At 69.6% G+C, this 56,205-nt stretch carries 52 protein-coding genes (1 of these 52 running past the window's edge); 26 read left to right on the top strand and 26 right to left on the bottom strand.

Annotation, left to right across the window (positions count from 1 at the left end; all coding sequences use genetic code 11):
• Positions 1-193, top strand: the final stretch of a protein-coding gene (locus tag ABZ803_RS10980) for an FAD-dependent oxidoreductase (protein ID WP_357035259.1). The gene continues 992 nt to the left of window position 1, outside the view; only the last 193 of its 1,185 coding nucleotides appear in the window; the start codon falls outside the window, past its left edge; the stop codon is at positions 191-193.
• Positions 194-260: 67 nt separating this feature from the next.
• Here the strand turns inward: ABZ803_RS10980 and ABZ803_RS10975 are convergent, their stop codons facing one another.
• Genes ABZ803_RS10975 through ABZ803_RS10960 form a run of 4 tightly spaced genes read right to left on the bottom strand, consistent with a single transcriptional unit; the run spans position 261 to position 4,744 of the window.
• Entirely contained in the window at positions 261-1,298 is a 1,038-nt protein-coding gene (locus ABZ803_RS10975; protein ID WP_357035256.1) for an aminotransferase class I/II-fold pyridoxal phosphate-dependent enzyme, read from the bottom strand.
• Positions 1,295-2,329, bottom strand: coding sequence for a 3-oxoacyl-[acyl-carrier-protein] synthase III C-terminal domain-containing protein (locus tag ABZ803_RS10970; RefSeq protein WP_357035253.1), 1,035 nt, complete (start codon positions 2,327-2,329; stop codon positions 1,295-1,297). Before ABZ803_RS10970 ends, ABZ803_RS10975 begins: the two co-directional genes overlap by 4 nt.
• 8 nt (positions 2,330-2,337) lie before the next feature.
• On the bottom strand, positions 2,338-2,997 hold the full coding sequence (locus ABZ803_RS10965) for an SRPBCC family protein (protein WP_357035250.1): 660 nt from the start codon (positions 2,995-2,997) through the stop codon (positions 2,338-2,340).
• A 58-nt stretch (positions 2,998-3,055) separates the two neighbouring features.
• Positions 3,056-4,744: a thiamine pyrophosphate-binding protein gene (locus ABZ803_RS10960; protein ID WP_357035247.1), complete on the bottom strand. Its 1,689-nt coding sequence runs from the start codon at positions 4,742-4,744 to the stop codon at positions 3,056-3,058.
• Positions 4,745-4,881: 137 nt separating this feature from the next.
• Between ABZ803_RS10960 and ABZ803_RS10955 the strand changes: the two genes are divergently transcribed.
• Positions 4,882-5,412, top strand: coding sequence for an EXLDI protein (locus ABZ803_RS10955; RefSeq protein WP_062973098.1), 531 nt, complete (start codon positions 4,882-4,884; stop codon positions 5,410-5,412).
• Positions 5,413-5,460: 48 nt separating this feature from the next.
• Here ABZ803_RS10955 and ABZ803_RS10950 read toward each other — a convergent pair whose 3' ends face one another.
• From ABZ803_RS10950 to ABZ803_RS10940, 3 genes are all read right to left on the bottom strand, one after another.
• Positions 5,461-6,204: a zf-HC2 domain-containing protein gene (locus ABZ803_RS10950; protein ID WP_357035244.1), complete on the bottom strand. Its 744-nt coding sequence runs from the start codon at positions 6,202-6,204 to the stop codon at positions 5,461-5,463.
• Positions 6,201-6,686, bottom strand: a complete 486-nt coding sequence (locus ABZ803_RS10945; RefSeq protein ID WP_357035453.1) for a sigma-70 family RNA polymerase sigma factor — start codon at positions 6,684-6,686, stop codon at positions 6,201-6,203. The genes ABZ803_RS10950 and ABZ803_RS10945 overlap by 4 nt, the downstream gene beginning before the upstream one ends.
• A gap of 183 nt (positions 6,687-6,869) precedes the next feature.
• Entirely contained in the window at positions 6,870-7,514 is a 645-nt protein-coding gene (locus tag ABZ803_RS10940; protein ID WP_040871103.1) for a YqgE/AlgH family protein, read from the bottom strand.
• A gap of 136 nt (positions 7,515-7,650) precedes the next feature.
• On the opposite strand from ABZ803_RS10940, the gene ABZ803_RS10935 reads away from it, so the two are divergent.
• Positions 7,651-8,412: a 1-acyl-sn-glycerol-3-phosphate acyltransferase gene (locus ABZ803_RS10935; protein WP_357035241.1), complete on the top strand. Its 762-nt coding sequence runs from the start codon at positions 7,651-7,653 to the stop codon at positions 8,410-8,412.
• A gap of 4 nt (positions 8,413-8,416) precedes the next feature.
• Here the strand turns inward: ABZ803_RS10935 and ABZ803_RS10930 are convergent, their stop codons facing one another.
• Positions 8,417-8,728 carry a GNAT family N-acetyltransferase gene (locus ABZ803_RS10930; RefSeq protein ID WP_040871100.1) on the bottom strand — a complete coding sequence of 104 codons (312 nt, stop codon included), beginning with the start codon at positions 8,726-8,728 and terminating at the stop codon, positions 8,417-8,419.
• Positions 8,729-8,885: 157 nt separating this feature from the next.
• Here ABZ803_RS10930 and ABZ803_RS10925 point away from each other — a divergent pair, with 157 nt between their 5' ends.
• Positions 8,886-10,475, top strand: a complete 1,590-nt coding sequence (locus tag ABZ803_RS10925) for an alpha/beta hydrolase (protein WP_357035237.1) — start codon at positions 8,886-8,888, stop codon at positions 10,473-10,475.
• Positions 10,476-10,701: 226 nt separating this feature from the next.
• Positions 10,702-11,820 carry a glycerate kinase gene (locus tag ABZ803_RS10920; protein ID WP_357035234.1) on the top strand — a complete coding sequence of 373 codons (1,119 nt, stop codon included), beginning with the start codon at positions 10,702-10,704 and terminating at the stop codon, positions 11,818-11,820.
• Between the two features lie 39 nt (positions 11,821-11,859).
• Here the strand turns inward: ABZ803_RS10920 and ABZ803_RS10915 are convergent, their stop codons facing one another.
• Positions 11,860-12,216, bottom strand: coding sequence for a helix-turn-helix domain-containing protein (locus tag ABZ803_RS10915; RefSeq protein WP_040871095.1), 357 nt, complete (start codon positions 12,214-12,216; stop codon positions 11,860-11,862).
• A gap of 138 nt (positions 12,217-12,354) precedes the next feature.
• Between ABZ803_RS10915 and ABZ803_RS10910 the strand changes: the two genes are divergently transcribed.
• The gene (locus ABZ803_RS10910) at positions 12,355-13,233 is read left to right on the top strand and encodes an NAD(P)-binding domain-containing protein (protein ID WP_357035231.1); all 879 of its coding nucleotides are present in this window, start codon (positions 12,355-12,357) and stop codon (positions 13,231-13,233) included.
• Between the two features lie 155 nt (positions 13,234-13,388).
• Positions 13,389-13,835 (top strand): nitroreductase family deazaflavin-dependent oxidoreductase, encoded by a 447-nt coding sequence (locus tag ABZ803_RS10905; protein ID WP_357035228.1) that lies wholly within the window; start codon positions 13,389-13,391, stop codon positions 13,833-13,835.
• 2 nt (positions 13,836-13,837) lie between these two features.
• On the opposite strand, the gene aroQ is transcribed toward ABZ803_RS10905, so the two are convergent.
• On the bottom strand, positions 13,838-14,287 hold the full coding sequence (gene aroQ, locus ABZ803_RS10900) for a type II 3-dehydroquinate dehydratase (protein ID WP_357035225.1): 450 nt from the start codon (positions 14,285-14,287) through the stop codon (positions 13,838-13,840).
• A gap of 51 nt (positions 14,288-14,338) precedes the next feature.
• Complete coding sequence (locus ABZ803_RS10895) at positions 14,339-14,938, bottom strand: hypothetical protein (RefSeq protein ID WP_357035223.1); 600 nt, start codon at positions 14,936-14,938, stop codon at positions 14,339-14,341.
• A gap of 376 nt (positions 14,939-15,314) precedes the next feature.
• Between ABZ803_RS10895 and ABZ803_RS10890 the strand changes: the two genes are divergently transcribed.
• Positions 15,315-16,994, top strand: coding sequence for an NTF2-like N-terminal transpeptidase domain-containing protein (locus tag ABZ803_RS10890; protein ID WP_357035220.1), 1,680 nt, complete (start codon positions 15,315-15,317; stop codon positions 16,992-16,994).
• Here ABZ803_RS10890 and ABZ803_RS10885 read toward each other — a convergent pair whose 3' ends face one another.
• From ABZ803_RS10885 to ABZ803_RS10875, 3 genes are read right to left on the bottom strand one after another with little or no spacing between them, the layout of a single operon-like run.
• Entirely contained in the window at positions 16,995-17,354 is a 360-nt protein-coding gene (locus ABZ803_RS10885; RefSeq protein WP_357035217.1) for a DUF3054 domain-containing protein, read from the bottom strand.
• Between the two features lie 49 nt (positions 17,355-17,403).
• Positions 17,404-18,492, bottom strand: coding sequence for a YbhN family protein (locus ABZ803_RS10880; protein ID WP_357035214.1), 1,089 nt, complete (start codon positions 18,490-18,492; stop codon positions 17,404-17,406).
• A 4-nt stretch (positions 18,493-18,496) separates the two neighbouring features.
• The gene (locus tag ABZ803_RS10875) at positions 18,497-20,017 is read right to left on the bottom strand and encodes an adenylate/guanylate cyclase domain-containing protein (protein ID WP_357035449.1); all 1,521 of its coding nucleotides are present in this window, start codon (positions 20,015-20,017) and stop codon (positions 18,497-18,499) included.
• A gap of 274 nt (positions 20,018-20,291) precedes the next feature.
• Here ABZ803_RS10875 and ABZ803_RS10870 point away from each other — a divergent pair, with 274 nt between their 5' ends.
• The 4 genes from ABZ803_RS10870 (at position 20,292) to ABZ803_RS10855 (ending at position 24,117) form a co-directional block, all read left to right on the top strand.
• Complete coding sequence (locus ABZ803_RS10870; RefSeq protein ID WP_357035446.1) at positions 20,292-21,524, top strand: AI-2E family transporter; 1,233 nt, start codon at positions 20,292-20,294, stop codon at positions 21,522-21,524.
• On the top strand, positions 21,484-22,677 hold the full coding sequence (locus ABZ803_RS10865) for a DUF5931 domain-containing protein (protein WP_357035211.1): 1,194 nt from the start codon (positions 21,484-21,486) through the stop codon (positions 22,675-22,677). The genes ABZ803_RS10870 and ABZ803_RS10865 overlap by 41 nt, the downstream gene beginning before the upstream one ends.
• 19 nt (positions 22,678-22,696) lie before the next feature.
• Positions 22,697-23,362 carry a response regulator transcription factor gene (locus tag ABZ803_RS10860; protein ID WP_040871077.1) on the top strand — a complete coding sequence of 222 codons (666 nt, stop codon included), beginning with the start codon at positions 22,697-22,699 and terminating at the stop codon, positions 23,360-23,362.
• Between the two features lie 119 nt (positions 23,363-23,481).
• Positions 23,482-24,117 carry a DUF1707 domain-containing protein gene (locus ABZ803_RS10855; RefSeq protein WP_357035443.1) on the top strand — a complete coding sequence of 212 codons (636 nt, stop codon included), beginning with the start codon at positions 23,482-23,484 and terminating at the stop codon, positions 24,115-24,117.
• Between the two features lie 9 nt (positions 24,118-24,126).
• Here ABZ803_RS10855 and ABZ803_RS10850 read toward each other — a convergent pair whose 3' ends face one another.
• The gene (locus ABZ803_RS10850; protein WP_357035208.1) at positions 24,127-25,239 is read right to left on the bottom strand and encodes an alkene reductase; all 1,113 of its coding nucleotides are present in this window, start codon (positions 25,237-25,239) and stop codon (positions 24,127-24,129) included.
• 65 nt (positions 25,240-25,304) lie between these two features.
• Here ABZ803_RS10850 and ABZ803_RS10845 point away from each other — a divergent pair, with 65 nt between their 5' ends.
• Positions 25,305-25,673: a MerR family transcriptional regulator gene (locus ABZ803_RS10845; RefSeq protein ID WP_357035205.1), complete on the top strand. Its 369-nt coding sequence runs from the start codon at positions 25,305-25,307 to the stop codon at positions 25,671-25,673.
• Here ABZ803_RS10845 and ABZ803_RS10840 read toward each other — a convergent pair.
• Positions 25,670-26,860 carry a helix-turn-helix domain-containing protein gene (locus ABZ803_RS10840; protein WP_357035202.1) on the bottom strand — a complete coding sequence of 397 codons (1,191 nt, stop codon included), beginning with the start codon at positions 26,858-26,860 and terminating at the stop codon, positions 25,670-25,672. The two genes, ABZ803_RS10845 and ABZ803_RS10840, sit on opposite strands and share 4 nt — an antisense overlap.
• A 341-nt stretch (positions 26,861-27,201) precedes the next feature.
• Here ABZ803_RS10840 and ABZ803_RS10835 point away from each other — a divergent pair, with 341 nt between their 5' ends.
• On the top strand, positions 27,202-27,654 hold the full coding sequence (locus ABZ803_RS10835; RefSeq protein WP_357035199.1) for a hypothetical protein: 453 nt from the start codon (positions 27,202-27,204) through the stop codon (positions 27,652-27,654).
• Between the two features lie 1,217 nt (positions 27,655-28,871).
• A complete protein-coding gene (locus tag ABZ803_RS10830) occupies positions 28,872-30,479 on the top strand; it encodes a DUF2339 domain-containing protein (protein ID WP_357035196.1) in 1,608 nt (535 codons plus the stop codon).
• A 217-nt stretch (positions 30,480-30,696) separates the two neighbouring features.
• Here the strand turns inward: ABZ803_RS10830 and ABZ803_RS10825 are convergent, their stop codons facing one another.
• From ABZ803_RS10825 to ABZ803_RS10810, 4 genes are read right to left on the bottom strand one after another with little or no spacing between them, the layout of a single operon-like run.
• The gene (locus ABZ803_RS10825) at positions 30,697-33,735 is read right to left on the bottom strand and encodes an MMPL family transporter (protein WP_357035193.1); all 3,039 of its coding nucleotides are present in this window, start codon (positions 33,733-33,735) and stop codon (positions 30,697-30,699) included.
• Positions 33,735-34,463, bottom strand: coding sequence for an NYN domain-containing protein (locus tag ABZ803_RS10820; RefSeq protein ID WP_084499051.1), 729 nt, complete (start codon positions 34,461-34,463; stop codon positions 33,735-33,737). Before ABZ803_RS10820 ends, ABZ803_RS10825 begins: the two co-directional genes overlap by 1 nt.
• Positions 34,460-35,272, bottom strand: a complete 813-nt coding sequence (trmB, locus tag ABZ803_RS10815) for a tRNA (guanosine(46)-N7)-methyltransferase TrmB (RefSeq protein WP_357035190.1) — start codon at positions 35,270-35,272, stop codon at positions 34,460-34,462. The genes ABZ803_RS10820 and trmB overlap by 4 nt, the downstream gene beginning before the upstream one ends.
• A 59-nt stretch (positions 35,273-35,331) precedes the next feature.
• Positions 35,332-36,678 carry a lipase family protein gene (locus tag ABZ803_RS10810; protein ID WP_357035187.1) on the bottom strand — a complete coding sequence of 449 codons (1,347 nt, stop codon included), beginning with the start codon at positions 36,676-36,678 and terminating at the stop codon, positions 35,332-35,334.
• A 151-nt stretch (positions 36,679-36,829) separates the two neighbouring features.
• Between ABZ803_RS10810 and ABZ803_RS10805 the strand changes: the two genes are divergently transcribed.
• From ABZ803_RS10805 to ABZ803_RS10790, 4 genes are all read left to right on the top strand, one after another.
• Complete coding sequence (locus tag ABZ803_RS10805) at positions 36,830-37,612, top strand: SDR family oxidoreductase (protein WP_040871059.1); 783 nt, start codon at positions 36,830-36,832, stop codon at positions 37,610-37,612.
• Between the two features lie 65 nt (positions 37,613-37,677).
• Positions 37,678-38,811, top strand: coding sequence for a hypothetical protein (locus ABZ803_RS10800; RefSeq protein ID WP_357035184.1), 1,134 nt, complete (start codon positions 37,678-37,680; stop codon positions 38,809-38,811).
• Positions 38,798-40,441 (top strand): hypothetical protein, encoded by a 1,644-nt coding sequence (locus ABZ803_RS10795; protein WP_357035181.1) that lies wholly within the window; start codon positions 38,798-38,800, stop codon positions 40,439-40,441. Before ABZ803_RS10800 ends, ABZ803_RS10795 begins: the two co-directional genes overlap by 14 nt.
• Before the next feature lie 217 nt (positions 40,442-40,658).
• A complete protein-coding gene (locus ABZ803_RS10790; RefSeq protein WP_040871056.1) occupies positions 40,659-42,491 on the top strand; it encodes a phosphoenolpyruvate carboxykinase (GTP) in 1,833 nt (610 codons plus the stop codon).
• 113 nt (positions 42,492-42,604) lie between these two features.
• Here the strand turns inward: ABZ803_RS10790 and ABZ803_RS10785 are convergent, their stop codons facing one another.
• On the bottom strand, positions 42,605-43,357 hold the full coding sequence (locus ABZ803_RS10785; RefSeq protein WP_357035178.1) for a phosphohydrolase: 753 nt from the start codon (positions 43,355-43,357) through the stop codon (positions 42,605-42,607).
• A gap of 113 nt (positions 43,358-43,470) precedes the next feature.
• On the opposite strand from ABZ803_RS10785, the gene ABZ803_RS10780 reads away from it, so the two are divergent.
• Both ABZ803_RS10780 and ABZ803_RS10775 read left to right on the top strand, forming a co-directional pair.
• Positions 43,471-44,421 carry a helix-turn-helix domain-containing protein gene (locus ABZ803_RS10780; RefSeq protein WP_357035175.1) on the top strand — a complete coding sequence of 317 codons (951 nt, stop codon included), beginning with the start codon at positions 43,471-43,473 and terminating at the stop codon, positions 44,419-44,421.
• Positions 44,422-44,763: 342 nt separating this feature from the next.
• Positions 44,764-44,967 (top strand): hypothetical protein, encoded by a 204-nt coding sequence (locus tag ABZ803_RS10775; protein WP_357035172.1) that lies wholly within the window; start codon positions 44,764-44,766, stop codon positions 44,965-44,967.
• Here the strand turns inward: ABZ803_RS10775 and ABZ803_RS10770 are convergent, their stop codons facing one another.
• Positions 44,968-46,413 carry an aldehyde dehydrogenase gene (locus ABZ803_RS10770; protein WP_357035169.1) on the bottom strand — a complete coding sequence of 482 codons (1,446 nt, stop codon included), beginning with the start codon at positions 46,411-46,413 and terminating at the stop codon, positions 44,968-44,970.
• Between the two features lie 209 nt (positions 46,414-46,622).
• Between ABZ803_RS10770 and ABZ803_RS10765 the strand changes: the two genes are divergently transcribed.
• Positions 46,623-46,925 (top strand): hypothetical protein, encoded by a 303-nt coding sequence (locus ABZ803_RS10765; RefSeq protein ID WP_040871049.1) that lies wholly within the window; start codon positions 46,623-46,625, stop codon positions 46,923-46,925.
• A gap of 5 nt (positions 46,926-46,930) precedes the next feature.
• Here ABZ803_RS10765 and ABZ803_RS10760 read toward each other — a convergent pair whose 3' ends face one another.
• Complete coding sequence (locus ABZ803_RS10760; protein WP_063052003.1) at positions 46,931-47,716, bottom strand: class I SAM-dependent methyltransferase; 786 nt, start codon at positions 47,714-47,716, stop codon at positions 46,931-46,933.
• Between the two features lie 112 nt (positions 47,717-47,828).
• Here ABZ803_RS10760 and ABZ803_RS10755 point away from each other — a divergent pair, with 112 nt between their 5' ends.
• Complete coding sequence (locus ABZ803_RS10755) at positions 47,829-49,001, top strand: glycosyltransferase family 4 protein (protein ID WP_357035166.1); 1,173 nt, start codon at positions 47,829-47,831, stop codon at positions 48,999-49,001.
• 205 nt (positions 49,002-49,206) lie between these two features.
• Here the strand turns inward: ABZ803_RS10755 and ABZ803_RS10750 are convergent, their stop codons facing one another.
• Positions 49,207-51,099 carry a hypothetical protein gene (locus tag ABZ803_RS10750; protein ID WP_357035163.1) on the bottom strand — a complete coding sequence of 631 codons (1,893 nt, stop codon included), beginning with the start codon at positions 51,097-51,099 and terminating at the stop codon, positions 49,207-49,209.
• Positions 51,100-51,562: 463 nt separating this feature from the next.
• Between ABZ803_RS10750 and ABZ803_RS10745 the strand changes: the two genes are divergently transcribed.
• Positions 51,563-52,735, top strand: coding sequence for a polysaccharide biosynthesis protein (locus ABZ803_RS10745; RefSeq protein ID WP_357035440.1), 1,173 nt, complete (start codon positions 51,563-51,565; stop codon positions 52,733-52,735).
• A 22-nt stretch (positions 52,736-52,757) separates the two neighbouring features.
• Entirely contained in the window at positions 52,758-53,123 is a 366-nt protein-coding gene (locus tag ABZ803_RS10740; RefSeq protein WP_357035160.1) for a VOC family protein, read from the top strand.
• Between the two features lie 70 nt (positions 53,124-53,193).
• Here ABZ803_RS10740 and ABZ803_RS10735 read toward each other — a convergent pair whose 3' ends face one another.
• Positions 53,194-54,354, bottom strand: coding sequence for a DUF3068 domain-containing protein (locus ABZ803_RS10735; RefSeq protein ID WP_357035157.1), 1,161 nt, complete (start codon positions 54,352-54,354; stop codon positions 53,194-53,196).
• Positions 54,355-54,557: 203 nt separating this feature from the next.
• On the opposite strand from ABZ803_RS10735, the gene ABZ803_RS10730 reads away from it, so the two are divergent.
• Entirely contained in the window at positions 54,558-55,742 is a 1,185-nt protein-coding gene (locus ABZ803_RS10730) for an acyltransferase (RefSeq protein ID WP_357035154.1), read from the top strand.
• 18 nt (positions 55,743-55,760) lie between these two features.
• On the opposite strand, the gene ABZ803_RS10725 is transcribed toward ABZ803_RS10730, so the two are convergent.
• Entirely contained in the window at positions 55,761-56,198 is a 438-nt protein-coding gene (locus ABZ803_RS10725) for a DinB family protein (protein WP_210750374.1), read from the bottom strand.
• Between the last annotated feature and the right edge of the window lie 7 nt (positions 56,199-56,205).

Genomic DNA, 56,205 nt, shown 5'->3' with positions numbered 1-56,205 from the left:
CGATGCCCTCATCCAGTGGGTCACCCCCGACGATCAGCCCAAGCCCTCCGCCCTCACCGGCCGGGCGGCCGCGCGAGTCAAGGAGTTCATCTGCAAGAGCGCGGCGTGGAGCATCTCGCACCCGACATCGATGCTCCCGTCTCGCCGTCGTCACATCACCGCCGCCGAGCCGCAGCGCGCCCTCACCGCGTGACGGCGCGCTGTACGGCCCGTGTCGGACGGACGATCCGGCACGGGCCGACCTCTTTCCGTCTCAACGGTCACGAAGTATGCGGCAGAAGCGCTTCCAGAACCGCGTGATCGGCGGCGGGGTCGCCGACGGCGATCCGAGCGCTGCCGTCCGGATAAGGCTTCGCGGCGATCCCCGCGCGACGGAGGGCGGTGACGGTGCCGGGACCGGGGACGAACAGGAAGTTGGCGCGGCTTTCCGGTATCGCGAATCCGCGAGCCAGCAGTGCGGCACGGAGTGCGTCTCGTTCCTCGGTGATGCGGAGGGTTCGTGCGGCGAGTTCGGGTTCGGCGGCGTAGGAGGCGGCGACCGCGGCCACCGCCGCCGCGCTCAGCCCGAAGGGCAGTTGCAACTTGCCCACCCGCGCGATCAGTTCGGTGTTGCCGAAGGCGTATCCGATTCGCAGCCCGGCCAATCCGTACGCCTTCGAGAAAGTCCGCAGGACGAGCAGGTTGGGGTGCTTAGCGAGCAGTGCCAGCGGGTCGACGTACTCGGCCGCGCCGAGGAATTCGACGTACGCCTCGTCGAGAATCACCGGAACCCGGGCGGGCACGTCGGACAGGAACGCCTTCAGCTCGTCCGCCGGGATCACCGTGCCGGTGGGATTGTGCGGACGGCACACCACGACCAGTGCGGTGCGCCGGCCGATGGCGCGGCGCATCGCGCGCAGATCCTGGTTCCCCGTCGCGTCCAGCGGCACCGGCACGGCGTCGAGGCCGGTCATCTCGGCCATGATCGGATACCCGTCGAACGTCGGCGCGCTGTAGACGATCTCCGTGCCCGGCGTGGTCAGCGCCTGCAGGATCTGTAGGGCCACCCCGGTCGCCCCCGAGCCGACCACCACCTGATCCGCCCGCACGTGCACATGCCGGGCGATCAGCGACGGCAGCCGATGCGGCAGGAACTCCGGGTATCGGTTGGCCTGTGCCAGTGTCATGTGCACCGCCCGCAGCACCGAAGGCAGCGGCGGGAACGGGTTCTCGCTCAGGGTGAGGTCGAAACGGGGCGGCACCCGGGGCGCGGGGTGCCTGCGGGAGGGCCGGGTGCCGTCGACGACGCGCACGCTCATCGCGCGGCTCCCCAGCGGACGGCGGCCGCGCCCGCGAAGTCGCCCGCGTGCGCGAACCCCGCCAGCAGGACCAGCGAGCCGTTGGCCAGCCGTCCCGCCCGGTTCTCCACGTCCAGGGTCACCGGGATACCGGCGGCGAACAGATTTCCGCAGGAGTCGAAGGTGTCGGGATGCCGCTGCGCCGGAAGTTCCAGCGCGTCGTGCCAGTTGCGCAGGAACAGCCGGTTCGGCTGATTGGTGACGAAGGTGTCGACGTCGCGTCCGCGCACGCCGAGCCGATCGCACACCGCGAGGGCGACTTCCGGAACCAGCCGGTTGCCCCTGGCGAACACCTTGGTGACCTTGGACTCGGTGAAGCTGACGCACCCCTGTCCCTCGCCCGGCTCCCAGTACTTGCGCTCGCCGTTGGTGGAGAACTCCATGTCTCCCGCGAATTCGGGATAGGTGCGGCATTCGACGTCGAGGATCGGAGCGCTGTCGTCCTTGCGCAGCAGCCCCACCCCGCAGCCGTCGCCGGGCACCGGAGCCTGGGCCAGCTTACGGATCTCGGTCTGGGTGAACACCGGTCCCGCGCAGTTCTGGCTCGCCGCGATCAGCGCCGTGCGCGCGGAGGTGGTTTGCAGGATCATGCGGGCCATCGCCATCATGTGCACGAACGCCGCGCACCCGCCGTTGTGCAGGTCGTAGACGTACGAGGGACGGATGCCGAGCCGCCGGGCCACCTCGGGGCCGCTGCCGAGCACCGGATTGTCCGGCAGCTGGGTGTGCGTGAGCAGGACGTCGACCTCGGCGATCGCGTCGGCGCCGTTGCGTTCGATCAGCGGTGCGACGGCGCGCTCGACCATGTCCACCGCGGTCTCGTCGCGCGCTATGTGGTGGCGGCCCTTCGGCGCGCGGAACATGACGTTCTTGGCCATCCGGTCCGAGCGGGCGAACTGGGTGAAGTATTCGGTGCCGACCGGCTCGCCGGGTAGATACGAGGACACGTCGACGAGGCTGACCGGGGGGAGGCCGGAGGTGTTCTGGTGCATAGCGCGTCTCACTTCATCCAGTCGGGCTTGATGGGCAGGCCGTGGGTGGCCCGGTACTCGCAGATGGCCTTGAGGTTGTCCATCTCCAGCTGATGACCCGCCGAGAACAGATCCCAGAAATCGCCGACCCACACCTCCCGCTTCGGCGGTGCGGTCTCCGGGTAGGGGTTCTCGTCGTAGAAGGGGTGCTTGCAATTGACCCACAGGACAACCGAACCCGGCTTGTCGAACACCACTCGGGCGTCGATCACGCGCAGCAGGTAGATCATCCACAGGTGCCGTGACTGGTCCCAGGCGCAGTGGTAGTCGACGGTCATGGCGTCGGGGTTCGCGACGGTGCGGGTGAAGATCTTGGTGTCGGCGCCCAGCCGGTCATAGGCCAGCCACAGTCCGGGTTCGTCGGTCTCGGTGAACCCGCGCATGCTGTAGGTCCACTCCTCCAGCGACCTGGTGTCGGCGAGGTATTCGTACACCTCTCGCGGCGGTGCGGCGATATAGCCCTGCACCGGACAGTATTCGCCGTAGATCTGGTCGTGTGGGTACACCGATCGCAGCATGTCCATGATGAGCGGAGTGGCGGCGTCCTTGTCGAAGTTCTCGACGCGGACCACATTCGGCAGACCCTCCTCCGGGATGTCGCTGAGGGCGGGCAGGGAAGTCGCGGTCACGGGGTGCTCCTCTCGGCGGGCGCAGGCACGGTGCCCGCACGGGTTGGGCGGGTGTGGGTCATCGGGCCTTCCCGGATTGCTCGACGGTGGTCAGGAAGGGCAGGAACGGGGGGATCTCATCGGGGTCGCATTCGATCGAAAGGAATGACGGACCCTCGGTTTCCAGGCAGCGTCGCAGCGCCGCGGCGAGATCGCCGACGGTGTGCACCGAGAACGCGGGCAGCTCGGGGAACATCGCGGCGACGCCCGCGCCCAGGTAGGCCGGACGAAATCGGTTGAAGCTGTAGCGATCCCGGTAGTACAGCTGCTCCCTGGTCACGCACATGGCGTGCGCGTTGTTGTTCAGCACGACGAAGGTAACCGGCAGCGCGTGCTCGATCGCGGTGTGCAGCTCCATACCGTGCATGTAGAACGAGCCGTCACCGGCGATGACCACCGTCCGCCGCACGCCATCCGCTCGCGCGTGCCGCGCGAACGCGGACCCGATGCCCGCGCCGAACGCGTAACCCATCCCGCCCATGCCGAGGGCGACCACGAACCGGCCGCCCCGTGGGACCCGCAGATGGTGCACGACGGCCGCCCCCGTGTTCCCCGCGTCGGCGAACACGTCGGTGCCTTCGGGCAAGACCGCGTCGATCGTCTCGACCACATCCCGGTAGCGCAGACCGGGACCAGAGGAGGCGGGCACGCGCAGGGAAGTCAGCGGTTGCGCCGCGAGCACGCGTTCGGATCCGGTACTGCCGTCGTCCAGTTCGTCGGCGAGTTCGGCGAGCGTTCGCGCGAGATCGGTACTGGTCGCGTGGATGGCGGGCAAGTACGGCGGCGCCACGCCGATGCTCGCGACCGCGCGTTCGGCGAGCGCGGTCTCCGAGCCGGCGCGGGCGGGCACCGGCAACCGGGTGCCGACCAGCAGGCACAGGGCCGAGGAGCGAATGGCCGCCGTCAGCTCGGGGTGACCCATGCTGCCCGCCACACCGCGGAAGGCGGGATCGGTGTTGTCGAAGGTGTCCTTCGCGTCCGGCGCGACGCCCACCGCGGCCTCCAGCGCGGTGGCCAAGCGGGCCAACTCGGCGCGCGCGTCGTCGCGCGCGACCTGATCACCCGCGATGATCACAATCTTGCCGGTGTGCCGGGCCGTGGTGAGCGCGGCGCGCACGCGAGCGATTCCGGCGTGGTCGGCCCGGTGCGTCCGCGGGCTCGGCCGAAACGGGGCGACGTTGCCCAGCTCGGCCTGCTGCACGTCTTTGGGCAGCAGCAGTACCGCAGGACCACCGTGCCGGGCGGCTCGCATCGCCCGGTCCAACTGGTCCGGCACATCCGCGGCCGATTCCACCCGTGCGCAATAGGTGCTGACCGCGCCGAAGAGGCGGACCGCATCGATGGTCCCGGCGCGTCCGCTGGTGTCCTGGAACGCGCCGTTGCCCTCCAGGGCGGTCGGCGGCTGGCCGACCAGTGCGAGTACCGGCACCCGCGACGCGAACGATTCGGCGAGTCCGGCGACGAGGTTCATCGCGCCGCCGCCGGAGGTCGCCGCGACAACCCCGAATCCGCTCGTGCTGCGGGCGTATCCGTCGGCCATGGTGGCCGCGGAGAACTCGTGTTTGGCGACCACCCCCGTGACGTACTCCGGCGCGTCGAAGATCGCGTCGTACAGGTCCTCGATATTGGCGCCGTCCACCCCGAAGATGTGCCGAACACCCAACGCCGACACCGCTCGCACCAGATGGTCCACGACCCGAGTCCGCATCGGCGCTCCTTTCCGCTGACGATGAATCGACTGCGTACAGGAGTGATACGGGCCGGACCGTCGAACGGTTCAACGCTGCTTCAGGCGAAGGTGAGTCACACCTTGCGTGTACGTATACATCTACGTATAGTCGGAGTATGCCCAACAAGACGATCTATGTGGCCGACGACGACCTTCCGCTGTTCCAGCGTGCGCAAGAGTTGGTCGGCGGCAACCTCTCGGGTGCGGTGGTCACGGCGTTGCGCCGGTTCATCGAACTCGAGGAGGGTCGGCTGGAGGGCTACGACGAGATCGTGGTCAAGGTCGGCCGCGACGGTGTGCGCCAAGTCCGCTTCTCCGGCACTCTGCTGGGGGAGTGGCACGAGGTCAACGATACGCGGATCGAGCACATCCAGGTGTATCGCAGCCGCAAGGGCAAGTACGTGATGCACGCCCAATACTCGAACTGGGACGAATATCCCGTCGACGCGGGCGCGAACTGGCTCAAGGACTGGCGGGACCCGAAGAGCTGGCGCCGCCTGCTCGGCGTCGGGCAACAGGACTGGGGCGATTTCGTCTTCGTCGTGGTGGATTCCCTGGACGAGTTGAAGGGGCAGCTGCCCGACAAGCTCTACCGGCGGGTCGCGGACGTGGCCGGGGGGCCGAAGATCGAGGACCTGGACATCTAGCCGCGATCCCCCGCGGGGCAGTACCCCGCAGGGGATCGTCCGAATCGATCAGACCGTGCCGGTGAGCAGCACTCTCCCGGTGTTCGCCGCGCGGATCTCCACCGAGCGGACCTGATCGGGTGCGCCCTCGATGGTCCGGTCGATGGTCAGCTCGGTGCCGGGGCCCGCGGGCCACTCGTCGAGTTTCTGCTGCTGGCCGCTGGTGCTGGTGACGTAGAGCGCGAGATTCGCGCTGTAGCGCAGCTGCTCGCCCGGTGGATAGCTGCAGGACATCACCACGCGTGTCCGGTCACCCGCCGGGACGAGCTTGAAGTTCGCCGAGACCGGTGTCGGCTCCAGCGGAGTCATCTGGCGTTCGACGAACGCCTGTTCGCTGGTGCCCGGCTCCTGCGAGTCGTTCGATCCCGACACCGAGATCGCGATCGGGACGGCGATCGCCACCGCGGCCGCGGCGGAGGCCACCGCGATGCCGACCGACGTCCACCCGCTGCGGCGACGGCGCCGCTCGGCCGCGTCGGCGAGCCGGGGTGGCGGTGGGAGTGTCGGCATGGGCGGGGGAGGTGGCACCGCAGCGGACTCGTCGGTTCGCGCGGGCGGCTCGATCATCGCGAGCGCGATATCGGTCTCCACGAGGGCGAGCATGCCCGGTAGGCCCGCGAGTTCGGCCACGGCGCCCCGGCAGCCGGGGCAGGCGGCGAGGTGGCTCTCGTACTGCAGGCGCTCTTCGCGGGTGAGGGAGCCGAGCACATACGGGGCGTCCCACGTGCTGAAGTCGTCGGTGATGTCCGTCATTGATTCGTCACCCCCATCTCCTGTAGTGCCAGGCGCAATGCGCGCATACCGTAGTGCATCCGGGACTTCACCGTGCCCGGCGGAACGTCGAGTTCCTCGGCGATCTGATGTGTGGACAGTCCCCGGTAGTAGGCCCGCACGATCACCTCGCGGTGGTCGGCGCTGAGCTTGCCGAGGGCATCGGCGACCAGCCAGCCGTCCAGCGCACGATCGGAGTGGTCGGGGGCCGCCCGTTCGGGTGGGTTGTCGGTGCGGAACTCGCGCCTGCTGCGGGCGCTGCGGTGCTCATCCACGGCGAGATTGCGCGCCACGGTGAACAGCCACGCCCGCGCCGACGTGGTCGATTGATCCAAGACATTCGGCCGTTGCCAGGCCCGCAGCAATGTTTCCTGCACGATGTCCTCTGCCCGTCCACGGTCCCGAACCAAGCCGAGCGTGTACCGCCACAGCGGGGCGGCGTGTTCCTGGTAGAGAGCCCGCATCAATTCGGACTGGTCGTCTGGCGGGCCCGTCTCGCCGCGTACCTTGCGCACAACTGGATACCTCTCCGCTCGAATTGCGGGTCCGGTCGGTGGGCGCACCCGATGCGTCACCCATGCTCTCGCCGGTTCAGTTGTCGTGTCTCATGTCGTGTCTCCTTCGGTCCCTTCGAGGAGTACACGGTCTCAGTTGCGTTCGAGTTCAATCGGGTGTGTCGCGAGCAAGGACAGCGGCAGCGGCTGACGGCGCAGTACGTGCGCCCACAGGTCCGCGCGGCCCGTGCTGATCGGGTCGGACGGCAGGGCCGAGACCACGATCCAGTCGTCGTTCTCCAGTTCGCCCTCGAGCTGCCCGAAGGTCCAGCCCGCGTAGCCCGCGAAGATCCGGATGCCCTCGACGAGCGGGGCCACCCGCTCGGGATCGGCGTCCAGGTCGACGAGGACGACCCGTCCATCGATACGCCGCAGCCCGGGGACGCCCTCGATGCGCGCGCCCACCCGTACGGTGCCCAGGCACAGCGCGGCGTCCCGTTTCACCGGGCCGCCGATGAACAGCGTGCGTGGCGCCGCGACCGCGTCCGTCCAGCGCGGCAGCACGTCGTGCACGGCCGTGTCGCTCGGGCGGTTGAGCACGACGCCGAGGCTGCCCGCCTCGTTGTGCTCGATGATGTAGACGACGGTGCGCCGGAACGTGGGTTCGACCAGTTCGGTGGACGACACCAGCAGCGTCCCGGCACGAACCACCTGCTCGCCGTGCCGGAACTCGCGTCGCCTGCGGTCACCGTGCCCGCCGCGGGTCTTCCGATCGTCCGGGTCTTCTGCGCGTGCCACTCCGACATCATCGCAGCTGTTCGCCCACAATGCGCCTTCTGCGGCCGACTTCTGTGTTCCGGATTCGCCGCACGGGTGGCGGCCCGACGGCGGACGCCCCGTCACGCCACCGGCGCCACATCGTAGAGTCCAGCTCATGGAACCGCCCGAGGTGCGCCTCGAGAACAGCGACACCGTGTACGACTACTACCGCGATCATCGCCAGAACCGCCTGAAGGCATGGGGGGCCTACGCCGTTCTCGGCCGCCGCTACCACCCGCGCGTCACCTACGCGGAGGGCGCGCGCGCCGCGCTCCGCTCGGTGATCAGGCAGAACAGGCCGCTGCTGATCGCGATCAACCATCTCTCCGAGAGCGACCCCTACACCGTGGCCGCGGCCGCGTGGCGCAGCGGGCTACGACGGGTGATCGGCCGGGTGCGCGTGCTGGCCAAGGACGAACTGTTCGTCGATCCCGATCAGCGGCGCAAGATCGACATGATGGGCGGCATCCCGGTGTTCCGCGGCAAGGACCACGGCATCCGCGCGGTGAACGCCGCGGGCCAGCGCATGATGGACGTCTGCGCGGAGCGGATGGCCCGCGGCGACGGCATCGCGGTCTTCCCCGAGGGCACCTGCAACGACGTGGACCCGGCCCGCGTGCAAGCGGTGGGCAGCGGCATCGGGCACATCGCCTTCCGGGCGATGAAGCTCGGCGTCGAGCCCGTGCTGGTGTCGATGGCACTGAGCTACGGTCCGCGCCGGGACCCGGCGGTGCGGCCGACGAAGGAGGACGCCAAGGGGGCCAGCTTCCACTTCGGGGTCCCCATCCTCGAGTTGCCGCCCCGGCCCGGTGACATCGCCCGGTTGGTGCGTACCGATCTGCAGAAGGCGCTCGACGCCGCCGTCGCGGCCTACTGAGGGCCTACTGCGGCAGGTTCAGCCGGTCGCGCGCCCAGTGCGGCACCATCGTGAGGTATTCGGGGCGGGTCTCGATGAAGTGGTGGACCGTCCGGCACATGGGCAGCGCGCCGAGCTTGTCGTCGCGGGTGCTGTTCAGCGCGGTCTCGACCAACAGCCGCGCATAGCCCTGGCCCTCGTAGGACGAGTAGATCTCGGTGTGCACGAACGCGCGCTCGGAAGCCGTGTCCTGGTATTCGGCGTAGCCGGCGATCGCACCGTCGACGTAGATCTCGAAGCGTTCCAGTGCGGTGTTGTTGCTGACCTCGGTCGACATGGCTCGACGCTACTCTGTGCGCCGGTGTCCGGATAAATCACACGCCCGACCGGGCGGAATCCCGCCACCGACTTGTCTGTCCCGGCGGGCCTGCGCAGAATGCTCTTGGTCGGGTCCGTCGTCGCGCGCGAGCGGGCAGGCTCGGGGAGGTACGAAAATGATGAGGACACCGCGGGTTTCGCGGGTCGCGGCCACCGTGGTCGCCGCGGGCCTGCTCGGGGGATCGATCGTCACCGGCGTCGCGGACGCCGCGCCGGGAATCGCCTTCGGCCGGTGTCCGGAGGGTGCGGTGCCCGCCGATCGGGGTGTGCGGTGCGCCGTCGTCAGCGTGCCGATGAACTACGCCGACCCGGATGGGCCCATGATCGAGCTGACCGTCAGCCGGATCGCCGCCACGGGCGAGCGGGAAGGTGTCCTGTTCGCCAACCCCGGCGGTCCCGGCGCGGACGCGCTGGACTACTGGGCGCGCCGGGTGGAGGTATTCCCCGCCGGGCTCGCCGAGCACTACGACCGGATCGCCGTTCAGCCGCGCGGTCTGCGCTGGGCCACGCCGCTGGAATGCGGCACGGGCACCAAGAACGAGCAGGGCAGGCAGGTCTCGCTCGGCGGCGGCAATCGCGACGAGATCAAGAAGGCCTGTGACGCGGCGCAGCCCGGTTACCTGGACGCCATCACCACCGAGAACACCGCCCGCGACATCGACGCCGTGCGCGCCGCGCTCGGGCTGGAGCGGATCGGTTACCTGGGCACGTCCTACGGCACGTACCTCGGCGCGGTGTACGCGGCGCTGTTCGGCGACCGGGTGGACCGGATGGTCCTGGACTCCAACGTCAACCCGGATTGGGTGTGGACCGAGGAGTTCGCCCAGCAGCAGGTCGCGGGCAAACAGCGCCTGGACGACTTGTTCGCCTGGATCGCCGAACACGACGACGAATACCACCTCGGCGACACCGCATTGCAGGTCTATCGCAACTGGGTCCGGTTGGCGGCGGCCCAGGGCGGCGGCTGGTACGCCAACCTCACCCCGCCGCCCGCGAGCATCGGCGACCTGCCCGGCGCGCTGCCCGAGCCGCTGGCCGAGATCGCGAGGGACGGCTACACCGGCAGCGTCGAGCAGCTCGGCAAACTGCAGAACCTGTTGCGCACCTTGGTCAGCGGCGGCGTCTCCGCGCAGGTGCCGTTGCTCGGCGCGACCACCGTGGCCACCTATACCCGCACCTTCTGGCCGGTCTTCGCCCGCGCGATGGCCGACGCCGCGGCCGATCCGGCGAACGTGCAGCGCCTGCGGGCCATCGAGGGCGCGACCTCGACCGACCCCACCGGGCGGTTCGTGTTCAGCGCGATCACCTGCAACGAGAACTCCGTGCCCGGCAGGCCGGAACTGCTCGGCGCCGCGGCAGGCACCATAGCCTCCGGCGGCAACGCCATGGACGCGCGCGCCGACCTGGTGCGCTCGGGAATGGCCTGCGGTTCCTGGAAACCCGTGACGAAGCCGGTGCCGATCACCGGTGCGGGGCTGCGCACCCCGCCGCTGGTGTTGCAGAGCCGTCACGACGCGCTGACCAAATACGAGGGCGGCCCGGCCATGGCCGCGGCGCTGGGCGGCACGCTGGTCGTCGTGGACGGCGGCGACCACGGCACGTTCGGTCGCGGCAATCCGGCGGTGGACGAGGCCGTGCTCACCTACCTGCGCACCGGGAAGGTCGACATCACCCGGGCCGACCAAGCCCCGCTGCCCGCAAGCTGAACCTCGCCGCAGAGCGCGTTCGCCGACTCGCACCATCCCTCCTCGAAATCGCAGCACGAACTCGAGGTCGGCCGGGTGACGCGCACTTGGAGGGCGAATTCCTCCGCGATCCGCGCTGTGGATCAGTGGTATGCGGCGTTCTTGTGCGGATGCTCATGAGCGCACCGGGCTTCGTAGGCGGAAGTGTCGTGGTGCGTCCGATCCCGTGGCGTCCGAGAATGTGGGGATGACATCCGCTGCGCGAGTGATCCTCGCTCCGGACAAGTTCAAGGGGTCGCTGCCCGCGCCGGAGGTGGCGGCCGCCCTTGCGGCGGGATTGCGCCGGAGCGCGCCGGATGCCGAGATCCGGCAGGTGCCGGTCGCCGACGGGGGTGACGGCACGGTGGAGGCGTTCGTCGCGGCAGGTTGGACGCGGGTGGAGTTGACGGCGCCGGGACCGACCGGGGTGCCGCGCCGGACGGCCTATGCCCGGCACGGCCGGACCGCTGTGGTCGAACTGGCCGCCGTGGTCGGTCTGGCGGCCTTGCCAGGGGGACGACCGGACCCGTTGGGTGCGAGCACGTATGGGCTCGGCGTGGTCCTGGCGCATGCCATGGAGCACGGCGCGACCGAGATCGTGCTCGGCCTCGGCGGCAGTGCCTCCACCGACGGCGGCGCGGGCATGTTGCAGGCCCTCGGCGTCCACATCCTGGATACCGGCGGACGGGAATTGCCGCGCAGCGGAGCGTCTTTGGGCCACGCCGCACGGCTGGACCGCTCCGGCCTGCATCCCGGTGTCGTCGGTGCGACCTTCACGCTGGCCTGCGACGTCGACAATCCGCTGCTCGGGCCGACGGGCGCGACCGCGGTCTACGGGCCACAGAAGGGTGCCGGGCCGGCCGAACTCGACGTCCTCGAATCGGCGCTCACCACCTGGGCCGAACTCGTGGGCCCCGAGTTCACGCGGCTTCCCGGCGCGGGCGCGGCGGGCGGTACCGGTTTCGGCGCACTCGCCGTGCTGGACGCGCGGGTGCGCAGCGGCATCGAGGTCGTGCTCGAGTTGCTGGATTTTCCCGCCCTGCTCGCCGCCGCCACGCTCGTGGTCACCGGTGAGGGATCGCTCGATCGGCAGAGCTTGCACGGCAAGGCGCCGGTCGGCGTGTGCGCGGCCGCTCGTAAGGCGGACGTCCCGGTGGTCGCCGTGGCGGGCCGCACGCTGCTCGCATCCGACGAGATCCGGGCCGCGGGCTTCGCGGGCTGCTACGCGCTAGCCGATCTGGAACCCGACCCGGACCGCTCGATGGCGGAGGCGGCGGCACTGCTCGAACGCGTCGGCGGGCGGATCGCCGCCGAGTGGCTGGATTAGCTCGCCGATGCCGGAACGCCGCTGCTTACCTCGGTCGGATCAGCTCGCCGACGCCAGGAGATTCGCGGACAGCTCGTGCCGGTGCCGGTCGCCCCACTCCTCGAGCGGACGCAGCGCGACGGCCAGCTCCTCGCCGAGCGGCGTCAGCGAGTACTCGACCCGCGGCGGGACCTCCGGATAGACCTCCCGGTGCACGACACCACTGGACTCCAGGTGCCGCAGGTTCTCGGCGAGAACCTTCTCGCTGACCCCGTCGAGCAGCCTGCGGATCTGGCCGAAGCGCTGCGGACCGGTGCCGAGCACCCACATCAGGTGCATCTTCCACTTGCCGCCGACGACATCGATCGCGACCGTCATGCCACACACTTCGTGATCCGCGTCACTGCTCATGCCCATCGCGCTCCTCTGACCTCGTTTCGGACCTCGAGGTAAGCAACCGCACCTCGACGTTCGGTCTTCCCGACTCTACCTGCGGGAACGACCATGAATCCCGGCGCCGAAGCAAGTAACCGACGAGAACCGAAGGGACACATCATGTCCGAGCAGACCACCGCCCACGCAGTCTCCGTCGTCGGCCTCGGGCCGATGGGGCAGGCGATGGTCCGGGCCTTCCTGGACGCGGGCGTCGAGGTGACGGTGTGGAACCGCAGCCCCGAAAAGGTCGACGCCATGGTCGAACTCGGCGCGAAGCGCGCCGCGACCGTCGCCGACGCGCTCGACGCGAACGAGGTCACCGTGCTCAGCCTCACCCACTACGCGGCCATGTACGACGTGCTGGGCCAGGCGACCGGCCACCTGAAAGGCAAGGTGATCGCGAACCTGTCCTCCGATTCGCCGGAGAAGGCGCGCGAGGGCGCGCAGTGGGTTCGCTCGCACGGCGCCCGATTCATCTCCGGCGGCGTCATGTCGGCGGGGGACAACATCACGCACCCGGCGTCCTACATCTTCTACAGCGGCCCGCGTGAGGTGTTCGACGCGCACGCCGAGTTGCTGCGCCCGTTGAGCCCGCAGGAATACCTCGGCGCGGACGACGGCCTCGCGCAGGTCTTCTACCAGGGACTCCTGACCATCTTCCATCCCTGGCTGCTGGCCTTCGACCAGGCCACCGCGATGATCGATCGCTCCGGCCACGACATCGCCGCGTTCGTCCCGTTCGCGATCCGCTCGGCCGCCGCGTTCCCGTACTTCATGGAGGAGTTCTCGGTCGCCAACCAGAACGGCGGCTGGGCCTCGCTGGCCAGTCTGAAGATGATGGTCGCGGGCGCACAGCACATCATCGACGCGAGCGAGGAAGTCGGCGTCGACGCCGTCCTCTCGCACACCGCCCAGGGCCTCTGGCGCAAGGCCGTAGCCGCGAGCGAGCAGGCGGGCAACCCGATCTCCACCTACGCCCTCCTCCGCGGCGACGCCTGACCTCGTACACCCCGCCTCGCAGAGACGTTTCCCGCACGCCCAGACATGCGGAGTGGGTGGGCGGGAAGCCATGGAGAGCAGTGCTCTTGACTTTGCGGCGTACTCCGTGGAACACTTCTCTCTATAGAGAGCAGTGCTCACAACAAGGAGTAGTCATGGACCTCAGCACCCGCTACCTCGGCCCCGCCGGATTCGACCCGATCTTCAACCGGTTCGCCAACCTGCTGCCCAAGCTCGGCATCAGTGTGATGGGGTCGCGACTGCTCGCGGTGCGCGGACGCAAGAGTGGGGAATGGCGCACCACGATGGTCAACCTGATGGTGCGGGAGGACGGTGAGCGCTTCCTCGTCGCGCCGCGCGGGCACACGCAGTGGGTGCGCAACCTGCGTGTGGCGGGTGGGGGCGAGTTGCGGCTCGGCCGCAAGGTGGAGACGTTCACCGCCACCGAGGTGGCCGATGCCGACAAGGTGCCGCTGCTGCGCCTCTACCTGCGGAAGTGGGGCTGGGAGGTCGGCAGGTTCTTCGAGGGCGTGACCAAGGACGCCACCGACGAGGAACTCGCCGCCATCGCGCCGGGGTTTCCGGTTTTCCAGCTGCGGTGAGTTCAGGCCGAACGGGCCAGGAATTCGATGGCGGCGGCGTAACCCTGGATGCCCATCCCCGCGACCACCGCGGTCGCGATGGGAGAGATATAGGAGTGGTGCCGGAACTCCTCACGCGCGTGCACATTGCTGATGTGCACCTCGACGATGGGGAGTTCCGGAATCACCAGCGCGTCCCGTAGCGCCACCGAGGTGTGGGTGAGTCCACCGGGATTGATCACGATGCCCGACTCGGCGCCGCGCGCCTGGTGGATGCGATCGATGAGGGCGCCTTCGGAGTTGGACTGGAAGGCGACGATCTCCCGGTCGAATCTCGCCGCGGTCCGCCCGCACAACTCCACGACGTCCGCGAGCGTGGCCGACCCGTACACCTCGGGTTGCCTGGTGCCGAGCATGTTGAGGTTCGGGCCGTTCAGAACCAGGATCGGGCCCGGCGTCGCGGTCACAGCCATGCACGGCAAGATACCGCGCCGGACCACGCCGTTCGGACCGGACCCGACCGGCTACAACCCCTGCGGACCTTCCGAGCGCAGGTCGTCGACCTTGCGCATGGCTTCGCGCAGTTCCTCCAGCCACGCCTCCGCGTGCTGGCCCGCCAGCTTCACCGTCCAGGCCAGCGCGTCGGCGCGGGAACGGGCGACACCCGCGTCGACCAGCGTGTCGAGTACCTTGCGCTCCGGCTGGCGCAGCCGGGTCATGACGGGCACGGCCAGATGGGTGAACATGATCCGTTCCCCGTCCACCGACACGCCCCAGGCCACATTGCGCCGGTAGCGGTGCTGCGCCTCGTTCGCGATCTGCATGCGGGCGGGGCGGGTCGACTCGCGGAACCGGGCGACCGCGCCCTCTTTGGTCGCGCGCGGCACTTCTTCGGCCGGGGTGTCGGCGTCGTCGGTCTCCGGTGCCTTCTCCGGCTGCGGGATCGCCAGCTCGCCGATGACGACGATCTCGTCCCGATCGACCTCGATCACCGGTGGGCCGGTGAACCACTCACTCGGCAATCTTCCGGCGAACCAATCGGGCACGTCCGACGGGTCCGGCAGGTCGGCCTGCTGCCAGCCGCCCGTTCGCCCGAAACCCCGGCCGCGGTGTGCGTTTCTCATGACGAGTCACCTACTTACTTTTTTGCGGTGCTTTCATTGATTACAAGATTACGTCGCAATCGTCCGATCGGCGTTCCGCTGTACGCGAACGAGGGTCCGATTGCTTCGTTCCGCACCTTTCGGGGTATTTATTGATTCGAAACGTCGACCGCGGGGGTAACCGCGCGACTTTTCGGGAAGGCCGGTACGGTAGCGGCGCCGGTTGCCGCCGAGCGGCCGGGCGATGATCATGAAAGGCCCCCCGAGATGCAAGATCCCGGGGCACAATTGGGATGCTGAGCATGGGTAACGTCCTCGCTACGGAGGCATCGCGGTCTGGTCTTTTTCGGGTACGGTGGTCTTGTTACTGGAGTGACAAGAGTGAAGAGTGGGCGACATGGACGTGTGGGGATCCCGCCGCTTTCGTGTTCGCGGCGCAATGGCACTCATGGGGGTGGCGGCGCTCGCGCTCGGGATCGGGTCGTGCGGGATACACGAGAAGCAGAACGAAGCCGAAGCGGTCGTGGAGCGCTTCACCGATCTGCTCGACGATCAGGACTACACCAAGGCGGCAGACCTGACGTCGTACCCCACCGCGGCTACAGCAACCCTCAAGCAAATGTTTACCGGGTTGCAGGGCGCGAAGGTCGACTACCGAAAGACCCAGTTCATCGGTCTGGACGCGCAGTCCGCGATCTTCAGCATGGACGTCGAGTGGAACTTCGGCGAGCGCAAGACCTGGAACTACAGCCTCGAGGGCAATGTGCGCAAGCTGGCCATCGGCTGGCGGATCTCCTGGGAGCCCGCGGTCGTGATGCCGCAGCTCGCGCACAACCGAACGGTGCAGCTGGTGCGCACCTACCCGACGCCCCCGCCGAAGGTCAACGACATCGCGGGCGCGCCGCTGATGACCGAGCAGACCATCAACGTGGTCAAGCTCGATCCCGGCAAGATGCCCGACCCGGTCGCGTCGACCGACGCGCTCGCCAAGGCCATCGAGCCGGTCGCCCCGCTGATCACCGGTCCGTCGCTGATGCAGCAGCTGGCCACCTCGCAGGGCAAGCCGATCGTCGCGGTGAACCTGCGCGAGGGTGACTTCGAGATCCTGGAACCGCGGATGGCGCCGATTCCCGGCGTGGTGCTGGAGAAGCAGCCGCGGCTGATCTCCGCCGATCGCCGGGTCTGGTCGCCGATGCTCGACGCGCTGCGCAAGGTGCAGCAGGAAAGCCAGGAGGCGCATTCCGGCTGGGGTGTCCAGCTGTTCGAACAGGACGGACGGTTCATCACCCAGCTCGCCGGGCAGCAGGGTCCGCCGGGACCGGACATCGCGGGCACCATGGACCAGCGTTTGCAGCGTGCCGCCGAGGACGCGGTGGTCAGCGTGGCCACCCAGGCCTCGATCGTGGCGATCCAGCCGTCCACCGGGGCGGTGGTGGCGGCCGCGCAGAACAGCCAGGCCAGTGAGCACGGCTCGGTGGCATTCACCGGGTTGTATCCGGTGGGCGGCAATATGGAGTTGTTCCGGGCCGTCGCGGCCTCGGCGAAGGGGAAGGCGCCACAGGACGTCTCGGTACAGGACGCGGCAGAGGCGGCGACCGCGCTCGGCGTCGGCATCGACTTCAAGGTGCCCGGCCTCGACGAGGTGACCGGCCGTCTGGCCGTCGCGGGACGCAGCGCCGAGCAGGTACTGCAAGGCGGCGGTTCGGACGCCGTGCTGGCCAGCCCGTTCGGCATGGCCATCGCCGCGGCCGCGATCGTGCGCGGAGCGGTGCCGCCGCCGATGATCGAGGCAGGCCGCCCGAGCACCACCGATGCCCCGCTCGACCCGCTGCCGCCGCAGACCGCCGACCGGCTGCGCGCCATGCTGCGCGACGCCACCAACGCGCCGGAGCTGGCCGGCGTGCGCCGCTACCGAGACGTCGACGCGTTCGCCGCGACCGCGGGTCCGGACGGGTGGCTGATCGGGGCGATGGGCGATCTGGTCTTCGCCGTCCATATCAACGATGTGGACAGCAAGGACGCCACCGCTCGGATGGCGGCCAGGATGTTGCAGGCACTGGCGACGCCGGAGCCGTGATCAGCGCACGGCTTTGTACACCGCGCGCCAGCCGAGCAGGAACACCGCGAGCACCACGCCGGCCACCAGCACGAAGCTGACCGCCGTGCCCTGACCACCGACCACGCGCAGCAGCATGCCCCCGATCAGGGTGCAAGCCCAGATCACGACACCGGCCGGCCACAGGGCGGTGATGTCGCCCGCGGCGGCGCGCCACCTGAGCGCCACGACGACGAGCCAGCCCGCGATCAGACCCGTCGCGAACGGCCATACGGTGCGCAGCAGGCCGGTGAGCACCGCCTCGTCGTGGCTGCGCCTGCCGATGGCGCAGAAGACGACGACGAGCAGCGCATCGACCACGAAGGGCAGCAGTTTCCTCACGCGGGCCAGCGTAACGGGGCTTCCGAAGACCAGCGCGCGGGCTGATCCGTCACAGCCGCCGCTGCTCGAATTCCTTCTCGAACTCGTCGTCGTCGGCCTCCCTGGTGCGGAACAGGAACCCGAACACGATCCAGCCGACGATCGCGACCAGGACGAAACTCACCATCCGATAGACGAACGCCGCGGCGACCGCCTGCGCGGCGGGCAGGCCCGCGGCGGCGGTGAGACCGTAGATCAGCGTCGCGTCGACGTAGACGATGCCGCCCGGCGCGAACGGGATGGACCCCACGGCCTTGCCCACGGCGAAGGCGAGCAACAGACCGGCGATGCGCGGATCGGCGCCCACCGCGTAACAGGCCGCACCGAGGCAGGCCACGTCGGCGAAGCGGTGCATCAGCGCCCAGAGCGCTACCAAGAGGCCGTCGCGCTTGCCGAGGTCAACCGATTCCAGTTGGCCGAGCACGTCCGCGATCTTGTCCGCCCCCTGCCCCGGTGGCCGTTTGCGCACCCGGTTGACCAGTGCGAGCAGTCTGCGTGCCAGCGCCTCGAGCGAACCGGGATCGCGCGATATGTGATTGCCCGCCCACACCAGCGCGACGACGGCGGCCAGCGAGAGGATCAGGTTGAGCGGACCCACTCGCCCGCCGGACAGCAGCGTGCCGCCGACCCCGAGCAGCGCCAGGCCCACTGCCGCGACCACGCCGGAGAACACCAGCTGCCACGAGGCGACGATCGGACTGGCGCCCCACCGCCTGGTCTGCCGGTAGGTGAACGCGGTGGAGAACACCTGGCCCGCGGGCAAGGTCACCGACATCGCCGTCGCACCGTAGACCACCGCGACGGATTTCCGCTGACTCACCGCGACGCCGCCCGCGTTGAGCAGCTGCTTCTGCACCCGGGCGAAGCCGCTCATGGACACGGCCTGAAGCCAGATCGAGGCGGCCAGCCAACCCCAGTGGATCTCGGTGAGCTTGCGCCAGGACTCGTGCAGGCGCGGCCAGAGGTACACGCCCTCGGCGATCAGGAGGGCCAGCAGGGCGGCGCCGAGCACCCACTTCAGCCAGCGGAATCTGCCACGGCGGGAGCCCGCCGTGGGCGGCGGCGCAGGATCCCCTGCCAGTTCCCCGTCGGCCGTCACGCGGTCAGCCTAACGAACGCGCCGTTTCGGCATCGGTAGCGTCGGGCGCGTCGGCCTGTTCTCGGGGCCAGGCCAGCAGCGTTTTCCTGCGTCTGCCGCGCAGCTGCACCTCGTCGCCGGTTTCCCACTGGTCCTGCTCGCTTTCCTCGGCGAAATACAGCGCGCTACCCGAGGCCAGCGTTCGGCCGGGACGTTCTTTGGCCAGCTCGGTGAGCCGGGATGCCTCGTTGACCGGATCTCCGATCACCGTGTACTCGAAGCGGTTGGCCGCGCCGATGTTCCCCGCGACGGCCAGGCCGGCCGAGACACCGATACCGATGTCGAGGCCGGGGACTTCCCGGAGGGTTTCGCGCAGTTCGCGTGCGGCGGCGAGCGCGGCGGTCGGCGCGTCCGGGCGGTCCAGCGGCGCGCCGAAGATGGCCAGCGCCGCGTCGCCGACGAATTTGTTCACGAAGCCGTGATGGCGGTGGATCACGTCGACCACGATGCGGAAGAACTCGTTGAGCAGGCTCACCACCTCGGTGGGCGGCCGCTCGGCGGCGGCGGCGGTGGAGCCGACCATGTCGACGAACAGCACCGCGACGAAGCGGGTCTCGCCGCCGAGTTCGGTGCCGTAGTCCAGCGCCCGCTGCGCCACCTCCTCGCCGACGTGCTGACCGAACAGCTCCTGGAGCTGGCGACGCTTGGCGGCCTCCTCCATCATCCGGTTGAAGCCCACCTGTAGCAGCCCGATCTCACTGCCGTCGAAGACCTCGACCTGCACGTCGCGCGCCCCGGCCTGCACCCGGTCGATGGCCTGGCTGAGCTGGCGCACCGGGTCGGAGATGCTCGAGCCGGTGAGCATGGACAGCGCGAGCGCCTGCATGATCACCACGCCGCACAGCAGCAGGATGGAGATGGCGAGCGACTGCGCGGAGAACTTCACCTCCGAGGAGATCTGGGTGACGCACAGCAGCACGATCGCGATGGTGGGCGCGAAGGTGCCCATGCCCCAGGTCATCGCCATCCTGGTGCCGACGCCCGGGGTCAGGGTGTGGTCGAAGGTGCCCTCGGTCAGCGCCTGGGCCGCGACCGGGCGCAGAATGCGTTCGCCCAGCATGTAGGTGAAACCGAACACGATGGTCGCGGCCATGCACTCGGTGATGATGACCGCGCCCGCCAGCGCGGGAGTGTCCTTGATGATCAGCGTGGCCAGCACCGCGCCGCCGATCAGCCATAGCGCCAGATGCAGGATCGCCTGGCGCAGCGGTGCGTGCAGCGCGGCCATCTGCTCTTGGCGGCTCGGCGGCCCGCCGCGCATCTGCCAGCGCATCACCGGGCGCAGCATCAACGCGGAGGCGGCCATGCTGAGCAGGCCGCCCGCCACGAAGACCACACCGGGGATCAGCAGGCCGGTGCGCCTGGCGCCGGAGGGCTCGCCCTCGGGGACGGGTAGCCCGTACTGGATGAACGCCCACACCAGAACCGCGCCGAAAGCGTTCGCCAGCAGCATCGATGTCAGGTACAGCGGCCAGCGCGTTCGCATGGTCTGTTTGACCGCTTCCAGAGGCGCCGACACGGGGTCCAATCTAGCGTTTCGATCATGTCGGCATGTCCGCGGCGCTGCGCGGCGGTCGCGGCGGCGGTGATCGCGGACAGGGTGTGGCCGGGCCGGTTAGGCGTACCTCCGCCTTCGCTCCGGCCATGCGCCGGCTCGAGACGGACTACGTCCGGCAGCAGACATTAGGCTCACGGAGGTGACCGACCCGAAGCCAAGTCCAGAGCGGAAAATCACGCTGTCACGGAACGCCGCGGAGACGGTGCACCCGATCGTCCGGGTGTCGGCGGAGTGGGGCTGGCGGCTGCTGGTGCTGTTCGCGCTGGCGATCGCGGCGGCGGCGATCGTGCAGAAACTGGCGACCGTGGTGATTCCGCTCGCCATCGGACTGCTGGCGGCGGCGCTGCTCGCACCGCTGGTGGACTGGATGCAGCGCTTGGGCGTGCCGCGCGCGGTGGGCGTCTTCGTGGCGCTGGTCGGGTCGATCGGTGTGGTCGCGGGCATCATGACCTTCGTCGTCGAACAGTTCGTCGCCGGTGTGCCGGAGCTGTCGAACAAGTTCACCGACAGCATCCACCAGATCCAGGACTGGCTGATCAACGGCAGGCTGCACCTGAGCAACGAGCAGATCCGCAACGTGGGCGACGCCGCCGTCAAGGCGATCCAGTCCAATCAGGACAGCCTGACCAGCGGTGCGCTCACCACCGCCACCGTGATCGGCGAGTTGCTGACCGGTACCTTCCTGACGCTGTTCATCCTCATCTTCTTCCTCTACGGCGGCGATCAGATCTGGGAATTCGTCACCAGGATCGTGCCGACCGACCACCGCGAGCGGGTCCGCACCGCCGGGCGGCTCGGGTTCGGCACGCTGGTCGGATTCGTCCGCGCGACCGTCGTGGTCGCCGCGGTGGACGCCATCGGCATCGGCGCCGGACTGGCCATTCTCGGGGTGCCCTTGGCGCTCCCGCTGGCCTCGCTGGTGTTCATCGGCGCGTTCATCCCGATCATCGGCGCTTTCCTGGCCGGGTTCATCGCCGTGTTCATCGCGTTGGTGACCAAAGGTCTGGTTACCGCGCTGATCGTGCTCGGCATCATCATCGCGGTGATGCAGCTCGAGGGTCACGTGCTGCAACCGCTGCTGCTCGGACGGGCGGTGAGCATCCATCCGCTGGCCGTGGTGCTGGCGATCACGGCGGGCGTGGTGATCGGCGGGATCGCGGGCGGTTTGCTCGCGGTGCCGTTCGTCGCGGTGATGAACACCGCGATCCGGTCGTTGCTCGAAGGACCGGAGGAGTTGTACGAGGAACTTCAGACCGGCGACGACCATCGCGGGCTGTATCAAGCCGAACCCGATCACCCCGATCCCGACCGGTTCGACGTGGCCGCGACGCTGATGGAGGCGACCCGGAAGCGGGCGGAGGCGATGAAGGCGGCGCAGCAAAAGGTGGAATCCGATGACGGCGCGCAAGCCGGCGACGGCCCGGCGCAGGCCTGAGCTGCGCTCGGCCGACGTGGCGACCACACCGCTGTGGCGGGCCGCGCAGGCGCTGCGGCTGGTCACGCTGCTCTACGCGGTCGGACAGCAGATCGCCTCGGTGCCGTACTACACGAATCAGCGGTTGAGCTGGGTGCTCGTCGCCCTGATGGCGGTGTGGTCGGGTGCTTCGGCGATCATGTTGTCGCAGTGGCATTTTCCCGAGGTGGCCAGGCTGCGTATCTGGGTGGTGATCGGCGACCACGTTGTCGTGATCGGGTTGATGGCCGCCACTCGCCTGGTCGCCGATTACGGCTGGTATCACGGACATCAGACGCTGCCGACCACGCTGTGGGCGACCAACGCCGTGATCGGGGCGGCGATCCTGCGCGGCCCGTTCGCCGGTGTGCTGTCCGGAGCGCTGATCGCCGCGGTGGCACTGACGGTGCGCGACCAGTGGGGTGAGGACGTGTGGACGGACGCGACGGTGCCGGTGCTCGTCTCGGTGGGTCTGGCGCTCGGTTTGGCCGCCAACACCGCCCGCCGCGCCCAGGACCAGCTGGAACAAGCGGTGCGGCTGACCGCGGCGGCCGAGGAGCGCGAACGGCTCTCCCGCGAGGTGCACGACGGGGTGTTGCAAGTACTCAGTTACATCAAGCGCCGCGGCAGCGAGATCGGCGGGCCCACGGAGGAATTGGCGTTGCGAGCCGGTGAGCAGGAGGTGGCGCTGCGCGTGCTGATCACCGAGCAGGCCGATCACCGGGACGCGGGGGGCGCCGAGGTCGACCTGCGGCCCCTGCTGACCGCGCAATCCACCCCCGCGGTGTCGGTGTCCACGCCCGGCGAGCCGGTGCGGGTCGGCCGCTGGATGGCGAACGAGATCGCCTCGGCCGTGGCCACGGCGCTGTCCAATGTGGAGCTGCACGCGGGGCCGGATGCGAGAGCATATGTCCTACTGGAGGACACCGGCGACGAACTGGTGATCAGTGTGCGCGACGATGGCGTCGGCATCCCGCCGGGCCGGCTGGCCGAGGCGGAAGCCGAAGGGCGCATGGGGGTCTCCCGATCGATCGTCGGCCGGATCGCGGCACTCGGCGGCAGCGCGGACCTGCTCACCGAGATCGACGGCGGGGTCGGGTTCGGCACCGAATGGGAATTCCGGGTGCCCAGATGAGCGACGACGGGAGGCGCGGATGACGGACCAGGCGGCCGAGTCCATTTCGGTGATGGTGGTGGACGACCACCCGATGTGGCGCGACGGCGTCTCCCGTGATCTCACCGAGGCGGGCTTCCAGGTGACGGCCACGGCCGACGGTGTCGCCGCCGCTGGCAGGCGCGCCGCCGCGGTGCGCCCGGACGTGGTGCTGATGGACATGCAGCTGCCCGACGGCAACGGGGCGCAGGCCACCGCCGAGGTGCTACGGGTGTCCCCGCAGAGCCGGGTGCTGGTGCTCTCGGCCTCGGCCGAGCGCGACGACGTACTCGACGCGATCAAGGCGGGCGCCTCGGGCTACCTGGTCAAAAGCGCGTCGGCGGCCGAGCTCGTCGACGCGGTGCGCGCCACCGCGGCCGGTCAAGCGGTGTTCACTCCCGGGCTGGCCGGGCTGGTGCTCGGCGAATACCGGCGGATGGCGACCGCGCCGGCGCAACCGGACGAGCCACACCGGCCCGCGCTCACCGAGCGAGAGACCGAGGTGCTGCGGATGGTGGCGAAGGGGTTGTCCGCCAAGCAGATAGCGACGCGGCTGGGACTGAGCCATCGCACCGTGGAGAACCACGTGCAGGCGACGCTGCGCAAATTGCAGTTGGCGAACCGGGTCGAGTTGACCCGCTACGCCATCGAACAGGGGCTCGAGTAGGCCAACGGCGCCCTCCGAATCAGGGATCGCCCTGATGCGGAGGTGGTCGCGCGCTCGGTAACCTCGATCCCATGGGTGGGCCCGAATCGGTATCGAAGGCGGTCGGCTCCGGCGGCGCGGTGGGCGACCGGGAACTGCGCGTGTCGGACGCCGAGCGGGAACACGTCGGTCAACTGTTGCAGCGCGCCGTCGGCCTCGGCATGCTCTCGCTCGGCGAGTTCACCGAACGGATGGACACGGCTCTGGCCGCCAGGACGCGCGGCGAGTTGAACGCCGTCCTCATCGATCTGCCGGGTGTGCGCCTGGTCGGGCAGCCCGCCGCGGCGCCGTCGACGTTCGTGAACACCTCGCCCCCGTTCGCCAGGCAGGCCCCCGGCTCGAATGCCACGGGCAACGTGATCCGTTCGCGATTGTCCGGGGTGAACCGCCGCGGCTCGTGGCAGGTGCCGCCCACGCTGCATCTGAACAACTGGCTGTCCGGGGTCACCTTGGACTTCACCGCGGCGATCATGTCGACCCAAGTGGTCGAACTGCGTGTCGACGACTTCTTCGGCTCGATCAACCTGATCGTGCCCGCGGAGGCCACCGTCGACCTGAACGGTCTGGAGCTGATCGGTTCCAGCGTGAACAACAAGGTCCGCACCGGCCCGCCGATCGGCCCGCTGCATCTGGTGGTGCACGGCAAACTGCGATTCGGATCGGTCACCGCGAAGCATCCGTTCATCGCGCAGTGGCGGCGGTTGATGGGTCGCTGAGCGGCCGGGTCAGTGGGTCGCGGGCGCCATGGCCAGCGCCGGGTAGTCGGTGTAGCCCTCCGCGCCGCCCACGTACATGAGGTGCGCGTCGCGGACCGGGTTCAGCGGCGCTCCCGCGCGGAATCGCTCGACCAGGTCGGGGTTGGCCAGGAAGGAACGGCCCAGGGAGATCAGGTCGGCGCCGCCGGCGAGCAGGCGCCGCGCGGCTTGCCCGCCGCCGTCCTCGGGCAGGGGAACGCCCCAGCCCAGGTTCGGGTTGGCGATCAAGGTGCCCGGCCACAGCGACCGAATCCGCTGGAACAGTGGCTGATCGGGGTCGGCGAAGACGTAATGCAAATAGGCGAGGCCGCTTTCCGCCAGTGCCGAGACCAACGCGGGATAGATATCGTCGGTGTCGCCCTCGTCGATGCCGTTGACCGAGACTCCGGGAGAGATTCGCACACCGACGCGCTCGGCACCGATCGCGTCCGCGACCGCTTCGACCACTGCACGGGTGAAACGGATGCGGTTGGCCACGGACCCGCCGTAGGAGTCGGTGCGCTGATTGGTGTTCTGTGCCAGGAATTGGTGCAGCAGATACCCGTTCGCGCTGTGAATCTCCACACCCGCGAATCCGGCCGCGATGGCGTTGCGGGCAGCGGACACGAAATCGGCGATGGTGGTCTCGATGTCGGCGGTGGACATCTCCAGCGGGACAACGGCATCTTGCGCGCCGCTGGGTGTGTGAATCGGTTCGGGCAGCGCGATCGGCGAGGGCGCGATCGGCGACAGCCCGCTGTTGTCCGGATGACCGACGCGGCCGCCGTGCTGGAGTTGCAGGAACATGCGCCCGCCCGCGGCCGCGACAGCGCCGGTCACCGCGCGCCAGCCCGCGATGTGTCGCTCGGTATAGATCCCGGGGATGTCGGCGTAGGTCTGCCCGACCCGGTTCGGCGTGGTCGCCTCGGCGATGATCAGGCCCGCGCTCGCGCGCTGTGTGTAGTAGGTCGCCATGAGCGGGGACGGCGTGCCGTCGGACGCGGCGCGGTTGCGGGTCATCGGTGCCATCACGAGGCGGTTCGGCAGTGCGAGGGAGCCGATGGCCGCGGGCTGGAAGAGAGCGGGTGCCGCTGTGTTCGTCATGGTAGTACGGTAAAACTTGACACTGATGTGAGATTCAAGCCGGAACGGAAAAAGGCAGGTGGCGGATGCGAATCGGGGAACTCGCGGAGCGGACCGGCGTGAGTGAGCGGTCGCTGCGCTACTACGAGCAGCAAGGCATGCTGGCCTCCGATCGCACACCCGGCGGTCATCGCGACTATCCGGAGCGGGCGGTGGACCGGGTCATCCACATTCAGGAGCTGCTCGCGGCGGGACTCACCAGCAAGAAGATCTCGCGGATCCTGCCCTGCATGCGCGACGCGGACGGCGGCCCCAACGAGTACGCCACGCCCGCGCTGGTCGACGAGCTGCGGACGGAGCGGGAGCGGATCACCCGCACCATCAACGATCTCGTGCGCTCGCGCGAGGTGCTGGACGAGGTGATCGAACGGGCCGGTGAACGGGCGACGACCTAGGTGTTGACCCCGACCCGGCGGGCGAACGCGCGCAGCGGCACCTTCCGGTCGTGGTCGAGCAGTTCGGACACGATATGACGCGGCAGGGTCTGGTATTTCAGCCAGTCCGCGCCGCCCACCCGTTCCGCGGTGAGCAAGGCGTCCAGCGCGCGCCGGTGCTGCCCGGTGCGCGTCAGCGCGACCGCCGTGTCGGCGAGGTGCCTGGCCCGCGACGCCTGCGGGAGGCTGCCGTTGACGGGCATGTTCTTGGCCGCGGCCAGCGCCTCCGGGTAGCGCTCGGAGGAGACGTTGACATCGACCGTCTGCATGACGACCTGTGAGGGGCCGAAATAGGTCTCGTAGTCCTGCCGGTCCACGCCGATCCGCATGGCGACTTCGCTCGCGGCCTCGACCAGGGACAACGCGTCCTGCACGTCCTGCGCCCGGCCCGCGGCGGTCGCGCCCTGCAACACCAGCGAGCCGTAGGCGGACAGATGCGCTGGCGTGACGTCGCCGGAGGGCTCGAGGGTCGCGGCCGCGTTGAGCGCGACGCCGCGCGATTCGTCGTAGCGGCCCTGCACCAGCAACTGCCAGGCCACCGAACCGCGGATGGTGGCCAGCAGCAGGGGATCGTTGCCGAGCTCGGCGGCGGTGAGCGCCTGCCGGATCGCCAGGAACGCCGGATCGGTCTGGCCGAGATGTACCAGCGTGCAGCCGGTTACCCAGTACATGCGGGCCAGCAACTCGTTGGCAGGCGCGACCGAACCGTTGCGCGCGGCGTGCACGGTGGCGCGGAGCTGGGTCAACCCGGGCGGGAGGATCGAGGTCAGCAGTTCGTAGCGGCCCGACCAGTAGGCGCCCCAGGCGTAGTCGACCGCCCGGCGGCCGTCGTCGAGGCTGACCGCCGCCTCCTCCTTGGTCTCGCCGAGCAGGTCGTCGACCGGTGTCAAGGCGCGGCGGATCGCCACGATGCCCGCGTCCGGATCGGTAGACGGCACACCTTGGCGCTTGCCGATCAGATCGGCGATATCCACGTCCAGGGCGCGCGCTATCTTCTGCAAGCTGGCGATGGAGGCGGTCTGACGGCCGCCCTGCTCGAGCTTGCGCACCAGATCCACGCTGACTCCCGCCTGGTCGGCGAGTTGGCGCTGGGTGAGCGCCTTGCCGCGGAACTGGCGGATCCGAACTCCGATCGACGATTCGTCCATACCCAAGTCCTTTGTTAAATCTGGGTTTCAGAGTACGACGCTATGTTATCTGGGACTACCGAAGTGGGACATTGCGTACGACTCGTTCGCTGCTGGTTGGAATACCGTTGCCTTTCTGCAACTTTGACTGCAAAGGGCGGCGGCGATGAAAACCATGCCGAATACCACCGTGCAGGCCGGGCGCGCCGATCGCGCGCCGCGGCCTGGTGCACAGACCACCCGGCCGGTGCGCAGCGCTCTTCCCGCGAATCCCCGCACAGGGATGCGCGACCAGCGCGGGTTGCTATCTCGAAAGTCCGCCGTTATGACCGAATTCGGCTTCTGTGATGCGGAGTAGGGCGATGTTCGAGAGCTGTCACACTCCGCACGAGGTCGCGCATCTGCTGCGGCATACCTACGGGCTGCCGGTCCAGCTTCTGGCCGGACGCCCGACCATCACCACCGGATCCATCATCGGGGCGATCGTCATGCCGCCGGAACTGGGCCGGAAAGTGCTGGCCCAGCTGGACCGCAACCACACCGCGCCCGTGATCGCCGACCCCGGCGAACGCACCTGGACCTTCCTCGTCACGCCCCCGAGCCCTGCTCGGCCGGTCGAGGTCCCGGTTCGCCGCTGCCTCGCAGGCCACGGCGTCACCGTCGTCCCCGGCGGTCGCATCATCCTGCTGCCCAGCTCCGACACGGCCCTCGGCTGGCACTGGGCCGGCGAACCGGCGCCGGGTGTCCTGCGCATGCCCCCGCGCGCCGCGGTAATCGATGCCGTGCACGAGGTCATCGGCTCGCGCGCCTACTGACCACCTGGCGTGACCGGTCCGTATCCGACAGCCCCGGGTGCGGGCCGGTCGGGTAGAACCCGGCTGTCTACCAGGGGTAACTACTCATGCCCGCGCGCCTCGCGGAAATCAGCATGAGAGTCATGACTACCTCCATCGATCCGGCGCTGCTCGCGCGGCTGTCCGGCGAGTTCACCACGTTGGGGACGCAGCTGGGCGTGCTCGGACAGGATCTGCGGCTGCTGCACGAGCAGGTCGCCGCGGATACGTGCGGCGGGCGGGGGGACACCGGCCGATCCGGTACGGCGGGCGGTCTCGTCGCGGGGGAGGCTCGCGGGTCTACGGCTGACACGTCGGGTACCTCGGTGACTGGAGACGCTCGCGGGTGGACGGTCGGTACGCGGGGCGGGTCCGTTGCCGGGGGGAGGCGCGGGTGGACTGCTGACGCGCCGGGTGGTGCCATGGCCGGCGAGGCAGCGGCGAACCGGGACTTCGACCGGCGGAGCGGGGCTCGGGGGCGTGACGAGGAAGGTCCAGGTGCGTTCGCCGGAGTCGGCGATCACGGGCGCGGTGTGGGTGACGTGCGGGGTGGTGCCGTGAGCGGAGATGCCGGTGGGTCGGTGGGGGATTCGCCGGGTGGGCCTGTGGGCGGGTGGACTGCTGACGCGCCGGGTGGTGCCGTGGCCGGAGATGCCGGTGGGTCGGTGGGGGACGCGCCGGGAATGCCAGTGGGCGGGTTGTCGGCTGATCCCGGGGGTGTGCCAGTGGACGGGATGTCGGCTGACTCGCGGGGTGTGCGCGAGACCGGAGACGCTCGCAAGTGGACGGCTGACGCGCCCGGTGGATTCGCGGCGGGGGGAACGCGCGGGCGGACGGCCGACGACGCGAGTGTTCCGGTTCCGAGAAGTTCCGTACCGGGCGGGACGGGGGACCAGGCGTCCGGCGTGGCTGGTCGGACGGCAGCCGATGCGGGCCCGTCGTCCGGTACGGCTCATGCGTCTGCCGGTGGTGGGTTCGCGGAACCGGAGCGTGCTCCGTCCGGCGCGATGCCATTCGGGACGCCGCCGTGGCCGGGCCATTCGCCGACGACCGGTATGCCGGTTCCCCCTCCGCAGCCCCCTTACGCTCCGCGTTTCACCCCGCCGCCCGGTGGCGCGTGGGGTGCTGCTCCGTGGCCGCCGAACGCACACGGTCCGATGCCGCCTCGACCGCCTGTCCCACCGCGCGCGAAGCCACCGGTGCCGCACACCCCGTGGTGGCAGCGCGACGGGGTGATCAGCCGGATACTCGCGCTGGCCGGTGTCGCGGTGACGCTGATCGGCGTCGCGATGCTGCTGGTATTGGCCGCGCAGGCGGGGTTCTTCGGGCCGGTGCCGAGGGTTGTCGCCGGAGCGGCTTTCTCGGCTGCGCTGGTGGGTGCCGGCGTGCGCGTCTTCGGGCGGTCCGGCGGGCGGGTCGGCGGTATCGCGTTGGCGGCCACCGGTATCGCGGGTGCTTACCTCGATGTCGTCGCGCTGACCGCCGTCTACCACTGGCTGCATCCGGTGCTCGGGCTCGCCGTCGCCTTCGGTGTCGCCGCCGGGGGCGTCGGGCTGGCGATGCGGTGGCGTTCGCAGCCTTTCGCGGTGCTGGTGGTGCTCGCCGCGGCGGCGCTGTCTCCGGTGCTGACCACGCGGCTGGTCCTGCTCGCGTTCTTGATCGTGTTGCAACTGGCCTGCGTGCCGGTGCAATTGACGCGGAACTGGCCGTATCTGCACGTGGCACGGACTTTGCCGGCTGTATTGGCGACGTTCGCGTTCGTCGCGGGGGCGATCCTCGGTACGCCCGCGGCCGAGGAGCGGACCTGGGTGCTCGTGGCCGCGGTGGCGGTCGCGCTGGTCGGGGTCGCCGGGGCACTCGTCGTCGTCCGGCATCGAGCCGCCGATGTCACTGCCTCGCTGACGATGGCGGCGGCTCTCGCACCGATCCTGGTGGCGCCGGGGATGTTCGAGGAGCGGTTCGTCACGGTATCGGTGGCCTCGATCGCCGCCGCGGTGCTTTTGCTCGTCGCGGCGGCGACCCTGGTGCCGAAACTGAACGCCTACCTGCGGATTCCGGGACACACCGCGCTCGTGGCCGCCGTCGCGGGCTCGATCGCCTTGCTCGAGGCGTGCGTCGGCGCGACCGGGCCGCGAACGCTCCCCACGGCGCTGCTCCTGGTGGCGCTGACATTCCTGGGTGTAGCGGGCCAGCGGAGATCACGTCCGGCGGCGGGTCTCGGCACGGCGTTCGCGGTGCTCGGCGGCTTCGCACTGCTGAATGTCGCGAGCCCGGAAATCCTCGCCGCACAGCATCGCTCGGAAGCGGAGCTGGGCATGGCGACCGTGCTCGGCGCGGTACTCGCCCTTGGCGTGGTCGCGGTGGCCCTGTGGTGCGCGCGGCGGGTGCCCGGCCCGGCCGCGGGCAACGAGTGGCAATGGATCACCGCCAGCGTCGCCGGGCTGTACGCCGTCACCGCGACGACGGTCTCCGTCGGCGTCGCCACCGGCACGCCGAACGGCTTCCTCGTCGGCCACAGCGCCGCCACCATCCTCTGGATGGCAGCCGCGACCGCTGCCCTCCTGTTCGGTTTGCGCAGACTCGCCACCGCACCCGCCGTGGCCAAACTCGCCTTGGGCTCAGGACTCTTGGTCACGGCAGCCGCACTGGCCAAACTCTTCCTCTTCGACCTGGCGACCTTGGACGGCTTGGTCCGCGTCGCCGCCTTCCTCATCGTCGGCATCCTGCTGCTCCTGGCCGGAACGCGCTACGCCCGCGCATTCGCCGACGCGAAAACCGGCAACACCGAGGAAACGCCCGTCGACTGAGCCGCCTCCGGTGCGCAGCCCTGCTGCCGCGAATCGCAGTGATCAATAAACGCGCAATGGTCTACACCGGATGCGAACCGTATATTCCGGACGCCAAGCCGGGATGGTGGTACTACACAGCGCGTCCGTAAACACTGATCGGTAAGGCCGCTGCGTTCTTTCCGGGCGAACTACCCGGACAGGGCGCGGCGGCATTTCCATTGCGCCGCCTGCACGCTCACTCGCGGTCGCGGCGGCGCAGGAGTTCGTTCACGCTCACCGTGCGGCCGTCGCCGCCGTGATGGCGGCCCTCCTCGGGCCTGCCGACGTGGCGGCGGGAAGAGCGGAGTTCGGCCATCCAGCTCTCGATACTGCTGCGGTTGGTGGTGTCCGGTCCGTTGTACGGCTCCGCGGGCGCTTCGGGCTCGGGCTCGGGCTCGGGTGCGCGGTGCGCGGGACCGTCGAAAGCGCCAGGAGCGTCGGGCGGCAGGTGCCGCGCCGCACGAGGGGCGCCGGGCTGCTGGGCGAGGTCGAGGGTCGGGTCCTGCGAGATGCCGGACAGCGGAAGGGGTTCCGGTGCGGCGGTCGGGCGCGGCGCGGGCGGCGTGACCGAGGAGACGACGGGTCGCGGGCTGTGCTCGGGGAAAACGACCGACGGCACACCGGCGTGCGGCGCGTTCTGGTCCTGCGGCAGGCCCGTGGGCGGGATCGGGCGGGGCGCTGCGAGGCCTTGCGGGTTCGCGGGCGGCGACGGTGGCCGCTGCTCCGTCCGGTCCGGCGTCGAGCGCGGAGGGTTCGGCGCCTGCGAGATCCGCCGCGGGCGAATCGGCTCACCCTGCGGAGGGGTGGCATTGCGCGGCGGTTCCGGCCGCTGCCTGCTCGGATCGAGCGGCGGAGGCACGGGCGTCGCCTGCGGCGCCGGCGACGGCGGAACCCGGTCCAGCCGCCTGGTGGGCGCTTCGGCCTCGATCTCGGCGACCGTACGCGGCTTACGCCTGCGCGGCACCTTGTTGGCGTCCGCGACCGCGGGAATCTGCATGGTCACCGGGTCGGTGATCGGCGTGGTCTTGACCAGGTCGACGAGATCATCGCCGCCGACTCGCTCGTCGTCGAGGATCGGCTCACCGAGCCCGACCTTCTCCTGCACCTTCTTCATCCAGGCAGGCGCCCACCAGCAGTCGTCGCCGAGGAGCTTCATGGTCGCCGGGACGAGCAGCATGCGCAGCACGGTCGCGTCGATGAACAGCGCGGCGATCATGCCGTAGGCGATGTACTGCATCATCACCAGATCGGAGAAGGCGAACGCGCCGGTGACGACGAGCAGGATCAGCGCGGCGGCGGTGATGATCCGGCCGGTCTGCGCGGTGCCGATCCGGACGGCCTCGGTCGTGCTCGCGCCCTGGGCACGCGCCTCGACCATGCGCGACATGAGGAAGACTTCGTAGTCGGTCGACAGACCGTAGATGATCGCGATGATCAGCACCAGCACCGGCGACATGATCGGCTGCGGAGTGAAGTTCAGCAGGCCCGCGCCGTGGCCGTCGATGAAGATCCAGGTGAGGATGCCGAGCGTGGACCCGAGACCGAGGGCGCTCATCAGCGCGGCCTTGATCGGCAGCACCAGCGACCCGAAGGTCAGGAACATCAGCAGCGTCGTCACGAACAGGACCAGTGCGATCATCAGCGGCATCCGGCCCAGCAGGGCGTCGATGCTGTCCTTCTGGATCGTCGGCTGACCGCCGACGAGCAGGGTGACACCGTCGGGCAATTCCAGCGAGCGCAGGTACTCGATGGTCGGATCGGCGTCTTCCGAATTGGTCAACGTGACGGACGTGTTGTAAATGGTCTTGTCGTTGGGAGCCGTGCTCGGCGGGTAAGCGAATTCACCGGCCAACCCGGGCGCTTTGCTCGCCTCCTTCACCACCTTGCCCACCTGGGGAGCGAGGCTGGGATCGTCGACGACGAAGACCAGTTCGATCGGATCCGACTTGCGCAGCGGGAAAATCTTGTCGAACTGCTTCTGCGCCAGCCGGGTCGAATTGTCCGGCGGCAGATACCGCTCGTTGATGCCGCCGAAAGTCAGGTTCTTGACCGGAATGATCAGCAGCAGCAAGACGATGCAGAGTGGAATCGCGATCTTGAGCGGATGCTTCATCACCCAGCGGGTCGACTGCCCCCAGAAGCCGCCCTCCACCTCGTCGGCGGTCTTCGTCTTGCGGAACCGCTTGAGCCCCAGCATGTCGACGCGCTTGCCGAGCACCGCCAGCATCGCGGGCAATACGGTGATCGAGGTCAGCGCCGCCAAGGTGACCGTCGCGATGGCGCCGTAGGCGACCGATTTCAGGAAGCCCTGGGGGAACAGCAGCATGCCGCCGAGGCTGGCGACGATCATGGTGGCGGAGAACACCACGGTGCGGCCGGCGGTCATCACCGATCTGCGGACAGCTGCCTTGGTGCTGTAACCCTCGGCGAGTTCCTCGCGGAATCGGCTCACGATGAACAGGCCGTAGTCGATGGCGAGACCGAGGCCGATCATCGAGACAACCGGCGAGACGAACGAATTCACCTCGGTGAACTCGGTGATGAACCGGACGATCCCCCAGGCGCCGACCACGGTGAGGCCACCGACGACCAGCGGCAGCGCGGCGGCGACGATTCCGCCGAAGATGAAGAAGAGCAGCAGGGCCACGGCCGGAATGGCGAGGATCTCCATGCGCTTCTGATCGTCGGCCATGGTGTCGTTCAACGTGCCCGCGACGGCCTGCAACCCGGTCACCTGGACGTCGACGCCGGGGATGAAGAAGACGTTCTTCACCTTGCGGTAGTTGCGCACCATATCGGTGTCGTTATCGCCCCTGATGGCGATGGAGGCGAAGGCGTACTTCTTGTCCTTCGACCCGAAAATGCTGGCCTGAGTCGGAATGTTCGCGTCGTTCCGCCAGTACATCCCGTTGATCTTGGTGATCTCGTCCGGATGCTCGCGGGGCAGAGCGGCGAGATTCTCGATGATCTTGCCGCTGAACTCCGGATCGTCGATGGTCTTGCCATCCGGCGCGGTGTACAACACGATGACGTCGGAGTCGTGATTCCGCGCGAAGGCCCCGTCTTTGATCCGCGCCGCGCGCGCCGACTCCGAGGTCGGATCATCCCACCCGCTGGAGCTGAGGTGGTCCTCCAACCCGAGGCCGTAGCCACCGAGAGCCAGAAGACCGGCCACGACGACGCCGATGACGGCGAAACGCAGCCGGTATACCAGATCGCCCCAGCGTGTGAACACTAAGCGACTCCTTGGGCGGGGCGAGAGGTGAGCAGTGCCGACAGCGGCCGGAACGGCTGCAGCCAGGCACCCTCGTCGGGCAGCGAGTCGAGGCTCACCCGGGGCAGCGGTTCACGGAACACGCCCGGAATGTCCTCGAGGTCGATGAATTCGAGAGTATCGGATGTGACGGCCCAACTCGCGTGCTCGCGGAAGCCGAGCACCTGGACCGGCACTCCCTTGGCGGCGAGTTCCTCCAGCGGTTCGCGGAACGCCTGGCCGTCGGCCGAGGCGACCATGATGCCCGCCAGACCGGCGCCGCGACTGCGTAGGGCGATGTGCGCCAGCATGTCGGCGTCGACGTCGGAGTCGTCGTCGATCTTGGGTTTGGCGAAGACCGCGTAGCCGACATTGCGCAGCGCCTCCACCCAGGGGCGCACGACATCGGCCGTGCCCGGCGCGATGTTGGTGAAGACGGTGGCCTCGGGTTCCACGCGGTGCACCGCGCCCACCGACAGTTCGGCGGTCCTGGCCAGCAGCCAGCGGCCGAGCGCGTCGAACCGCGGGCGGTAGGCGGCGGTCGGGCGACCGCCGAGAATGGCGCCGAGGCCCATGTCGAGATTCGGGGCGTCCCAGACCAACAGGACGCGGCGCACGTCCGGCGTCGAGCCGCCCAGACCTTCCGCTCCGCCCCCGTGCACCTCCCCGGCAACATCGACCACTTCGTGGGCCATTTCACTGACGCTCATCGGTCGATCTTCCCCCATACGAGCTCGGTGATGGCGCTACCGGCGCGATGTGCCTTGCCTTCGAATTTCGTAACGGGACGCTCGAAACCGATCGGCGCCGTGCCGCGATGCTCCTCGCTGACCCCGCCCGTAGCCTCGTTCAGGCCCTCGAGCAGGGGTTCTGCCATGCCGACGGCGTGGATGTGCTCGGCGTAGTCGGCATGGTCGGTGGCGACGTGCAGCACGCCTCCCGGCTTCAGGCGGCTGGCGATCAACGCGACCGTCGCGGGTTGCAGCAGCCGTCGCTTGTGGTGGCGCGCCTTCGGCCACGGGTCGGGGAAGAACACTCGGACGCCGGTCAGCGACTCGGCAGCAATCATGTTCTCCAGCACATCGACCGCGTCTCCGCGCAGCAGGCGGATGTTCTCGATCCGTTCGCGCTCGATGCGCTGCACCAGCTGCGCGAGGCCGGGCTGGTAGACCTCGATGCCGATCAGGTTCAGGTGCGGTTCGGCCTGCGCCATGGCGGCCGTCGCGGTGCCGGTGCCGCAGCCGATCTCGATGACCAGCGGTGCGTCGCGGCCGAACCAGGCGGCCGCGTCCAGCCGCTCGTCGGCGACCTCGCGGCCGATCGAGGGCCACATCCGGTCCCAGGATTGCTGCTGGGTCGCGGTCAGCGCGCCCCTGCGCGACCGGAAGCTGGTGACTCGTGGGTACAGGCGGGAGCCGGTCTTGTGCCCGGGCCCGCCCTCGGCCGGAGCCGAAGCTGTGGACGGCGGGCCCGGAACCGACTCGGCAGTATCGTTCGCGGCGTCGTTCACGGCGTCCATTGTCCAGCATCCTGCGATCGGTGCGGTAAGCGGTTGTGTGCGGACCGCTGAGCAGGAGGTCAGGCGGCGCGTGCGGGCGCGATTCTGGTCACCGTGGGCTGTTGCTGGCGCAGCGGCCTGCCCAGCGCGACCTTGGCCGCGGTCACCGCCATCTCCAGCAGGCCACGCACGCCCGAGGGCGATGCCGCCACCGACCAGACGGTGGTGTCGCCCACATCGCGCACCGGTTGTCCGGCCAGCCGGTCGGCCAGCCAGTCCAGGCTGATCGGCGTGGACAGCGGCAGCAGCGAGAAGTGCTCACTGAGCCGGTCGCGGACGTAGGTCACCGCGGCGCCGCCACGGCGGTAGCGCGCCACCTGCCCGTCGATACCGTCGATGTGAATGATCTGGTCGTGGATGGGTTGCACCACCAGCAGTGGGCAGGCGGGCGTCGCGTTGCCGAGCCGCAGGTCGTCGAACATCGCCCGCAGCTGCGGGGTGTCGAGTACCTCGGCGAGCGGGCGGTCGAGGAAGTCGTCCACCTTCTTGTTGGCGAGCCCGAGGATCGCCCCGAACGGTGTCGCGTTCTCCGCGCGGACGACGAACCGGTGGCCGTCGGGGCTCAGTTCGTCATCGATCAGCGAGCTCAACGCCGGGTACAGCCTGCGCAGGGCGGCGATGACGATGGCGGGCAGGCCCGCGTAGGGGGTGCCGTTGAGCCGGTCGAAGACCTGGCCCGGGTCGCCGACCGGGGCGCCGAGCACCGCGCCGACGATGTCGAGTTCCGGAGCGTAGGTCGGCGCCATCTCGACCGTCCAGGAGCTGGCCATGCCGCCGCCGGAGTAGCCCCACACCGCGACGCGGGTCCGCGGGCCGAGGCCGAGCGGGCCGAAGCGCAGGGCGGCGCGGATGCCGTCGAGCGCCCGGTAGCCGGGCTCCCGCGGGGCGCCGAAGTTCCCGTGCGGTCCCTCGTGGTCGGCGATGGTCACCGCCCAGCCGCGCCGCAGCGCGTTCGCGACCAGGAGCCATTCGAACTGGGTAACCGATCCGAGCGCCCGCGCGCCGTGGCGAAGGGCGTAGGAGGGGGAGCACTTCTCGGTGACGGCGTCCATCGCGGTCTGGAAGGCCAGCAGCGGGCGATCCTCGTCCGGTTCCGCGTCCAGCGGCAGCAGGACCGTGGTGATCGCCGCTTCCGCCGCCCCGTGCAGATCACAACTGCGGTACAGTAGCTGCCAGGCCGAGACCTGTTGCGGGACAATTCCGAACAGTGCCACGTCGATCTTCCTGCTGCGCAGGATGGTGCCGGGCGCCTTGGCCGCGAACCCCTTCGGCGGTCGATGGAATGGGTCCAGGCTGGGCAGCAAGGGCTTGCGGTCCGCGGGACCGGCGGGCTCCTGGTCCACAGCGCCGATGACATTCGCGGTCATCGCAACCTCCTCATCGTCGAGGTCGGTTGCCGCATGCGAAAGTTGAAGCTGCGCACCGGTTATGGTGCCGACCACTTCTGCAGGGTAAGTGACCGGCGGGCGTCTGGGAACCCCGGAGTACACGGCGTTCCCGGCACTAGACTCCCCGGGCATGAGCAGACCGACAGTATTCATCACCGGCGCGGCGGCCGGTATCGGCCGGGCTACGGCCTTGCTTTTCGCTGCGCAGGGATACCAGGTCGGGGCTTACGACCTCGATGAAGTCGGGCTGACCAGGCTTTCCGGTGATATCACAGCCGCCGGTGGCGCCGCACACACCGGGGTACTGGATGTGACGAACGCCACGCAGTGGGCGGAGCGGCTCGCGGAGTTCCACGCGGCGACGGGGCGGCTGGACATCCTGGTCAACAACGCGGGCATTCTGCGCGCCGGACCGTTCGAGGCGATCGACCTCGCGGCCCATCGGGCGATCATCGAGGTCAACCTGACCGGCGTGCTCACCGGAACGCACAGCGCGTTCCAGTACCTTCGAGACACCCCGGGCGCCCAGGTGGTGAACCTCTGCTCGGCGTCGGCGATCTACGGCCAAGCCGAACTGGCGAGCTACGGCGCCAGCAAGGCGGCGGTCAAGAGTTTCACCGAGGCGCTGGACCTCGAATGGGAGCGCCACGACATCCGGGTGCTCGCGATCTGGCCGATGTTCGTGGCCACGGCCATGGTGGACGGTGTGACGACCGGGACGACGAAGTCGCTGGGTGTGCGGCTGACCGCCGACGATGTCGCCGCCGGGATCTGGGAGGCCACCCGCAAGCGCGCCAGGCTGCCGAAGGTGCACTACGAGATCGGCGCGCAGGCGAAAGTGCTGGCGACGGTGGCGAAATACGCGCCGAACTGGGCGGTGCGGACCGCGAACAAGTACTTCAGTGGCAGCTGAGCGGTCGAGCCTGTCCCGCGACCGGACTTCTGACAGAATTGCGCACCGTAAAGGGGGTGTGCGGCATGTCGACAGCCACTGATTCCGATGGGCCGCTGCGGGAGCGCGGCGTTCCCACGTCCGCTCACGATCAGCTCGACAAACTGCTCGCCGAGCTGCGCTTCGGCACGGGGCGCGATCCGCAGATCGGATACGCCGCGGCGGCCGCCGTCAGCGCTTGGCGCAAACCGCCGCGGATCCAGGTGGCCGGACGCGCGCACGCGGGGCGGACCACCGTGCTGCACGCGCTCGCGCTGATGTCGGCGGTGGAGACCGATCCGGTGGACCGGCCCGGGGCGCCCGATCCGGAACTCGACGCCGACATCGTCGTCTACGTGTTGTCGGCCGCGCCGTCGCCCGCGGATCGCAGGGTGCTGGCCACACTGCCGCCGCAGCGCACGATCGCGGTGTTGAACAAGGCCGACGCGATCGGCTCCCGCTGGAGCGATGCGGTGGCCGCGGCCGAGCAGTACGGCAGGGAACTGCGGATCCCGGTGGTTCCGGTGGTCGCTTCCCTGGCGACCCGCACCCGGGCGGGTGCGCTGACCGAGGCCGATGTCGACCTGCTGCGCAAGCTCGCCACCGAAGCCGACCCCGCCCTGATCCTCGCGCCGGACCTGTTCGTCGCACCCGGGCCGGACGCCGCCGAGCGCGAACAGCTGCTGCGGCGCTGGGACCTGTACGGCGTGGCCTGCGCGTGCGCCGCCCTGCGCCACGATCCGGACCTCGCTCCGCAGCAGCTGTCGCAGATCCTGCACGCGGCCAGCGGCATCGACGCGCTGCATCAATTGCTGCACCGCCGCTACGAGCAGGTGTCCGCGCTGCGCGGCGGCGAACTGCTCGACGAGCTGGCCCGCCTCGCCGCGCGCGCGGTCCCGGAGGAGGGCGGTCGCGCGCGCGACCTGCTGGAGTCCTATCTCTACAGCGACGACGCCCTCTGGCTCGGGCTCTGCGCCGGCCTGGCCGGGCCCGACGTGGCCCACTTGGCCGCGGGATACGCGGCGCCCGCGCCCTCCGACGCCGACGACGCGCTGGCCCGCGCGAGCCGCTGGCGCGCCGTCGTCACCAGCGATATGCCCCCGCCCGCCCGCCGCGCCGCGTTGCGCGTGCACAACGGCTACGTCCGACTATGGGAACGGATGAGCAGTGCCGGTCTCTGATCCCCCGGAGCCGGTGGATACGACGTCCGAGGCGGATCCGGCGTCTCAGGCGGGGGCCGATCGAGACCCGCTCGACCGCCCGGGCACGACAGGCCGGGGCGGCGTCGACCTGCCCGCCGACGGCGACGCCGAGCACCCCGACCGCGCGCTCACGCCCGAGCTGGCGGCCGTGGTGGAGCGTTGGAATCCGCAGGGTATGGCGCTGCTGCGCGCGATGGACGGGCTCGGTGCCGCCGGGGTCGTCACGGTGATCGGTCCGGACGACGTCAACACGACGTTGTTGCGGACCGAACTCGCGCGGTTCGAACCGCGTGTCACGCTGTCGGAGCCACGCGCCGACGCGGGCGCGGAGACCGCCGCACCCGCCGGGGCGGTCCCTCCCGCGGTGGCGTTGATCCTGCTCGACGCGGGCACCATCATCGGCGCGGACGTGCTGGAGGCGATTGCCCGGCTGCGCGCGGACGGCACCCGTCTGCTGCTCGCCATGAACGGCATCCACGCCTATCAGGACTGGCGCGCGGTGCGGGAGCGGAACCTGGAATTGCTCGCCGCGCAGAACTCCGCCGAGCTGGATATCGTGCCGGTCTCCGCCCGGCTCGCGGCCGCCGCGCGCACCGCGGGCGACACCGGACTGCTCGATCGCTCCGGTCTGGGCGCGCTGCACGCGCGACTCACCGCCGCGGCCGCCGCCGGGGGTGACCGGCGCGGCGCGGTCACCGCGCGGGTCTTGGCCGACACCCGTCAGCGGGTGGCCGAGCAGGTGGCGGCGTTGCGCTCCGGCGCCGAACCGGCGCGGCTGCGCGAGGAACGTGCCATCCTCCTGGCCGGACGTGACGGTGGACGCGCCACCGCCATGTCGACCTTGCGCGGGCAGCTGCACCTGGCCCGGGTGGATCTGATGACCGAGATCGGTGCGAGCAGTCGGGCGCTGCACACCGCGGTGCGCGCCGAACTGGATCGGCTGCGTCCCGCGGAACTCGCCGATTACCCCGCGCGGTTGCAGCAAGCCGTCACCGAGATGACCGGCGCGCTCGACCACGTCATCGACCTGCGACTGGCCGAACTGAGCGCCCGGATCGAGCACACGAACGACGCGCCGACGCGCAGGCGCGACCCGGCCCCTCGGGTCGGCCCGGATCCCGAGCCCCGCCATAAAGGTGTCGAAGATCACCTTATGGTCGCGCTCGGCGCGTCGGCCGGTGTCGGCCTGGGTCGCTTGCTGGTTGCTCCGTTCTCGCTGGTACCGGCCCTGGACGTGGCGAGTGTGCCGGTCACGCTGCTGCTCGGCGGCGGCGCTGCGGCATGGGTGGTCCGTGCCCGCAGGCAGCTGGCCGATCGAGCGCACATCCGGCAATGGATCGCCGACGCGTTGGTCAACGTAAAAGCCCAGCTCGAGCAGCGGGTGGCGACCGCGCTCGTGGAAGCGGAAGCCGTTTTGGCAGATCACGTGGTCCGAGCAAGCACCGCGCGAATGATCGAGACGGATCGCCGGGTGGCCCGGTTGGAGACCGACTTGCGCCGGATGGCGGCCGAACAGCCGGGACAGCTCGCCGCATGCGAGCGCGATGTCGGGATCCTCGATCGATGGATCTCGCCTGTTGAAACGAACGACCGATTGGGTACACAGTGAGGAACCCGATACCGTACCGGCCGTCACATCGCGTTAACCTCTATTCAGGAACTTGGGCGTCCGCTAAGTCCTGATCTGCCGCCCTCCTGGGTGCGCGTTCGACCGGTCGGAGCGGGCGCCTTCCCGCCAACGGTGGCGCTCGGTGCATTCGCGCTGGTCATGGGCCTAGGGCCAGGCGGCGAAGCAGCGAGTAGCCGCCCATCTCAGGAGAGTTTTCATGACGTCAGCGACCATTCCTGGTCTTCGTGGATCCGACGGCAAGGCGCCGACCGAGCACAGCGAACTACTCGCCTGGGTACAAGAAGTCGCCGAACTCACCCAGCCGGATCGTGTGGTCTGGGCGGACGGCTCCGACGAAGAATGGGAGCGGCTGACCGAGCAGCTCGTGGCAGCGGGGACGTTCAAGCGGCTGGACGAGAAGAAGAAGCCGAACTCCTTCCTCGCCCTCTCCGATCCCTCCGACGTGGCCCGGGTGGAGTCCCGCACGTTCATCTGTTCGAAGTCCGAAGCAGACGCGGGCCCCACCAACAACTGGGTCGACCCCGCCGAGATGCGCGCCACGATGACCGAGCTGTACCGCGGCTCGATGAAGGGCCGCACCATGTACGTGGTGCCGTTCTGCATGGGTCCGCTGGGCGCGGATGACCCGAAGCTCGGCGTCGAGATCACCGACTCCGAGTACGTCGTGGTGTCGATGCGCGTGATGACCCGCATGGGCGCCGCCGCCCTGGAGAAGCTGGGCGCCGACCGTCCGTTCGTGAAGGCGCTGCACTCCGTGGGCGCGCCGCTGGCCGATGGCCAGGCCGACGTGCCGTGGCCGTGCAACGACACCAAGTACATCACCCACTTCCCCGAGGACCGGGAGATCTGGAGCTACGGCTCCGGCTACGGCGGCAACGCGCTGCTCGGCAAGAAGTGCTACTCGCTGCGGATCGCCTCGGCGATGGCCCACGACGAGGGCTGGCTGGCCGAGCACATGCTGATCCTCAAGCTGATCTCCCCGGAGAACAAGGCGTACTACATCGCCGCCGCGTTCCCGAGCGCGTGCGGCAAGACCAACCTCGCGATGATCCAGCCGACCGTGCCGGGCTGGCGCGCGGAGACCCTGGGCGACGACATCGCCTGGATGCGCTTCGGCAAGGACGGCCGCCTCTACGCCGTGAACCCCGAGTACGGCTTCTTCGGCGTCGCGCCGGGCACCAACCGCAGCTCGAACCCGAACGCCATGGCCACCATGGAGGCGGGCAACACGGTCTACACCAACGTCGCGCAGACCGACAACGGCGACGTGTGGTGGGAGGGCCTGGAAGGCGAGCCCGATCACCTGATCGACTGGAAGGGCAACGACTGGTACCTGCGGGAGACCGAGACGCTGGCTGCCCACCCGAACTCGCGCTACTGCACGCCGATGGCGCAGTGCCCGATCCTGGCGCCCGAGTGGGACGACCCCCAGGGCGTGCCGATTTCCGCGATCCTGTTCGGTGGCCGCCGCAAGACCACCGTTCCGCTGGTCACCGAGTCCTTCGACTGGCAGCACGGTGTGTTCATGGGCGCGACGCTGTCCTCCGAGCAGACCGCGGCCGCCGAAGGCAAGGTGGGCACCGTCCGCCGCGACCCGATGGCCATGCTGCCGTTCCTGGGCTACCACGTCGGCGACTACCTGGGCCACTGGATCAACCTCGGCAAGAACGCCGACGCCGCCAAGCTGCCGAAGATCTTCTACGTCAACTGGTTCCGTCGCGGCGACGACGGCCGCTTCCTGTGGCCCGGCTTCGGCGAGAACTCCCGCGTGCTGGAGTGGATCGTCGGCCGCATCGAAGGTTCCGCCGAGGCCGAGGCGACCGCGATCGGTAACGTGCCGACCGCCACGCAGCTCGACCTGGACGGGCTGGACGTCGACCCCAAGGACGTCGACGAGGCGCTCGCGGTGAACGCCGAGGAGTGGCGCAAGGAGATCCCGCTGATCGAAGAGTGGTTCGAGTTCGTCGGTGACAAGCTGCCTTCCGGCGTGCGCGACGAGTTCGAGGCGCTCAAGGAGCGTCTGGGCTGACACTCCACCCAAAGTAGCACCTCGCCCGCACCATCTGTCGGATGGTGCGGGCGATTTGTTCTGCGCGACAAACGTTTTGCCGCCCGGACGCCGGATCGTTGCGAGCAGCGGCGCTATTCGGGGAACGGCGACGCCCGGATCATGGCCAGGAAGCCGGCGCGGTTGAGCCAGCGGATCCGGCCGGTCGGCATCGCCTTCGCCTCCGCTCGGAACGCCGCGACGACGTGCCGCTTGAACTCCAGCCGCGGATGACGTCGCAGCAGTTCGGCGACCCAGACCCGGTCCAGCTCGGCCAGCCGTGTGCCGAGCACGTCCACCGAGGCTCCCGCGGAGACGAAACCGCCGGGGTCGCCGAGATCGTCGGCAACGCCGGGTGTGATGTGGGTGGCGATGGCCGCGCCGATCGCGTCGGCCCGTTCGGGCGTGGCGCCCGCGCCGAGTGCGACGGCGGCGGCCCGCTCTCCGCCTGCTACCGCGAAACACCTTCCGGGCGTGGGGTTTTCGAGCTTCAGATCGTGCAGCAGGCAGGAGACGTAGACGAGTTCGTCGTCATAGGCGGCGCCGTCGAGGTCGGCCAGGACCCGTCCGAAGTAGTAGGTCCGCAGCGAATGGTTCAGTACGTGCGGAGAAAGCGCTTCCCGCGCCTCGGTCTCCGCCGCGACGGCGAGCTTCGAATCCGGCAGCCGCAGTCCGGCGAACTCCAGTTTCCCGCGTCCCCGCCGCCCCAGCGCGAGCCGGACCCGGTTGGGCACCATGGCGGGCAGCGTGCGGGCGGTCGCAACGGCCAACCCGCGGCGTTGCTCCTTCGACAAAGCGCCCCCGGTGCGGGTGGCCCATGCCCAGTCGAGGCCCGTCGGTCCGGCCACTTCGCCCTCCTTCTCCTCGGTACTCGGTGTGCACTCGAGTCAAGTGTGCGACGAGATCCGCGACGAGTGGCGGAAATGACAGTGATACTCGGATTCGTGCCAAACTGAAAGTGATGAAGCGAGTGGTGGCCCTTGCGCTGGACGGCGTGATGGCGTTCGATCTGGCCTGCGCCGTTCAAGCGTTCCGGCACGGTCCGGGGAAGACCGGCGAGCCGTCCGGGTTCGAGATGCGCACCTGCGGGGTGCGGCCTGGGCCGGTGTGGACGCCCAACGGCTTCGAGCTGCGGGTGGAGCACGGGCTGGAGGCGCTGGAGGGGGCGGACATCGTCGTCGTGCCGGGGATCGGGATTCCGACGCTTCCGACGCCGCCGGAGGCGCTGATCGCCTTGCGGAGCGCGGCGGCGCGGGGCGCGACGATGGTGAGCGTTTGCGTGGGGGCGTTCGTCCTCGCCGAGGCCGGATTATTGGACGGCCGACCGGCGACCACGCACTGGGCCTACTGCGGAGAGTTCGCCGAGCTGTATCCGGCGGTGAAACTGGACCCGACGGCGCTGTATGTGGACGACGGTGACGTGCTGACCTCCGCCGGGCTGTCGGCGGGTTTCGACCTGTGCCTGCACCTCGTCCGCCGCGAGCTGGGCGCGCATGCGGCGGCGGAGCTGGCCAGGTGGAATGTGACCGCCCCGCATCGAGAGGGCGGGCAGGCGCAGTACGTTCCGGATCGGCCGGGCGCGGGCGGCCGCGATGGCGGTCTCGCCGCCACCCTGGCCTGGGCGGTCGCCGAACCGGCTGCGGCGGTTGATGTCTCGGCGCTGGCCGGGCACGCGTTGATGAGTGAACGTACCTTCATCCGTCGCTTCAAGGCGGAAGTGGGGACCACGCCGCGACGGTGGCTGGACGCCCAGCGCACCGCGCGTGCCCGCGAACTTCTGGAAACTACGCGTTTGCCAGTGGAAGTCGTCGCGGCCAAGTCCGGTTTCGGCAGCGTCACCGCACTGCGTGTGCATCTGCGAGCGGCGACGGGCGCCACACCCGCTGCGTACCGCCGATCGCTGGGCCGATGAACGCGGCTGGACAGTTGCCCACCAGGTCGAATGTCGTTGTGGAGCAGGCCTTTCGATGGCGCTGACCGAGGGGTGGCCCGAGGTGTCGAACAAAGAGTGCCGGTGGTGAGCGGGAATTCGCGAATTTTCCACGGCTGAACGGGTTTAGCAGTAGGTGGATCGGGGTAATGATCTTGTTGAGAGATTTCGTGTACTCGTGATTTATGCTTGGCGTGTTCTACCTTCCCCATCACACAGTCGGATTACCAACGGTTAACTGATCGACTGAACTACTTCCCTACCGACATCGGACCCGCGATGCCCGCGGCGTACGGCGAGATCGACGCGAGAGGTGGTTGGAGCATGGCCGATCTGGAGACGGCGACGTCCCTTGCCCCCATGGTTGCCGAATTCGAGTCGGCGACCGCGAGCACTCCGCTGCGCCGGGCCGCGGGGCGGCTGCTGGCGGTGCTGCCGCCCGGGTGGCGCGTCGAAGTCGTCGACGCGCCACCCGGGCGTTACGGCAACCGCGCGCCGCTGCTGCGGGTGGTCATGCCGCCCGACTGACTACCCGGTCCAGCCGAGTGGCATGAGCAGCGATTTCTGCTCGCAGAACGCATCCAGACCCTCCGGGCCGTTCTCGCGTCCGAGCCCGGAGGACTTGTAGCCGCCGAACGGTGAAGTCGGGTCGAAGGCGTACCAGTTGATCGCGTAGGTGCCGGTGCGCACCCGCGCCGCGATCTCGGCTCCGTGCTCGATGTCGGTCGTCCACACCGACCCCGCGAGGCCGTAGACCGAGTCGTTGGCGATGGCGACGGCCTCGTCCTCGGTCTCGTACGGGATGACCGACAGCACCGGCCCGAAGATCTCCTCCTGGGCGATGGTCGACTTGTTGTCCACGTCGGCGAAGATCGTCGGCTCGACGAACCAGCCCCGGTCCAACCCCTCCGGGCGGCCGCCGCCGAGCACGAGTCGCGCGCCCTCGGTCTTGCCCTCGGCGATGTAGCCCTCGACCCGGTCGCGCTGGCGCTCGGAGATCAGCGGGCCCAGCAGCACGCTCGGGTCGTTCGGGTCGCCCACCTTCATCGTCTTCACATGGTCGACCAGCGCGTCGAGGATCTCGTCGTACCGGCTGCGCGGGGCCAGGATGCGGGTCTGCGCGACACAGCCCTGACCGCTGTTCATCAGGCCGGAGAACGCGAGCACCGGGATATTGGCCGCGAGGTCCATATCGGGCAACAGGATCGCCGCCGACTTGCCGCCGAGTTCGAGCGAGACGCTCTTGAGTTGACCGGTGGCGATGGCCCCGATCTTCCGGCCGACGGCGGTGCTTCCGGTGAAGGTCACCTTGTCCACGCCGGGATGTGAGACGAGGTACTCGGCCGCGTCGGGCTCGGCGGGCAGCACCGACAGCACGCCTTCGGGCAACCCGGCCTCGGTGAAGATGTCGGCGACCATGTTGGCCGTGATCGGCGTCAACGGCGCGGGCTTCAGCACCACGGTGCAACCGGCCAGCAGGGCCGGTGCGAGCTTGTTGACCGCGAGGAACAGCGGAACGTTCCACGCGGTGACCGCCGCGACGACACCGCGCGGCTCGCGGGTGACCCGCGTGGTGCCGAACCCGCCGACCCGGGTCTCCCGCCAAGGGAAGGACTCGGCCAGGGCGGCGTAGGCGTCCAGCGCGGCGACCGCGGGGATCTGATTCAGCGTCATCCCCATCATCTGCGGCACGCCGACCTCGGCGGTCAGCGCGGCGAGCAGGTCCGCTGAGCGCTGCTCGATCAGCCGGGCCGCGCGGGTGAGCACCTCGGCGCGCTCCTTCGGCGGTGTCGCGGGCCAGGGGCCGTGGTCGAAAGCGTGCCTGGCGGCGGTGACCGCGGCGTCGACGTCGGCCCGGCTCACCGCCGGGACGCTGCCCACCGGCTCGACCGTGGCCGGCGAGATGACCTGGATGCGCTCGGCGGTGGCTGGCGCGGTCCAGCGGCCGCCGATGAACAAGCTGTCGTAATGCATGAGAACACGTTACAGTTTTGCTCTGCCATTGTCTGTAACCTGTTCCAGTTTTGCGCCACGGCAGCGCTCTGGCCAGTGTGAATCCCGACCTCTCGGTTCGCTTTTCGCAGAACGCACTATTGCGTTCTGTTGCTGGACGGGGGATGCTGTATCGACATATCAGCTCGCTCCATTACCGAACCGTTACCGCAAACTGGGGAGTCCGAGTCATGGCGGTGCAAGTGATCGGCCGGTCGCTGATGACCAGCGATCAAACCGAGCATCAGGCTAAATGTGTCGGCCACGGCGGGTGGGTGGTCTCCTTCCTACCCGGCCGTACCTTGACGATCGAGCAGGCGACCGCGGCTATGCAGGCCGCGGAGGCGGTCGCCGCCGTAGGGATGCTGGCCGATCTGGTCGGCCTCACCACGCTCGAGACCGTCGGACTGGCCATGCGGGAATCGCCGTGGAGCGAGCCCGTGCACGCGCCCTGCGGTAAGCGGCACTGGCGCCGCGGGTGGCTGGAGGCTTAGCTCGGCTAACTTTTGGTTGCCACCACGACCAGATTGCTCACAAGTAGCTCACGCACCATCGGCACCCGGACCAACCACCACGCCCAGCGGGGGTGGTAACGCGGGAAGACGGTGTGCACCTCCGCCGGAGTGCCTGCCGCCCAGCGCAATCCGTCCGCCGCCCGCACCGCGAACAGCGAGGTGCCGAACCTGTTCTTGGGTTCGCGCCCGTGCTTGCGCCGGTACCGGCGCGCGGCGTACTCACCACCGAGGTAGTGCCAGGGTCCGGTCTCGTGCCCACCGAACGGGCCGTGCCACACCGTGTAGGAGAGCACGATCAACCCGCCGGGCCTGGTCACCCGCACCATCTCGTCGGCCATCACCCACGGCTTCGAGACGTGCTCGGCGACGTTCGACGAGAAGCAGATGTCGACGGCGTCGTCACGGAACGGCAGTGCCATCCCGGATCCGCGGACCGCGCCCGCCACCGAGAGCCCCGCGGCGTGCATCTCCGTCGGGTCGGGCTCCACCGGGATGTAGCTCGCCCCCGTGCGGGCGAACTCGTCGGCGAAGTAGCCCGGCCCCCCACCCACGTCCAGGATCGTCGCACCGTCCAGTGACCGGCCGGTGAGGTCGGTGTAGAAGTCGGCGATCATCGCCGAGGTGTCGGCGGCCAGACCTCCGTAGAACAGCGCCGGATCGGTCTGCTCGAACCGGAAACTGCCGAGCAGCCGCAGCGACCGGCGCAGGGTCGCCCGGCGGGCGAACCGGGGCGAGTCGCTGCGCGTCGGCGTCGTTTCGGCTTTGAGCACGGCGCCGAGTCTCGCACAACCCCGATGCTGGGCATCTCGGGCGGGTGCTCGGGTTAGGGTGTAGCGCGACATCCGACGTTCCCACCACCTACCGACCGAGAGAAGCTCCACCGTGCGCGAAGTCCTCCTGCTCTGCTGGCGTGACACCGGGCACCCGCAGGGCGGCGGCAGCGAGCGGTACCTCGAGCAGGTCGGCGCGCAGCTCGCGGCGCGCGGGGTCAAGGTCACCCTGCGCACCGCCCGCTACCCAGGGGCGCCGCGGCGGGAGCGTCTCGACGGCATCGATATCAGCCGCGCGGGCGGCCGGTACACGGTGTATCCGCGAGCGCTGGCCGCACTGCTGCTCGGCAGGATCGGTCTGGGCCCGTTGCGCGGCCTGCGGCCGGACGCGGTGATCGACACCCAGAACGGCATCCCGTTCTTCGCCACCGCCGTCACCGCCGCGCCGTCGGTGGTGCTCGTGCATCACGGCCACCGTGAACAGTGGCCGGTGGCGGGCCGGCTGGTCGGCCGCATCGGCTGGTGGATCGAATCGCGGCTGTCTCCGCGCGTGCACCGGCACAACCAATATCTGACCGTTTCGCTCCCGTCGGCGGAGGAATTGGCCACGCTCGGTGTGGACCGCACGCGAATCGCGGTGGTCCGCAACGGAGCTGAACCTGTTCCAGTCGACGCGCCCACCGGCGCCGCGGAAACCCGTACTCCCGCACCCACTGTCGTGGTGCTCTCCCGTCTGGTGCCGCACAAGCAGATCGAGGACGCGCTCGCGGCCGTGGCCCGGCTGCGCGACCGCGTTCCCGGCCTGCGCATGGACGTGATCGGCGACGGCTGGTGGGGGGACAACCTGCGGGACAACGCCCGTGAACTCGGCATCGCCGACGCCGTCACCTTCCACGGGCACGTGGACGAGCGCCGCAAGCACGAACTCCTCGCCCGCGCATGGGTGCATGTGCTGCCGTCCCGCAAAGAAGGCTGGGGGCTCGCGGTGATCGAAGCCGCCCAGCACGGCGTGCCGACGGTCGGCTACCGGAGTTCGCGCGGACTCACCGATTCCATCGTCGACGGCGCCACCGGAATCCTGGTCGACGACGTCGCCCAGTTGGCCGATGCCGTCGGTGATCTGCTGGAAGACCCCGGTGCGCGCACGGTGATGGGTGAGAAGGCCCGCGCTCGCGCTCGCGAATTCTCCTGGGAGCAGACCGGGAACGGCGTCTACGAAGTGCTGGCCGCGGCCGCCCGGGGCGAGCACACGAGCGGGTTGCTCGCACCCCGCACGGTCGACTGAACGACACTTCGCCCGAAGTCGGCGACCGGTCTTCCGTCGACCCGTCCGCTTTGTGCGGAACGCGCCGCGTGTGGGAAGCCATGTCCCGCAGGCATATTCGCCAACGCTCCACCTGCGCGTCCGATCTGTCACGGGAGCTGCGCATCGAACCCGCGCCCGTCCATTTTGTCTGTACCACCGGCGGGCGGTCGCGGGGGAGTGTGCCTCAGTTCCGCGTCCTGCTGCGCGATCGCGCGTGTGCGCCGAGGGCGGCGAGTGGGCCTGCGACGAGCATCGCGCCCCAGAGCAAGTGGGCCGCGGCGGCGACGGCCCGGTGCGCGGTCGTCGATCGACCCCGCTCGACGACACCGGGCACGCGATACAGCGCGAGGTCGGCGTCCTCGTAGACCCGCTCGACGCGGGCCAGGGTCGCGGCCGATTCACCGAGCGGTCCGGGGGTGGTTCGCTCCACGAGGACCCAGCCCACTCCGAGGCGGGCCAACTCCGCGGGGGAGCCGCCACGCAGCAGCAGGGTTTCCACTTCTCTGGCGCGGGTGCCTTCGCCGGATACCGTGCGCCCGCGTACGGGCAGCTCACCGGTCTGCAAGACGTCGTTGGGCAGCATGCGCGGCGCCGGGTCCAGCACGGGTGCGGCCCCGCTGTAGCGGAACTTGCGGAACATCCCGCCCGGCAGTACGGCGACGTCGCCGGGACCGTCGACCCGGTCGGCGACCTGCTGCCAACCGGCGGGATAGCGCACCGGGCGGACAGCCCCACCGGCGCCCCAGGCGAGGTCGTACAACGGCAGCACCAGAAGCGCGACGAAGACCACCGCGACCGTGGACGTCACGGCAGGCGCCGCCGTCGCGGGCCGATCCGCCGACTCCCGCCGGGACGACAGACGCCGGGCGGTGACCGCGCATCCCGCCGCCGCGCACAGGGCATAGGCGGGCATGGCCAGCGCCACGTACTTCTGGGTGTCCCGCAGCAAACCCGCACCCGGTATGTGGGCGACGAGCCACTCCAGTGCGCTCATGCCCCACGCCGTCGCACCGAGCGCGGGAAACAGGATCGCGACCACCGCGAGCAGCAGCAATATGCGGCGGACGTGGCGATTGTCGGGGTCGGCACCACCGGTGGCTACGGCGCGAACACCCAGCGCGACGATCAACAACAGCGCCAGAGTGCCGATCGCGGCCAGCGGTGTGGTTCGCGAATCCGGTACCGCCTCGGCGTTCCAGATCCCGCCGAGTCCGGCCAGGCTGCCGAGCGTGCCGAGACCGGGTTCGCCCCGCGCGGCGAAGGCCGCGATACCCGCGGGATCCGACGGCTCGGCGCCCGCACCCGACAGCGCGGTCGCGACGAGCCATGGCGCGGAGGCGGCGAGCCAGAGGACGAGCGCCGCGAGGAGTTGGCGCCGATGGACCAGCGCGAAGGCGGTCACGCCCGCCAACAACGCACCGGTCGGGGTGAGCCCGGCCGCGGCGAGTGATCCGGCCAGTGCGGCCCAGGTGGATACCGCGGCGGTCTTCGGCGCCGCCGACGATGTCGCGGCCTTATCGAAGTGTTCGGCTTGCCGCGGTGCGGGACGTCCGCTGAGGCCGTTCGCGTGCTGTGCCGGTGCGTTCGAGAGAGTCCGCCTGCGCCGTTTCGCGGTGGCCGTGGATCGGAGGCGGTACGCGGCCAGCGCCGTCCATGGCAGCGCGGCGTATCCGGCCAGCAGGCTCCAATGCCCTTGTAGCAGGCGCTCGGCCACGTACGGGTTCCACAACGCGACCGTCGCGGCCACCAGTTGCGGGCCGAGCGACGCGCGCAGCAGTTCGCGCGCGAGCGCCGCCGCCCCGTACGCCGCGGCCCACAGCGCGACGACGAGAATCGCTTTGACCAGCAGCCCGCCGTCGACGAACGCCGACAGCACGGCCAGCAGCGCATCCTGCGGCACCGCCCGTGGCGCCGCGTCGCCGAGGCCGAGCGCCGAGTCGGTCGGATAGCTACGCGGGGTGCTCACCGCGTCGCGTACGAGCAGGTATCCCGGCCGCAGCAAGGGTGCGGTCACCAGCAGCGCCCCGGCCGCGCTGTATCCCGCAGCCACCGCTCGGTCTCGACCGCTCCCATTCACGCCTGAGCACTGTACGTCCCGCTCTCTTCCGTCGCCGAGTCAGCGGGGCCCGCGGGTCTCGGTGTCCGGGCTCGGTGGATTGATGCTGGTCGGCGCTGTCCGGCGGCACCTGCACGGAGTACGTGCGCAGTTCCGGCTTCGGTAGGACGGGCGGATCGCGTGTCTGTTCGGCCAGGCGAGGTGTGCAGTGATCGGCGCCCCACCGTCGACCGGACAGTCGTTGATTCACCTACCGGTGACGCCGATCCCCGCCTGTACGCCATGACAGCGCTGTCGTGACGCGGTCGGTCTTGCCCGACGGCAATATCCTGTACGGCGTCCCGGCCCGATCCACGGCGAGCGCCGTTCGCGCTGCGGCGGGGCGGGACGGGCAACGGCCTGCGCGGGTGGGACGATGGGCCACGTGTCTGCTGTCCGTCGGTTTCCTGTGGTGGCGGATCTGACGTGGGTGACGGCGGGTGCGATGACCGCGAACGTCGCCGGATATCTGTTGCAGCTGCTGGCCGGGCGGTGGCTGGGAGTCACCGGCTACAGCGAGTTCGCGAGTCTGCTCGCCGTGCAGCTGCTGTGCGCGGTTCCGGCGCTGGCGTTGCAGAACGTGGTGGCGCGGGAACTCGTGCGCGGCGCGGGGACGGCTGCGCTGCGCGGGCTCCAGTGGCGGTGCGCGGTGATCGTGGCCTTGGCGGCCGCGGCGCTGGTGCCGCTGGTCGCCGTCACGTTGAACGTGGGGGTGGCCGCCACCGCGGCTGCGCTCGGTGCGGCGCCCGCGCTGGTGCTGTTGTCCGGTGAGCAGGGAATGTTGCAGGGCGGCAGGCGGTTTCGGGCGTTGGGGACGGTGCTCGGCGCCGCCGGGATCGCCCGGGTCGCGCCCGCGCTGGTGATCCTCGCGCTCGGCGGCGGCGCGACGCTCGCCCTGTGGGGCGCGGCCTGCGGGGTGGCGGTGGCGGCGCTGCTGGCCAGGATCGTCGCCGGTGCGCCGTCCGCGCGCGTCCGCGCTGTGGAGGCGGGTGAGGTCGCCGCAGCTCCCGGCGTGCTGCCGGTGCTGCGGGCCGCCCAGGTGCAGGCGGCGATGATGGCGCTGTCGTCGGCGGATCTCATCGTGGTGCGGATCGTGCTCGACGACGTGGACGCCAGCCGCTACGCACTCGGCACCATCGCCACCAAGATCGCATTCTGGCTGCCGCAGGCGGTCGGTGTCGTGCTCTACCCGCGAATGGCCCAGCCGACGCACTCCGCGAGCGCGATCCGGGCGGCATTGGCGGTGCTCAGCGGGATCGGCCTCGTCGCGGTGCTCGGCGCCGCGCTCGCCGCGCCGCTCGCTCCGCTGCTGGCCGGCGAGGACTACGCCCCGATCCAGGGCTTGCTGTGGGTGTTCGCGCTGCACGGCGCTCTGCTGGCCGTGCTGCAAGGCGCGGTGCTCTCGGCCATCGCCGTGGACCGCACTTCGCTGGCGATGGTCGCCTGGCTGGGGCTGGCCGTCGAAGTCACCCTGATGCTGTCACTGGCCCGCTCGGTTCCGGCGCTGATCATCACGGCGGTGTCGGTGGCCGCGACCACCACCTTCGTGGTCGCCGTCATCGTCCTGCGCGCGGCAGACCACACGGCGCGCCCCGGACCGCTTCGCCCCGTCGGCTGACCCCACCGCCTACGATCGTTCCATGATCACCGCGGTGCACACCCTGGTCTACGCGGAGGATCCTGACGCGGCGCGCGCGTTCTTCCGCGACGTCCTGCGCTGGCCGCACCTCGACGCCCACGACGGCTGGCTGTTGTTCGCTCCCGGCCCGAGTGAACTCGGCGTACATCCCACCGAAGGCACGCCGTGCCACGAGATCTCGCTGATGTGCGACGACCTGGACCGGACGACGGCCGAACTGGCCGCCCGTGGAGCACGGTTCGAAGGGGAGGTCACCGAGCGGGGTTTCGGCCGATGCGTGGACCTGTGTATTCCCGGCGCGGGCACGATGCTGCTGTATCAGCCACGGCACCCGGTCGCCTATCCGCTCGGCCGCTCCGAACCCTGAGAACCCCGTGAACGACTTCGGCTCCCCAGCCGGTAGGCGGGGGAGCCGAAGTCCGATGGCGATCAGCCGGTCAGGGCTGCTTGTCGATCCGAATCTGCTCCGTCGGCGCGTCGTCGGCGCCACGGTTGGCACGCGGTGCGGGTGCGGTCGGAGCCGCGCCGCTCGGACGCTGACCCGGGAAGCCGCCCGCCCGCGCGGGCGTCGGAGCCGAGCCGCCGCGGATGCCGAGCACCACACCGGCGATCAGCGCGATCACACCGAGGACGCCCAGGATGATCGGCATCACCCGGCCGTACAGCGACAGCTTGTCGATGTTCTCCTTGGCCACCGAAAGCTGCGACTCGATCGTGTTCTCGTCGAACACGATGTGCGACTTCAGCGCGGTGACCTCCGGCTTGTCCGCGGTGCGCGAGTAGTAGAGGTGCAGCGCCTCGCCACCCTTGACGACCGTGCCGGTCTTCGGCTCCACCCACAGGTCACGGGTGTTGGTGTAGTAGCGGGTCATGGTCACCGGGGCGTCGCCGCCCTCCACGCCCCACTTGGCGGCGGGCAGGCTCAGCCGGTTGGTCGGCGCCTGCACGACGTCCCACAGGCTGGTGGCGGGCACCGACATCTGGAAGTGGTAGACCTTGGTGCCGTTGATCTCGGTCTCTTCGAGGAAGTTGGCGTCGAAGGTCTTGCGGACGTTGAGATCGAAGTACGGGTAGGTCTTCTTCTCGGTGCCGATCGGGAACCGGTACTGCAGACCGGTGTGCTGCACCGGCTCGGCGAGGCTCTGGCCCTCGAGGTTCGCGGTCACCGCGATCGAGCCGTTGGGCTCGGTGCCGACCGGCTCACCGGTCACCCGGTCGATGGTCACCCGATCGACGGTCGCGGTGAGCAGGCCGGTGTCGCCCTGCTTGTCGATGCGCCGCAGTGTCTGGCCCGCCTGCACGGTCATCTGCTCGGCGTCGGCCGGGTCCTCGACGGTGAGGAAGCGCTGCGAGACCAGCGGGACATTGGTGTCGACCTTCGCCGCGCCTTCCGGAGCGGTCAGTGACTTGGAGTCGAGCACCAGACTGTCCTCACCCGGCTGGTTCGTGGCGATCGTGGTGATCTCCAGATCGAGGGGAGTTTTGGCCAGCTTGTCGACGGTGTAGGTCGGGATCATGATTGCGGCGACGATCAGCAACGCGCCGAGACCCACGAGCAGGCAGGCCACCGTCCTTCTGGTACCGGCACTCAGTGCCATGCAAACTCTCCTCGTCGTAGAACACAGGTCGCTCCGGCGAGCACTGCGGGCAGGCCGCGGCACTCGTGAGCCCCGACACTAACAGTCCGATGTCGTACCATGCGGCGTCGAGGCCGAAACGGCCGAGAAATCGCCCGAGTCTAGCGCGAAATCTGAAACGCCGGGTTATCAACTGTGGATTCGCCAAGGCAGACTGGAGCCCGATGACAGCGACCCTGCCCACCGCCGCGCCGGCGACCGAACGGGTGCGCCCGCGCGCCTTCGTGCCTGCCTTGGAAGGCATGCGCGGAATGGCCGCGCTCGGCGTGCTGCTGACCCACGTCGCCTTCCAGACCGGCGCCGCGGGCACACCGGTTGTCGGCCGGGTGTGGGGCCGGTTCGATATGGCGGTGGCGGTGTTCTTCGCCCTGTCCGGGTTCCTGCTCTGGCGTCCGCACGCCGCGGCAGCGCGCGGGCTGGACACCGCCCCGCCGGTCGGCTACTACCTGAGACATCGCGCCGCTCGCATCCTGCCCGCCTACTGGGTCGTGGTGTGCGCGGTTCTGGTGCTGCTGCCCAGCGCCGCCGGGACGGCGGGCTTGCGGGTGTGGGGGTCGAACCTGGCGCTTTTGCAGGTATTCGTGCCGCTGACGCTCACCGACGGCCTCACCCAAATGTGGAGCCTCTCGGTGGAGGTCGCCTTCTATCTCATGCTGCCCGTGTTCGCGTTCGCGCTGGTGCGCCTGCGCGGCTCCGCGGCGCGGCGGCGGGTTCCGGTGCTGCTCGCGCTCGCTGTGCTCAGCCTGAGCTGGAACTTCATTCCGGTGCCGACGCCCGACGCGATCCACGCGGACAACTGGCTGCCCGGCTATCTGCCCTGGTTCGCCGCGGGCATGATCCTCGCCGAACTCGCCGAACATAGCGTCCGGCTATCACGGTGGTGGAAAGTCGGGGCGAATCAGCCGCTGATGTGGACCGTCGCGGTGTGCGCCTTCCTGCTCGCGGCGACCGATCTGGCCGGTCCCGCCGGGCTGAACCGGGCCGAACCCTGGCAGTACGTAGTGAAGATGGGGCTCGGCGCGATCATCGGGTTCGCGCTGCTCGCGCCGCTGGTGCTGCGCGACCCGGCGGCGCGCGCGCACCGCTGGCTGGAGTCGCCGGTGGCCGCGACGCTCGGCCGCTGGTCCTACGGCATCTTCATCTGGCACCTCGCGGTGCTGTCGATCGTGTTCCCGGTCTTCGGCATCCTGCCCTTCCAGGGGGACTTCGGTTACGTCCTGGCCCTCACGATCGCCGTCACCCTTCCGGTCGCCGCGGCCAGTTACGCGCTCATCGAGGAGCCGGTGCGGCGCTGGGCCCGCCGCCGGGACCGGGTGCGGCGCAACGCGGAGCCCGAGCCCGCGCCCTGATCTGCCGCCGGCGCGCGGTCAGCCGTCGAGTTGCCGGTGCATGTCCAGCAGGTGGTGACGCAGCTCGTGCAGGGTGTGCACGGCGAGCCAGCGCAGGGAACGATCCGCGGGTTCGGGATAGGGGAAGCCCAGGGTCCGCTCCCAGTCGTCGTCGCCGAGTCGCTCCAGCACGTTCGCGAACAGCAGGGCGGCGTCGCGGATCTGGCGAGCAACGTCCGCGGGGTTCTGTTCGGCGTATCCGTCGTGCTCGACGCGCTCGTCCCGGCCCATCGCGGTAGCGGGCGGGTTGTCCGAACGACGCGCGGCCAGCACGCGCTCGCGCTGGGCGAGCAGTACGTCGCGCACGTGGCAGGCGTACTCCAGCGGTGACCACACGTCCGGCTTGCCACGCCGGCGTAACTTGCCGATGTCGGCGCCGAGCAGATCGGCGTATTCCACTGCGTGCTCCCGCGCCAGCGACGGC

The organism is Nocardia sp. NPDC047648, from assembly GCF_040642815.1.
In the GTDB taxonomy this organism is placed as follows: domain Bacteria; phylum Actinomycetota; class Actinomycetes; order Mycobacteriales; family Mycobacteriaceae; genus Nocardia; species Nocardia gamkensis.
This window is presented reverse-complemented; position numbering and strand designations above follow the sequence as displayed.

What these genes read in the sequence shown, in the direction of transcription:
- ABZ803_RS10845 (WP_357035205.1), top strand. Translation starts at nt 25,305, where the DNA reads ATGCGAATCGGGGAACTCGCGGAGCGGACCGGCGTGAGTGAGCGGTCG.
- ABZ803_RS10875 (WP_357035449.1), bottom strand. Translation starts at nt 20,017, where the DNA reads ATGCGAACGCGCTGGCCGCTGTACCTGACATCGATGCTGCTGGCGAAC.
- ABZ803_RS10740 (WP_357035160.1), top strand. Translation starts at nt 52,758, where the DNA reads ATGATCACCGCGGTGCACACCCTGGTCTACGCGGAGGATCCTGACGCG.
- ABZ803_RS10955 (WP_062973098.1), top strand. Translation starts at nt 4,882, where the DNA reads ATGCCCAACAAGACGATCTATGTGGCCGACGACGACCTTCCGCTGTTC.
- ABZ803_RS10935 (WP_357035241.1), top strand. Translation starts at nt 7,651, where the DNA reads ATGGAACCGCCCGAGGTGCGCCTCGAGAACAGCGACACCGTGTACGAC.
- ABZ803_RS10820 (WP_084499051.1), bottom strand. Translation starts at nt 34,463, where the DNA reads ATGAGCGTCAGTGAAATGGCCCACGAAGTGGTCGATGTTGCCGGGGAG.
- ABZ803_RS10970 (WP_357035253.1), bottom strand. Translation starts at nt 2,329, where the DNA reads ATGCACCAGAACACCTCCGGCCTCCCCCCGGTCAGCCTCGTCGACGTG.
- ABZ803_RS10960 (WP_357035247.1), bottom strand. Translation starts at nt 4,744, where the DNA reads ATGCGGACTCGGGTCGTGGACCATCTGGTGCGAGCGGTGTCGGCGTTG.
- ABZ803_RS10835 (WP_357035199.1), top strand. Translation starts at nt 27,202, where the DNA reads ATGTTCGAGAGCTGTCACACTCCGCACGAGGTCGCGCATCTGCTGCGG.
- ABZ803_RS10890 (WP_357035220.1), top strand. Translation starts at nt 15,315, where the DNA reads ATGGACGTGTGGGGATCCCGCCGCTTTCGTGTTCGCGGCGCAATGGCA.
- ABZ803_RS10950 (WP_357035244.1), bottom strand. Translation starts at nt 6,204, where the DNA reads ATGACGGACATCACCGACGACTTCAGCACGTGGGACGCCCCGTATGTG.
- ABZ803_RS10730 (WP_357035154.1), top strand. Translation starts at nt 54,558, where the DNA reads ATGACAGCGACCCTGCCCACCGCCGCGCCGGCGACCGAACGGGTGCGC.
- ABZ803_RS10925 (WP_357035237.1), top strand. Translation starts at nt 8,886, where the DNA reads ATGATGAGGACACCGCGGGTTTCGCGGGTCGCGGCCACCGTGGTCGCC.
- ABZ803_RS10735 (WP_357035157.1), bottom strand. Translation starts at nt 54,354, where the DNA reads ATGGCACTGAGTGCCGGTACCAGAAGGACGGTGGCCTGCCTGCTCGTG.
- ABZ803_RS10805 (WP_040871059.1), top strand. Translation starts at nt 36,830, where the DNA reads ATGAGCAGACCGACAGTATTCATCACCGGCGCGGCGGCCGGTATCGGC.
- ABZ803_RS10765 (WP_040871049.1), top strand. Translation starts at nt 46,623, where the DNA reads ATGGCGGTGCAAGTGATCGGCCGGTCGCTGATGACCAGCGATCAAACC.
- ABZ803_RS10930 (WP_040871100.1), bottom strand. Translation starts at nt 8,728, where the DNA reads ATGTCGACCGAGGTCAGCAACAACACCGCACTGGAACGCTTCGAGATC.
- ABZ803_RS10840 (WP_357035202.1), bottom strand. Translation starts at nt 26,860, where the DNA reads ATGGACGAATCGTCGATCGGAGTTCGGATCCGCCAGTTCCGCGGCAAG.
- ABZ803_RS10745 (WP_357035440.1), top strand. Translation starts at nt 51,563, where the DNA reads ATGACCGCGAACGTCGCCGGATATCTGTTGCAGCTGCTGGCCGGGCGG.
- ABZ803_RS10865 (WP_357035211.1), top strand. Translation starts at nt 21,484, where the DNA reads ATGACGGCGCGCAAGCCGGCGACGGCCCGGCGCAGGCCTGAGCTGCGC.
- ABZ803_RS10905 (WP_357035228.1), top strand. Translation starts at nt 13,389, where the DNA reads ATGGACCTCAGCACCCGCTACCTCGGCCCCGCCGGATTCGACCCGATC.
- ABZ803_RS10775 (WP_357035172.1), top strand. Translation starts at nt 44,764, where the DNA reads ATGGCCGATCTGGAGACGGCGACGTCCCTTGCCCCCATGGTTGCCGAA.
- trmB (WP_357035190.1), bottom strand. Translation starts at nt 35,272, where the DNA reads ATGGACGCCGTGAACGACGCCGCGAACGATACTGCCGAGTCGGTTCCG.
- ABZ803_RS10770 (WP_357035169.1), bottom strand. Translation starts at nt 46,413, where the DNA reads ATGCATTACGACAGCTTGTTCATCGGCGGCCGCTGGACCGCGCCAGCC.
- ABZ803_RS10945 (WP_357035453.1), bottom strand. Translation starts at nt 6,686, where the DNA reads ATGCGGGCTCTCTACCAGGAACACGCCGCCCCGCTGTGGCGGTACACG.
- ABZ803_RS10800 (WP_357035184.1), top strand. Translation starts at nt 37,678, where the DNA reads ATGTCGACAGCCACTGATTCCGATGGGCCGCTGCGGGAGCGCGGCGTT.
- ABZ803_RS10975 (WP_357035256.1), bottom strand. Translation starts at nt 1,298, where the DNA reads ATGAGCGTGCGCGTCGTCGACGGCACCCGGCCCTCCCGCAGGCACCCC.
- ABZ803_RS10895 (WP_357035223.1), bottom strand. Translation starts at nt 14,938, where the DNA reads ATGAGAAACGCACACCGCGGCCGGGGTTTCGGGCGAACGGGCGGCTGG.
- ABZ803_RS10780 (WP_357035175.1), top strand. Translation starts at nt 43,471, where the DNA reads ATGAAGCGAGTGGTGGCCCTTGCGCTGGACGGCGTGATGGCGTTCGAT.
- ABZ803_RS10910 (WP_357035231.1), top strand. Translation starts at nt 12,355, where the DNA reads ATGTCCGAGCAGACCACCGCCCACGCAGTCTCCGTCGTCGGCCTCGGG.
- ABZ803_RS10810 (WP_357035187.1), bottom strand. Translation starts at nt 36,678, where the DNA reads ATGACCGCGAATGTCATCGGCGCTGTGGACCAGGAGCCCGCCGGTCCC.
- aroQ (WP_357035225.1), bottom strand. Translation starts at nt 14,287, where the DNA reads ATGGCTGTGACCGCGACGCCGGGCCCGATCCTGGTTCTGAACGGCCCG.
- ABZ803_RS10850 (WP_357035208.1), bottom strand. Translation starts at nt 25,239, where the DNA reads ATGACGAACACAGCGGCACCCGCTCTCTTCCAGCCCGCGGCCATCGGC.
- ABZ803_RS10860 (WP_040871077.1), top strand. Translation starts at nt 22,697, where the DNA reads ATGACGGACCAGGCGGCCGAGTCCATTTCGGTGATGGTGGTGGACGAC.
- ABZ803_RS10920 (WP_357035234.1), top strand. Translation starts at nt 10,702, where the DNA reads ATGACATCCGCTGCGCGAGTGATCCTCGCTCCGGACAAGTTCAAGGGG.
- ABZ803_RS10915 (WP_040871095.1), bottom strand. Translation starts at nt 12,216, where the DNA reads ATGGGCATGAGCAGTGACGCGGATCACGAAGTGTGTGGCATGACGGTC.
- ABZ803_RS10790 (WP_040871056.1), top strand. Translation starts at nt 40,659, where the DNA reads ATGACGTCAGCGACCATTCCTGGTCTTCGTGGATCCGACGGCAAGGCG.